This window comes from Cellulomonas sp. P5_C5, assembly GCF_054049655.1.
This window is the reverse complement of the sequence record NZ_JBFULY010000019.1, coordinates 1-57,671: the sequence shown is the minus strand read 5'-3', so window position 1 is coordinate 57,671 and position 57,671 is coordinate 1. Positions and strand designations below refer to the sequence as shown.

Below are 57,671 nucleotides of genomic sequence, written 5' to 3'. Positions count from 1 at the left end.
CCCGGTGCCGGTGACGTCCGCGAGCGCGGCCGGTGCGCCGCCGTCGTGCGCGTAGTAGGTGGCGTTGTCGAGGCCGCGCCAGGACAGGTGCTGGCCGGGCAGCCCGCCCTCGCACGTGTGGTTGTAGACGACGTCGAGCAGCACCTCGAGGCCGGCCTCGTGCAGCGCGTGGACCGCCCCGCGCAGCTCCGCGAGCACGGCCGCGGGGCCGGCCGCCTGGGCGGCCGCCGTCGCGAAGGCCGCGTGCGGGGCGAAGAAGCCGAGCGTGCTGTAGCCCCAGTAGTTGGTCAGGCCCTTCTCGACGAGGTGCGGCTCGGAGGAGAACGCGTGCACGGGGAGCAGCTCGACCGCGGTGACGCCCAGCCCGAGCAGGTGGTCGATGACCGCGGGGTGCGCGAGGCCGGCATAGGTGCCGCGCAGCTCCTCGGGAAGCCGGTCATGCAGCATGGTCAGCCCGCGGACGTGGGCCTCGTAGACGACCGTGCGGGACCACGGCGTCCAGGGTCGGTTGGTGGTCGGGTCCGGTCCCGGCAGGTCGCGGGTGTCCACCACGACCGAGTACGGGACGTGACCGGCGGAGTCGCGCGGGTCCGCGGGGCCGTACGGGTCGCCCGCCAGGTCGGCGCCCACGAGGTGGCCGTAGGTCTCCGGCGTGTGCGCGACGTCGCCGTCGAGCCCGCGCGCGTACGGGTCGACCAGCAGCTTGGCGGGGTTGTACCGGTGACCGGCCGCGGGCTCCCACGGCCCGTGCGCGCGGAAGCCGTACCGCCGGCCGGCGCGGACGTCGGGGACGGAGGCGCTGAACACGCCGAGCCCGGACGCGGTGAGCGGGACCCGGGTCTCGTCGTCGCCGTCGAACAGGCACAGGTCGACGCCCGTGGCGTGCGCGGCGTAGACGGCGACGTCCACGCCCGCGTCGGTGACATGGACACCGAGGCGTGGCGCTCGCCGGTGGGGGGAGGGCGGGGTCACCCGGACATTGTGGGGGGAAGAAGCCCACACGTGTCGGGCGTCTCCGCCCCTGGACCGTGTGCTCGTCTGGTCCGGGGTGGGCGGTAACGTTCCGCGGGTGAGGATCGTCGTCTGCGTGAAGCATGTCCCTGACATCCAGTCCGAGCGGGCCCTGGGCCCCGACGGTCGCGTGGTCCGCGACGGCGGGGACGGCACCCTGAACGAGCTGGACGAGAACGCCCTGGAGGCGGCGCTCGCCCTCGTCGACGCAGGTGACGGGACCGTGACCGCCCTGACCGTGGGCCCCGACGACGCTGTCGACGCCGTGCGCCGCGGCCTCCAGATGGGCGCCGAGGACGCCGTCCACGTGGTCGACGACGCCGTCGCCGGGTCGGACGCGATCGGCACCGCGCGGGTGCTCGCCGCCGCGATCCGCCACCTGGACGCCCAGGAGCACGTCGACCTGGTCGTCCTGGGCATGGCCGGGCTGGACGGCCTGACGTCGCTCCTGCCGACCGCCCTCGCCGAGCTGCTGGACCTGCCGGCGCTGCCGCTCGCCGCGGAGCTGACCGTCGACGGCTCGACCGTGCGCGTCCGGCGCAACCTCGACCACGCGTCCGAGGTGCTCGAGGCCACGCTGCCGGCCCTGGTGTCGGTGACCGACCAGGCCAACGAGCCGCGCTACCCCAACTTCAAGGGCATCATGGCCGCCCGCAAGAAGCCCGTCACCACCCTGACGCTCGCGGACCTCGACGTCGACGCCTCGCGCGTCGGGCTGCTCGGCGCCCGCACCGAGGTGCTCGAGGCCGCCGCACGACCGCCCCGCGACAACCGCGTGCTCGTGCAGGACACGGGTGACGCCGGGGTCCGCCTCGCCGCGTACCTCGTCGACAACCAGCTCGTCTGACGTCCCGAACCGAAGGATCGCCGCTGTGACCGCACCCGTGCTCGTGCTCGTCGACCACACCGTGGACGGAGCCGTCCGCGCCCCCGTCCGGGAGCTCCTCACGCTCGCCCGCGAGCTGTCGGGTGGCGCCGGGGTGCACGCCGCGTGGACCGTCGACGGCGTCGAGCCGTCGCCCGAGGTCGTCGCCGAGCTCGCCGCGCTGGGCGCCACGCACGTCCACCGGGTCGTCGCCGACGCGGACCCGCACCTGTCGGCCGTGCTCGCCGAGGCGCTCGCGTCGCTGCTCGACGCCACCGGTGCCGGGCTCCTGCTGCTGGTCTCCTCGTTCGAGAACAAGGAGGCCGCCGCGCGCCTCGCGGTCAGCACCGGAGCCGGGGTCGTCACCGATGCGGACGGTCTCGCGCTGGTCGACGGCCGGTACGTCGCCTCGAAGACCGTGTTCGCCGGCACCTGGACCACCTCGTGCGCGGTCACGGCGCCGCTGGCGGTCGTCGCGCTCAAGTCGAACTCGGTCGTGCCGTCGACGGTCGAGGGCGCACCCGCCCCGCAGATCGGCGAGCACACCGTCGCGGTCAGCGAGAAGGCCCGGCGGGTCACCCTGGTCGAGCGCGTCGAGCGGCCCGCGAGCGGTCGGCCGGACCTCGGCAGCGCGAGCATCGTCGTGGTCGGCGGACGCGGCACCGAGGGCGACTTCTCGGTCGTCGAGGAGCTGGCGGACGTGGTCGGCGGCGCGGTCGGCGCCACGCGCGTGGCCACCGACGAGGGCTGGATCGGGCACGACGCGCAGATCGGCCAGACGGGCGTCACCATCGCGCCGCGCCTCTACGTCGGGCTCGGCGTGTCCGGTGCCGTGCACCACCGCGGCGGCATGCAGGCGTCCGGCACGATCGTCGCGATCAACTCCGACCCCGACGCCCCGATCTTCGAGATCGCGGACTTCGGCGTCGTCGGCGACCTGTTCACGGTCGTGCCGCAGGCTGCCGCGGAGATCCGCCGCCTCAAGGGCTGACTCGTCCGTCSGGGTGGTCGGGTCGACGGAGCAACCGATCGCCGGACAGACCCTGTCCGGCTCCACTAGCGTGCTCGTCGGTCCCGGCTGACAGCACGCCGGGCAGGGGTGCCCGAGGAGTGCCGTGATCCGCTACCTGCCGTTCCTGATCGAGATCGCCCTGCTGGTCTACTGCCTCATCGACTGCATCCAGACCGACGTGCCGCGGAACCTGTCGAAGACCACCTGGGTGTTCGTCATCATCCTGCTGCCCGTCGTCGGCGGGATCGCGTGGCTCGTCGCGGGACGTCCCGAGCACCGGCCGCGGCGGAACGTGCCCTGGCCGACGACCCAGACCGCCGGGTTCCCCGAGTACGAGCGGCCGCGTCGCAGCTCCCCGGACGACGACCCGGAGTTCCTGGCCGGCATGCGCTCGTCGGACGACAAGCACGAGCAGATGCTCAAGGACTGGGAGGCGCAGCTGCGCGACCGGGAGAGCAGGCTCGAGTCGGACGAGAAGCGGGACCCGGCCTGACCCCTCGACCGGGCGGATAATCCGGCCATGAGGCAGCGCGTCGACATGGCGGCGGTCGAGCTCGAGGAGCTCGACGGCGGCGAGACGCGCCCCGAGGAGCCCGAGCGACGGCACCGATCACGCCGGTGGCTGCTCGTCCCTGCCGCGGTCGTCGTCGCGCTCCTCGGCACGCAGCTCGTCGTGGAGGCGCGCGAACGTGCCGCCGTCGCGGCGCTCGCGCAGGTGCCCGGCGTCGTCCGGCCCGTCGACGAGGACGTCCGGATCGTGTGGACGCAGGACGCCGGCGGGTCGGAGCTCTGGCCGGGGCTGCCCGGTGACGGGGTCCTCGTCGGCCTCCAGAGGACGAGCGACGGCTCGCAGGAGCTCGTCGCGGTCGACGAGCTGACCGGCGAGCCCCGCTGGACCACGCCGCTGGCGGATGCGCACGTCGACCATGCCGACGAGGGGTTCAGCCCGGTCGGCGGCTGCCTTCCCGAGCCGGGCGGCACCGGTCGGGTCGTGTGCCTGGTGACGGACGCGTACCTGTCCTTCCGGGAGAACGAGAACGTGCTCGTCCCGTCGGAGACGAGCCGGGTCGTCGTCGCGGACCTCGCGGACGGCTCGGTCGTGGCCGATCGGGAGGCGCCGGGCGCGGTGGCCTTCGCGGTGCTCCCGGGTGCCGTCGCTGTCGCGGTCTCCCGGCCCGACGGCACGCTCGTCGTCACGGCGGCCGACGTGCTGACGGGACGGGAGCGGTGGCAGTCCGTCGTGCCGTCCGCCGGTGACGAGCCCGACGCCAATGGCTACGTCGACCGGTCCACGGCGCTGGTGCGTGCGGGGGACGGGATCGCGGTCGTGACGGCCGAGCGCCGGATCACGCTGCTCGACGGTGCCGGTGGGTCGGTGCTCAGCCGCGTCGACGCGAGCGACGGGTTCGCGGCGGACCCGGAGCAGGGCACCGTGGCCGCCTTCGCGGTGGACGACGTGGGCCGCGACTCGACCACCCTCCTCGGAGGTGGCGGTCCGGAGCTCGTCCTGCCCGGACGGCTCGCGCGGGTGTCCGCCGACGACGGCAGCGTCCCCGGCCTGGTCCTCACGGTCGGCTCGAGGATCCACGCGTACGACCGGTCCACGGGCCGCGAGCGGTGGGACGTCGGGCACGGGCTGTCGGGTGCGGCGCTCGTGGTGCGCGGGCGGGTGTACCTGAGCACGCCGGACGGGGTCGTGGCGGTCGACGGCAGCACCGGCGAGGAGCTCTGGCGGGCTCCGGTCCTGCCCGGACGGTCGATGGGCAACCTGGTGACCGACGGGCAGCACGTGCTGAGCGCGCAGCAGCGCCCTGACGAGCCGGGCACGGTGACGGCGCTCAACGACTGGCCGGGCGTCGGTGAGCTCGTCGCCTACCGGTTCGACGACGGCGGCGAGGACTGGCGCGTCGACCTGCCCGGGACGCTGCTCGGCGTGGAGTCCGTGGGGCACACCCTCGTCGGCTGGGGGAGCGGCGTGGCGGTCCTGGGCTGAGGCTTCAGGACAGCTCGCGCAGCCAGCGCACCGTTGCGACGCCCTGCGCGGCCTGGAACCGGCGCAGGTTCGGGATCCCAAGGGGCGCGGGCTGCCGCGAGCTCCACGCGAAGTAGCCGGACAGCCCGGCGAGGCCCGCCCGCAGGTCGTCGTCGTGCACCCCGTCGGACACGGCGTGCGTCCGGAAGTTGGTCGCCGGGTCGCCGCCGCCCTGCAGCGCGACGCTCGGCAGCATGAACGCCAGGTCGAGCCACGGGGCACCGACGCTCGCGTGCGGCCAGTCGATGAGCCACACCCGGTGCTGGTGGTCCGGGTCGATCATGACGTTGTCGGCGCGCAGGTCCCCGTGCACGAGGGAGTCCCCGGCGCACACCCGCAGCGACTCCTGCTCCCAGCGGACCAGCCGCTCCTCGTTGTCCAGCGCCCAGCGGCCGACGTCACCGGCGAGGTCCGCGTACTCGCGCTTGGCGTCGGCGTCGAGCGTGTGCAGCTTGCGCCAGCCGGTGAAGTCCTCCGCCAGGAGGTCGTCCGTGCGCGGGAGGGCGTGGCCGGGCAGGGGCTCGGCATCTGCGAGCGCTCCCACGGCGTCGGCTACGGCGCGCAGGTCCTCGGGCCGCCACGGCAGCTCGGGAGAGCGTCCGTGCACCACCTCGAACCCGAGGATCACCCAGTCGCCGTCGTCGGACGACCACAGGAGCCGCGGCGCCGGGACCTGCGGGGGCAGGGCGTGGGCCACCCGCATCTCGGCGCGTGCCAGGTCGGGGGAGATGGGGTTCTGCTCACCGGAGACGGCCTTGACGAAGACGCCGCGCCCGTCGGCGAGCTCGAGCACGGCGGCGAACCCGGGGCTGAAACCGCTGGTCGCGCTGATCTCCGCGGTGACCTGAGCGCCCGCCAGCTCCGCGATCCGGGCTCGGACGTGCCGGGGGAGGTCGCGCCAGTCCAGCCGCTGGCCGCTGAAGGCGAGCGGGAGGGCAATGACGTCATCGGCACTCACGCGGCACATCCTGCCAGTTCGCGAGCGGCCCCCGGAGGGTGATCCCATACGCCGTGCGGTCGGGAGTTGTGGAGGTCGTTCGTAGACTGGAGCCGATGAGCGTGTATCTCGACCATGCGGCGACCACGCCCATGCTCCCGGAGGCCGCGCGGGTGCTCGCCGAGCAGCTCGTGCGCACCGGCAACCCCTCGTCCCTGCACGCGTCCGGACGTGCGGCCCGCCGCGTGGTCGAGGAGGCCCGCGAGCGGCTCGCCGCAGCCCTCGGCGCACGGCCCAGCGAGGTCGTGTGGACCTCCGGAGGAACCGAGGCGGACAACCTCGCGATCAAGGGGATGTTCTGGTCCCGACGGAACCAGGACAAGCAGCGCCGACGGCTGCTGGTGTCCGCCGTCGAGCACCACGCCGTGCTGGACCCCGCGTTCTGGATGGCCGAGCACGCCGGTGCGGAGCTGGTGCTCCTGCCGGTCGACGGCGACGGGGCGGTCGAGGTCGACGCGCTGCGCGAGGAGCTGGAGCGCAGCGGCGACCAGGTCGCGCTGATCTCGGTGATGTGGGCGAACAACGAGGTCGGCACCGTGCAGCCGCTCGACGACGTGGTGTCGCTCGCGCGCCGGTACGGGGTGCCCGTGCACGCCGACGCGGTGCAGGCGGTCGGTCAGGTGCCCGTCGACTTCGGCGCGTCGGGGCTCGACGCGATGACCGTCAGCGGGCACAAGGTGGGTGGCCCGGGCGGTGCCGGTGCTCTCCTGGCTCGTCGCGGGCTCGACCTGACGCCGGTCCTGCACGGCGGAGGGCAGGAGCGCGGCGTGCGGTCGGGCACGCTCGACGCGGCGCTGCTCGCGTCGTTCGGGTGGGCGGTCGAGCAGTCGGTCGCCGGTCGAGACCAGTTCGCCGCCCGCGTGGGAGCGCTCCGGGACACCCTCGTCGCCGGGGTGCAGGACGTCGTCCCCGACGCCGTGCTGCGCGGGCCGCGGGACACCTCGCGGCGGCTGCCCGCCAACGCCCACTTCACGTTCCCGGGCTGCGAGGGGGACTCGCTGCTGTACCTGCTCGACTCGGCCGGGATCGAGGCGTCGACCGGGTCGGCCTGCCAGGCGGGCGTGCCACGCCCCAGCCACGTCCTGCTGGCGATGGGGGTCGACGAGGTCGCCGCGCGCGGTGCGCTGCGGTTCAGCCTCGGGCACCCGTCGACCGCCGCCGACGTCGACGCGCTGCTCGCGGCCCTGCCGGGCGTCGTCGACCGCGCGCGCGCCGCCGGGCTCGCCACCGTCGGGGCGGTGACCTGATGCGCGTGCTTGCCGCCCTCTCGGGTGGCGTCGACTCCGCGGTCGCCGCGGCACGCGCGGTCGACGCCGGGCACGACGTCGTCGGCGTGCACATGGCCCTGTCCCGCACGCGCGACCAGTTCCGCACCGGCTCGCGCGGGTGCTGCTCGATCGAGGACGCCGGGGACGCCCGTCGCGCCGCTGACGTGCTGGGCATCCCGTACTACGTGTGGGACCTGTCCGAGCGGTTCGAGGAGACCGTGGTCGCGGACTTCGTCGCCGAGTACGAGGCCGGCCGCACCCCGAACCCGTGCGTGCGCTGCAACGAGCACATCAAGTTCGCGACGCTGCTGGACAAGGCCGTCGCCCTCGGGTTCGACGCCGTCTGCACCGGCCACTACGCCCGCATCGAGACGCGCGCCGACGGCACCCGGGAGCTGCACCGCGCGCGGGACCTGGCCAAGGACCAGTCCTACGTGCTCGCCGTGATGGGCCCCGAGCGCCTGGCGCGGTCGATGTTCCCGCTCGGCGACGTGGCCTCCAAGGAGGAGACCCGGGCCGAGGCCGCCGCGCGGGGGCTGTCCGTGTCCGCCAAGCCGGACTCCTACGACATCTGCTTCGTCGCCGACGGGGACACCCAGGGGTTCCTGCGCTCGCGGCTCGGCTCGCAGCCCGGGGAGATCGTCGACGGCTCCGGCGCCGTGCTCGGGCAGCACGACGGGGCGTACGCGTTCACCGTCGGGCAGCGCAAGGGTCTGTCGATCGGTCGGCCTGCTCCCGACGGCAAGCCCCGGTACGTGCTGTCGGTCGAGCCGGTCAACAACCGGGTCGTCGTCGGGTCCGCCGACGAGCTGGCCGTGCTGTCCGTCGAGGCCGACCGCGCGGTCTGGTTCGCCGGTGCGGACGGCACGTTCGCGTGCTCCCTGCAGGTCCGCGCGCACGGCGACGCGGTCCCGGCCCTGGCGACCGTGCGGGACGGCGTCGTCGAGATCGCGCTCTCCGAGGTCGGCGCTCTGCGAGGCGTCGCCCCGGGGCAGTCGGCCGTGCTCTACGACGGCACGCGCGTGCTCGGCCAGGCCACCGTGACCGCCGCACGCCGCGCCACGGCCGGCGTCGCCCGGTGAGCGCCGCACGACCGGGCGTCACGGGCACCGGGCCGTGGCCGGGTCTCGACGTGCTGGAGGCGCAGACCGTCGTCGTCGGTGACCTCGTCGACACCCCGTCCGAGGTGGCGGGTCTCCCGTTCACCGTGACGCTCGCCGAGCGCGGGCCCTGGGCCGACCGGGTCGGCCGAGCCGCCGCGCTGCTCGCGGAGCTGCCGACCGAGCTCGGGCCGCACGGCTGGAAGCTCGCCGACCGGCCCAGCCGTGACCTCGCCCGCGCCGAGGCCTACCTGCGCGAGGACGTGGACGCGCTCGCGGTCGCCGGGCACGGCTGGGCGGGACCGCTCGTCGTGCCCGTGCTGGGGCCGATGACGCTCGCCGCCTCCCTGTACCTCTCCCGCGGCGACCGCGTGGTCTCCGACGCGGGCGCCGTCCGCGAGCTCGCCGCGTCGCTCGCCGCCGGCCTGGCCGAGCACCTCGCCGCGATCCGTCGCTCGGTGCCCGGCGCGGAGCCCACCGTGCTGCTGCACKAGCCCCTGCTCGCCCAGGTCATGGCGGGCGTGCTGCCGTCGTTCTCGGGCTACTCCGCGCTGCGCTCCGTCCCCGGTCCCGTGGCCGCCGAGCGGATCGCCGAGGTGGCTCGCGCCCAGGCCGGGGCGCGCGTGGTCGTGCACGGCGGCACCGCCTGGACGTCGCTCGGCGCGATCCGTGCCGCCGAGGTCGACGGGTTCGCGCTCGCCGTGCCCGCGCTCGACGAGCGCAGCTGGGAGAAGGTCGCCGAGGTGGTCGAGGGCGGGCTCGCGTTCTGGCCCGAGCTCGCACCGCAGGCGTCGTCGCAGTGCGCCGGTCCGGACGTGGCCGGCCAGGCCGATACGCTCACCCGGCCGTGGCGGTCCGTGGGGCTGCCGATGGCGGGGCTGCGCGACGTCGTGCTCCTCGCCGGTGACATCACCGGGAAGGGCAGCCCGGACGACGCCCGCGCCGTGCTGGCCGGACTGGTCCGGGCCGCGCGGATCGTGGCCGAACGAGCGGAGGCATGACGTGGCTGCACAGCCGAGCGTGAAGCGCGCCCTGGCGCTGCTCGTCGGGTCCGGGGCGGCGATCGTCGGGATGGTGCTGCTCGTCATCTGCTACACCGGCATCGGCGTGACCAGCCTGACTGCCACGAAGGCCGACCCCGACCCCTGCGTCGAGGCCTACGCTGCCGGCACCGACTCCGCGTCGGTGCGCTACACCGTCGTCCCGCCGAAGGCCATCTGCACGTGGGACGTGGACGGTTCACCGACGGACGTCGTCGTGGCCGAGGCGTCGGTCCCGCTCTTCGTGACCGGTGCGGTGCTCGCGGTCGGGGGCGTGCTGGTGTGCGGGGTGCTGGTGGTCGGGCCGTGGCTGAGCCGACGGCGGTCGTCGACGACCTGACGGCGTGGACGGCGCCGGTGTGGGCGGCGCGCGAGAGGATGTGCGGGTGAGCGACGAAGCACCCGCGCCCGTGAGCGCGTCCGCCGAGACCGAGATCCCCGCGCAGGCCCGACACCGGTGGACCGAGCTGGCCGCCCTGATCGAGGCGGACCAGTTCGCCTACTACATCCGTGACGCGCCGGTGTCCTCGGACAAGCAGTACGACGAGCGGCTCCGGGAGCTGCAGGCGCTGGAGGACGAGCACCCGGGGCTGCGGACGCCGGACTCGCCGACGCAGCGGGTGGGTGGCACGTTCTCGACGGAGTTCGCGTCGGTCGCGCACGTCGAGCGGATGCTCTCCCTGGACAACGCGTTCTCCGACGAGGACATCACGACGTGGGCGGGCCGGCTGCACCGGGACCTCGAGTCGGACGCGAGCATCCACTACCTGTGCGAGCTGAAGATCGACGGGCTGGCCATCGCCCTGCTGTACGAGAAGGGGCGGCTGGTCCGGGCCGCGACCCGCGGGGACGGGCGCACCGGTGAGGACGTCACGCTGAACGTCCGGACCATCGCGACGATCCCCGACGTGCTCGCGGGGGACCCGGCGACCCACCCGGAGCGCATCGAGATCCGCGGTGAGGTGTTCCTGCCGGTCGCCGCGTTCGCCGAGCTCAACGCGACGCAGGTCGAGGCGGGCAAGAGCCCGTTCGCCAACCCGCGCAACGCGGCCGCGGGCTCGCTGCGGCAGAAGGACCCCCGGGTCACCGCCTCGCGGGACCTGCGGATGTACGCGCACGGCATCGGCGCGCTGGTCTGGGGTGCGGGGCAGGGGACCGGGATCGAGCGGCAGTCGCAGGTCTACGACCTGCTCGCGGGCTGGGGCGTCCCGGTCTCGGGGCACACGCGCATCGTCGAGGGTCTCGACGGGGTGCGCGAGATGATCGCGTACTACGGCGAGCACCGGCACGACGTCGAGCACGAGATCGACGGCATCGTGATGAAGGTCGACGAGATCGCGCTGCAGCGCCGGCTCGGGTCCACCAGCCGCGCGCCCCGGTGGGCGATCGCGTACAAGTACCCGCCCGAGGAGGTGAACACCAAGCTCCTCGACATCCGCGTGAACGTGGGGCGCACCGGCCGCGTGACCCCGTTCGGCGTGATGGAGCCGGTGTTCGTGTCGGGTTCGACGGTCGAGATGGCGACGCTGCACAACGCGAGCGAGGTGGCGCGCAAGGGTGTGCTCATCGGCGACACGGTGGTGCTGCGCAAGGCCGGCGACGTGATCCCGGAGATCGTCGGGCCCGTCGTGGACCTGCGCGACGGCACCGAGCGCGCGTTCGTGATGCCGACCGAGTGCCCCTCGTGCGGCACGCCGCTGGCGCCTGCCAAGGAGGGGGACGTCGACATCCGCTGCCCCAACCAGCGGTCCTGCCCGTCACAGCTGCGCGAGCGGCTGTTCCACGTCGCGTCGCGCGGGGCGTTCGACATCGAGGCGCTCGGCTGGGAGGCGGCCAGCGCGCTGCTGACCGCCGGCGTGGTCGCCGACGAGGGCGACCTGTTCGCGCTCGACGCGGACGCGCTGCGCAGGGTGCCGCTGTTCACGCTCTCGGCCCGCTCCAAGGTGGCCGGCGCGGTGCGCGAGGCCGGGGACCTCAACGCGACGGGTGCGGCTCTGCTGGGCAACCTGGAGAAGGCCAAGGAGGCGGCGCTCTGGCGTGTGATCGTGGCCCTGTCCATCCGGCACGTCGGTCCGACCGCCGCGCGGGCCCTCGCACAGCACTTCGCGTCGGTCCCGGCGATCGCCACCGCGACCGAGGAGGAGATCGGCGCTGCCGAGGGCGTCGGCCCGACGATCGCGGCGGCGGTGGTGGCCTGGTTCGAGCAGCCGGGTGAGGACGACAAGTGGCACGCGGCGATCGTCGAGAAGTGGGCCGCGGCCGGGGTCCGGATGCAGGAGGAGCGGGACGAGTCCGCGCCGCGCACGCTCGAAGGGCTGACGGTCGTGGTCACCGGCGGGCTGGAGCGGTTCAGCCGGGACGGTGCGAAGGAGGCGATCCTCGCGCGCGGCGGCAAGTCGGCGGGCAGCGTCTCCAAGAAGACGGACTACGTGGTGGTCGGGGAGAACGCCGGGTCGAAGGAGACCAAGGCGCGCGAGCTCGGGCTGCGGATCCTGGACGAGGCGGGCTTCGAGCGGCTGCTGGCGGAGGGGCCGGCGGGCGTCGGAGACAGCCCGGAGGTCGGCGAGGACGGCCCGGCKGACGCCGGGGTCGACGCTGCCGACGACGGCGAGGCCTGACGTGACGAGCGGTCGTCGGCCGGAGGTTTCGCTGTGACCGGTGCCGTGGTCCGGGTGGCGGTCGGAGCGCAGGTGGCCGATGCCGGGGCGCTCACCGCCGAGGCGTACCTGGCGGACCGCCTGCTCGACGCGGGCGACGCCTACGCCGACGAGCTGCGGGACGCCGAGCGGCGGGCGCGGGAGGCGACGCTGCTCGTCGCGCTGGTCCCGCCGGGGGAGGGCGACGGGGCGAACGACCGGGACGACGACCTGGTGGTGGTCGGCACGGTGACCCTCGCGCCCTACGGCACGTCCTACGCGGAGGTCGCGGAGCCGGGGGAGCTCGAGATCCGGATGCTCGCGGTCGCGCCCGAGGCCCGGCGTCGTGGCATCGCCGAGCTCCTGGTGTCCGCCGCGCTGCGCGAGGCGGTCGCCGGCGGTGCGACGCGGGTGGTGCTGTCGACGCTCGACTCGATGGAGGCCGCGCAGCGCCTGTACCGGCGGCTCGGGTTCGTGGCCGTCCCGGAGCGCGACTGGGGGCACGTCGAGGTGCACCTGCGCGTCCACGCGTGGACGGCGCCGGACGCGCCCGGTGCGCTGGTCGAGTCCGCGACGTGGCCGCCGGCACGGGTGGTCGACGTGGACGGCTGGCGCGTGGGGCTGTCGGGCGGGCTGACGCGACGGGCCAACAGCGTCCTGCCGCTGGGCACCCCGCCCGACGTCACGGCGACCCTCGACCGCGTCGAGGAGCTCTACGCCGAGCAGGGGCAGCCGTCGATCGTGCGCGTGTGCCGCGCGTCGCCGCGGGGCCTGGACGACCTGCTCGCGCTGCGCGACTACGAGGTCATGTCCCGGACCGACGTGCTGGTGCGCGAGCTCGACGGGCTCGAGCCTCGCCACGGCGCCGTCCGCACGGCCGCGGGACCGGTGCGGGTCGCCGTCGCGGACCGACCGGATGACGAGTGGCTCGAGGCGTGGTCCGGATCGAAGGCCCGCCTGCACGCCACCGGCGCCGCGGCCGAGGCCGACGACGCGAGCCTGCGGCTGGCCCGCAGCGTGCTCGGCGGTGCGCCCGCCGTCTACCTMACGGCGACGGACGCCACGGGACTGGTCGGCGTCATCCGGGCGGCGTTCGCCGAGGACTGGGTCGCGCTGTCGTGCCTCGTCGTCGCACCGGCCGCCCGCCGCCGCGGGCTCGGGCGGTACCTGACCGAGCGCGCGCTCGACGCGGGAGCGCAGCGCGGTGCTCGGCGGGCGTTCCTGCAGGTCGAGGCCGAGAACACCGCCGCGGGAGCCCTCTACACGGCTCTCGGTTTCCGGCCCGCCGAGCGGTACGTCTACCGCGAACGCCGCTAGCGCCGGCGCGACCGGGCGCACGCTCCCGCGGGACGTCGCTGTCGGACGCCCCCGTCCCGTCGGACCTCGACCCGTCCGACGGGACGTCAGCCCGTCCCGTCGGCGCTCGCCGGCGGGTCCAGCGCGCTGAGGAGCGCTCGCCTCGCCTCGTCCGTCCCACCCTGCGCCACAGGCAGGTCGAGGATCACGCGACCCGGGCGGTCGGAGAGCACGACGACCCGGTCCGCGAGCAGCAGCGCCTCGTCGACGTCGTGCGTCACCAGCACGACCGCGCGCCCGTGGCCCGCGAGGTCGAGGCTCGCGAGCCAGGCGTTCATGCGGCGCCGGGTGATCGCGTCGAGCGCGCCGAACGGCTCGTCCAGGAGCAGGACCGGGCGTCCGGGCAGGCAGGTGCGCAGCAGCGCGAGGCGCTGGCGCATCCCGCCCGACAGCTCGTGCGGCCAGGCACGCTCGAACCCTGCCAGACCGAACTCGTCGAACAGCTCCCGCGCGCGGGCCTCGGCGACGGCGCGGTCCTGGCCGGCGATCCGTGCGCCGACCAGGGCGTTCGGCAGTGCTCGCCGCCACGGCAGGAGCCCGTCCCGCTGCGGCATCCACGCCGCGGACATGGTGCTGGCCGTCGCGCCGGTCACCGCCGCCCCGGTCGGCGTCAGTCCCGCCAGGACGCGCAGCAGCGTCGACTTGCCGCAGCCGGAGGGTCCGACGACCGCGACGAACTCCCCGACGTCCACCCGCAGGTCGACGTCCTGCAGCGCGACGACGTCGCCGGGGAACGTCACGGTCAGCGCGGTGACCTCGAGCGCCGGGGCTGCCGTGGTCGGCGCCTCAGTCGACAGGGAGGTAGTCATCTGTCCACGCCGCGTCGGTGTCGAACCCCGCGTCGGCGAGGTCGTGGTCCTGCAGAAACCCGACGAAGTCGTCCCACACCGCCGCCTCCTGGACGCCCCAGTGCTCCGGGTCGTCGGTGTAGCGGGGGCCGAGCCACTGCGCGCTGAGTGCGAGCAGCTCCTCGTCGATCTCGGGGGCTGCCAAGTGGATCGCATCGGCGGCGGCCTGCGGCTCGGCGATGGCGTCCTCGTACCCGTGCGTGAGGGCGGCGAGGAAGTCGCGGACCAGCTCGGGGTCCTCGTCGAGGTGCTGCTGCGAGGTCGCGACCAGGGGCGTGTACCAGTCGGGGATGCAGTCGGTGTGGTCGATGAACGGGATCGTGGAGAAGTCCAGGCCGTCGATCTCGCCGAGCCGGATGGTGTCCCAGGCGTCGAACACCCAGGCGGTGTCGAACTGGTGCTCCGTCAGGCCGATCCGGAAGTCGTCGCTGGACAGCGGCGTCAGCTCGACGGCGTCCGGGTCGCCACCGTCGCACTCCACGAGCGTGCGGATGAGCGCCTCCTCGAGCTCCGAGCCGTACGACCCGTAGGAGTGCCCGGCCAGGTCGCGGGGCCGTTCCAGACCGGTCTCGGTCAGGGAGATCAGGCTCGACGTGTTGTGCTGGATGACGGTCGCCACCGAGACGACCTCGGCGCCCTGCTCCCGGGCGGGGACCAGACCCTCGGCCACGGAGAACGCGAAGTCGGCCTTCCCGGCCGCGAGCAGCTGCAGGCCGGACGTGTCCCCGGGCTCGACGATCGTCAGGTCGATCCCCGCGTCGGCGAAGTAGCCGCGCGACTGCGCGAGGTAGAGGCCGGAGTGGTTGGTGTTCGGCGTCCAGTCGAGGATGACGGACACGGGTCGCAGCGCGGGGTCGTCGGCGGCGACCGCGGTGCAGGCGGTGAGCAGCGAGAGGCTCGCGACAGCGGCGAGGAGACGTGTTCTCACGAGGAGGTCCTTCCAGGACGAGAGGGGAGCGACGGCCGCTGCCACGGCGTGGCGAGCCGCGCGAGGCCGTCGACGAGCAGGAACAGCAGGCCGGTGAGGACGGCCACGAGGGCGACGGCGACGAGGATCTGGTCGACCTCGTAGCCCTTGCGCGAGCGCTGGACGAAGACGCCCAGGCCGCTCTGGCCGGCGAGGTACTCGGCGACGACGGCAGCGCCGATCGCGTACGTCGCGGCGACGCGCAGGCCGCCGAGCGCACCGGGCACCGACGCGGGGAGCTGGACGAGCCAGAACTGGTGCCGGCGCGTGCCGCCCAGCCCGGCGACCATCTCGGCGTGCTCCGCGTCGACCGCGGCCATCGCGGTCACGGTGGCGACGAGCACCGGGAAGAACGCGGTGAGTGCGACGAGCACGACCTTGGGCAGCAGCCCGAACCCGGCCCACAGGATGAGCAGGGGCGCGAGCACCACCGTCGGCACGGTCTGGGTGAGCGTGACCAGCGGGTAGACCGTGTCCGACACCACCGGGAACGCCGCGATGAGCACGGCGAGCAGCAGCCCGACGACGGCCCCGACGAGCAGCCCGAGACCGGCCTCCGTCAGGGTCGTGGCGACGTCGGTGCCGAGCAGGGGCGCGACCTCGACGGCCGTGCGGGCGACCTGCGACGGCGGAGGCAGGACGAACGCCGGGAGGTCGGACACGCGCACCCCGACCTCCCAGCAGACGAGCAGCACGAGCCCGGCCACGGTCGGTGCGACGACGCGACGCCAGCGGCGCACGGCGTCAGGCCCGGAACTTGCCCACGAGGTCCTGGATCGTCGGACCGGCGTCGTCCTTGCCCTGCCCGACCTTGATCACGCTGGAGACGGCCGACGCGCCCGCCTGCACGGTGGCCTCGTGCACGGCGCGCAGCAGCGGCCAGATCTGGTCGGGCGTGCCCTGGAGGGTGGTGCCCATGGCGCCGACCTCGTACACGAGGCCGGACTGCTGGATGACGGCGATGGCGGCGTCGACGTAGGCGTACCGGTCGTCGTCGGTCCCGCTCGGGCGGGGAGAGACCTGGATCTGTGCAAGCACGGTGTTCCTCCGGGATGGTCGGACCGGGCACGCAGCACAGGTCCACCCGTCCGGGGACGACGACGACGGAGGCCCGGCGACGGCCGGGTGACCGCCCACGCCGCGCTCGGTGGCGCATCCCTCCGCTGGCATTACCCAGTTCAGGTTCTCGGGTCGACGTGCGCTGACACCGTGGTGTCGCGGCTCGTCCTCTCAGCCCGGCTGTCCCGAGCTCCCCTGCGTTGGCAGGACGAACCTACCCGGACCGGACGGGTGCGGCGGACCGCTTCTCACCCTGCGGTCGGTCAGCGGGCGGCCCAGAGCAGGCCGCGCTCGATGATCGTCCGCACGGCGGGCACCTCGAGGTCGGCCAGGAGGTGGCCGGGGGCGCAGACGAACACGCGTCCGGCGCCCCAGCGACGGGTCCAGACGGCGGGGGACGTGACGGGCCTGTGCCACGGGTCGTCCGGGCCGGGCGTGATCGTGGTCGTCGCCAGCACGTCGTTGAGCGGGTCGGTGAGCAGCCAGTACTGCTCGGAGCGCAGCGTGAAGTCGTGCACGCCCTCGACGATCGGGTGGTCGCCCGTGATGGCGATCGTGTGCTCGACCAGGGCGCCGCCGGGGTGGGCGGCGAACTGCGCGCCGACGAGCTGGAGGTAGTCCGTGGCGACCCGGAACGAGTCGACGATCCCGCCGTGCCAGCCGGCGAACCCGGTGCCGGCGGCGACGGCGGTGCGCAGGCCGCGCAGCTCGTCGGCCAGGATGTCGCCCATGGTCCAGCACTGGACCACGAGGTCGGTCGCGGCCATGAGGTCCGGGTCCGCGTAGGCCTCGAGCGAGCCCTCGACGACGACGTCGAAGTCGTGCTCGCGCAGGAACGGCACGAACAGGTCGACGGCTTCCTCGGGCGCGTGCCCGTCCCACCCGCCGCGGACGACGAGGGCTCGACGTTGCTCGGTCACGACGGGGTCTCCTAGCTGATCAGGGCGTCGATGGCGGCGGCGGACAGCACATGGTCGGAGGCCATCGCGCTCGCCCCGAGCACCCCGGCGCGTCCCTTGGTGCGCGACGCGACGATGCGCAGGTGCTGCGTGGCCAGGGGCAGGGACCGGCGGTACACGACCTCGCGGATGCCGGCGAGCAGGTGCTCCCCGGCCTCGGCCACGACGCCGCCGATCACGATGACGGACGGGTTCAGCATGCTCACGCACGCGGCGAGGACCTCGCCGATGTGCCGCCCCGCGGCGCGCACCTCGCGGCTGGCGTCGAGGTCCCCGGACCGTACGAGCGCGACGACGTCGGCGCTGGTCGCCGCGTTCGCCAGCGCGTTGGCGATGGCGGGTCCGCTGGCGACCGCCTCGAGGCAGCCGGTGTTGCCGCACCGGCAGGGCAGGTCGAGCCCGCCCGGGACGGCGATGTGCCCGAGGTCGCCCGCCGCCCCCTGGGCGCCGCGGCGGATCCGGCCGTCGGAGATGATCCCGGCGCCGATGCCCGTCGCCACCTTGACGAACAGCAGGTGGTCGACCTCGGGCCACTGCGACGTGTGCTCGCCGAGGGCCATGACGTTGACGTCGTTGTCCACGAGCACGGGGACGCGCAGCTTGCGGGACAGGAGCCCGGGCACGTCGGCGTCGTCCCAGCCCGGCATGATCGGCGGGTTGATCGGCCGTCCCGTCGAGTGCTCGACGGGGCCGGGCAGGCCCACCCCGACGCTGACCAGGTCGCTGAGCGGGCGTCCGGCGGTGCTGAGCAGCTCGAGGCCCAGCTCCACGACGCGGTCCAGCACGGGGCCGGGGCCCTCCGCGATCGCGATGGGCTCGTGGTGCTCGGCCAGCACCGTGCCCACCAGGTCCGTCAGCGCGAGGCGCGAGTGGGTGGCGCCGAGGTCCACGGCCAGCACGACGCGTGCGGCGGGGTTGAACGCGAAGGTGGCGGGCGGTCGGCCGCCGGTCGAGCTGGCTTCCCCGGCCGGTGAGACGAACCCGGAGGACAGCAGGAGGTCCACCCGGGCGGCGATGGTGGAACGCGCTTGCCCGGTGAGGGTGGCCAGGTCGGACCGGGTCCTCGGCTGGCGGTCACGGAGGAGCTGGAACATGTCCCCGGCGCCCGTCGGCCGAGGAGCGAACTTCAGTAGCTCGTCCATGCGCACAGTGAACCATTCCGCCTTCTGTAGGTCACGTTCGTGTAACTGTGCCACACATGTTGCGACTTTTGCTTGACCGGCGACAGAAGTGGTCCTACGTTCCTGCCCATGGTCAATGCAGACCGAACGGAAGACCCGCCACTGCTGCAGATGCGCGGAATCGTGAAGCAGTTCCCGGGAGCCCGGGCGCTGGACGGCGTCGACCTGGAGATCCGGGCCGGCGAGGTCCACTGCCTCCTGGGCCAGAACGGCGCGGGCAAGTCCACCCTCATCAAGGTGCTCGCCGGCGCCCACCAGCCGACCGAGGGCGAGATCCTCGTGGACGGCCAGCCGGTCACCATCACGCACCCGGTCGCGGGCCTCAAGCTCGGCATCGCGACGATGTACCAGGAGCTCGACGTCGTCGACGGCCTCACCGTCGCGGAGAACATCTACCTCGGCCACGAGCTGGCCACCGGCGGGTTCTCCCAGCGCCGCGCGGCGACCGCCAACACCCGGGCGCTGCTCACGCGCCTCGGCCACGGCGACATGTCCCCGAACCGCGAGGTCGGCCGGCTCTCGGCCGCCGGCAAGCAGATCGTGAGCATGGCGCGCGCCCTGTCGCACGACGCCCGCGTGATCGTCATGGACGAGCCGTCAGCGGTCCTCGACGCGGAGGAGGTCACCAACCTCTTCCGCGTGGTCCGCGAGCTCACCGCGTCGGGCGTGGCCGTCGTCTACATCTCYCACCGCCTCGACGAGATCCGGCAGATCGGCGACCGGATCACCGTGCTCAAGGACGGCCGGACCGTCGCGACGGGGCTGCCGGTCGCCCAGACACCGACCGCGGAGCTCATCAAGCTCATGACGGGCCGCAACGTCGAGTTCGCCATCCCGCCCCGCGACACCATCGCGCCGGACGCCGCGACGATCCTCAAGGTCGACGGGCTCGCGCTGCGCGGAGCGTTCAGCGACGTGTCGTTCGAGGTGCGGGCCGGCGAGGTCGTCGGGCTCGCCGGGCTCGTCGGCTCGGGTCGCACCGAGATCCTGGAGACCGTGTTCGGGGCGCGCAAGGCGACCGCCGGCACCGTGCAGGTCTCCGAGAAGAAGCTCCGCGCGGGCTCGGTGAGCGACGCGGTCGGCGCCGGCATCGGCCTGTGCCCCGAGGAGCGCAAGAGCCAGGGCTTGATCCTCGACGAGCCGGTGTACCGCAACATCACGCTCTCGACCTTCACGCGCAACGCCAACGCGTCGTTCCTCGACGAGGGCGCCGAGCGCGCGGTGGCGCGCGGGCAGATCCAGGCGCTCGACGTGCGCCCGTCGGACCCCGACCGCAGCGCCCGCACGCTGTCCGGCGGCAACCAGCAGAAGGTCCTGCTCGCGCGCTGGCTCGTGCACGGCTGCCGGGTCCTCCTGCTCGATGAGCCCACCCGCGGCGTCGACGTCGGCGCCCGCGCGGAGATCTACGGGCTGATCGCCGACCTGGCGGCCCAGGGGGCCGCCGTCGTGGTGGTCTCCAGCGACATCCCGGAGGTGATCGGCCTCGCCGACCGCGTCCTGGTCATCTCCGAAGGGCGCGTGGTCCACGACGGACCCGCGGCCGGCATCGACGAGCACCGTGTGCTCGACCTCGTCATGGAAGGAAGTGCCGCGTGAGCGAGCAGGACACCTCGGCAGCCGTGCCGGCCGCCGACGAGAGCTCCCGGGTCGAGAAGGTCTCCTCGACCACGAAGCGCGGCGGCCTCCTCTCGGGCTCCGCGGGTCGCAACCTCGGCCTGGTGATCGCCCTGGTCGCGATCTGCGCGTTCGGGGTGATCACCGCGGGGGAGCGGTTCGCCAGCATCGACAACCTGCTGACGATCCTGCGGCTCGCGGCGGTGCTCGGCGTGATCAGCATCGGGATGACCTTCGTCATCACGGGCGGTGGCATCGACCTGTCCGTCGGCTCCGTGATCGGCCTCGCCTCGGTCTGGGCGTCCACCCTGGCCACGCAGACCATGGCGCAGAACTCGCACTGGATCGTCATGGTCGGGTGCGCGCTCCTGGTCGGCGTCGGAGCGGGGCTCGTCAACGGCGTGCTCATCGCCTACGGCAAGGTCGTCGCGTTCATCGCGACGCTCGCCATGCTCGTCGCCGCGCGGGGGCTGGCGGAGATCATCGCCAACCGCCAGACGCAGGTGGTCAAGGTCCAGGGGTTCCTCGACTTCTTCCGCGACGACTTCCTCGGCATCCCGATGCTGGTCTGGATCTTCGTGGTCGTCGCGGTCGTCGGCTGGATCGTGCTCAACCGGACCACCTTCGGGCGCCGCACCATCGCCGTCGGTGGCAACCCCGAGGCCGCCCGGCTCGCGGGCATCAAGGTGAAGCGCCACACGATGTACCTGTACGCCCTGTGCGGTCTGACCGCGGGCATCGGCGGCCTGATGATGCTCGGCCGCACGACGGCCGGCAGCTCGACCAACGGCCAGTTCTACGAGCTCGACGCCATCGCCGCCGTGGTCGTCGGCGGCACCCTGCTCATCGGCGGCCGCGGCACCATCGTCGGCACCGTCCTGGGCGTCCTGATCTTCACCACGCTGACCAACGTGTTCACGCAGAACAACCTGTCAATCTCGGCCCAGAACATCGCCAAGGGCGTGATCATCGTCGTCGCCGTGCTGCTCCAGCAGCGCATCGCCGAGCGCTCCCGCGCCGGAACCTGACCTTCACCAGCTCCGCCTGACTTGCAACTCCGCCTGACTTGCAGCTCCGCCCCTGCACCACGTCCGTACCGATCAAGGAGGATCGTCATGTCCACATCCATGCGTCGCAAGTGGTTCGCCGCCGCGGGGACCGTCGCCGCACTGGCGCTCGTCGTCGGCTGCACGTCCAACACTCCCGAGGCCGAGGACACCGGTGAGGCACAGGCCCCCGCCGCGGCCGCCGGCAGCAACGACGAGCCCGGCGACAAGGTCGTCATCGGCTTCTCCGCCCCCGCCGCCGACCACGGCTGGATGGGCTCCATCACCAAGTCGGCCGTCGACGAGGCCGCCAAGTACTCCGACGTCGAGCTGGTCCAGGCCGAGGGCACCAACGACGTGAACGTGCAGATCAGCCAGATCGAGCAGTTCATCAACGACAAGGTCGACGCCATCGTGCTGCTGCCGTTCGACGGCGCGGCGCTCACCGAGGTCGCGACCAAGGCGATGGACGCAGGGATCGTCGTCATCAACGTCGACCGCGAGTTCGACGACCCGAACGCCGCGCGCACCACGGTGCTCGGCGACAACTACGGCATGGGCGTGAGCGCCGGCGCGTACATCTGCGGCGAGCTGGGCGGCAAGCCCGACGCCAAGGTCGCCGAGATCGCCGGCATCGACTCCCTGCCCCTGACGCAGGACCGCAGCCAGGGCTTCGAGGACGCGCTCGGCCAGTGCGGTCTCAAGGTCAGCAACCGCGTGGCGGCGGACTTCACGGTCCAGGGCGGCGAGGCCGCGGCGGCCAACCTGCTGCAGGCCGCTCCGCAGCTCGACGCCATCTGGAACCACGACGACGACCAGGGCGTCGGCGTCCTGGCGGCCATCGACAGCGCCGGCCGCGACGAGTTCTTCATGGTCGGCGGCGCCGGCTCGAAGAACGTCATGGAGGCCATCAAGGCTGACGACACGGTGCTCAAGGCGACGGTCATCTACCCCTCCACGCAGGCCGCGGACGGCATCAAGCTGGCCCGCCTCCTGGTCCAGGGCAAGTCGATGAGCGACCTGGTCGAGGTCGAGGTGCCCCGCGTGGTGCAGCTCTACGCACCCGTGGTGACCAAGGAGAACGTCGACCAGTACCTGCCGACGGCCTTCGAGTCCTGACAGTCAGCAGCCCATCTTCACCGAGCCGGGCGGGTTCCCCTCCGCAGGGAACCCGCCCGGGGCACGGGCCGCGAGGAGGAGCCGTGACAGAAGCAGTCCCACGCCTGGGCATCGGCATGGTCGGGTACGCGTTCATGGGGGTCGCGCACTCGCAGGCCTGGCGCAACGCCCCCCGGTTCTTCGACCTGCCGCTGCGGCCGGACCTGGCCGCGGTCGCAGGTCGCGACGAGGCCGCGGTCACGGCCGCGGCGACCAAGCTGGGCTGGTCCAGCACGGAGACCGACTGGAAGGCGCTGGTCTCCCGCGACGACATCGATCTGGTCGACATCTGCACGCCGGGCGACACGCACGCCGAGATCGCGATCGCGGCGCTCGAGGCCGGCAAGCACGTGCTGTGCGAGAAGCCGCTGGCCAACTCGGTGCAGGAGGCCGAGGCGATGGTCCGGGCGGCGCAGGCGAGCACCGGTCTCGCGATGGTCGGCTTCACCTACCGTCGCGTCCCCGCCATCCAGCTCGCCCGCTCGCTCGTCGCGGACGGCCGGATCGGCACCGTCCGCCACGTGCGTGCGCAGTACCTGCAGGACTGGATCGCCGATCCGCAGGCGCCGCTGTCGTGGCGCCTCGACAAGCAGAAGGCCGGCTCCGGGGCGCTCGGGGACATCGGCGCCCACATCGTCGACCTCGCCCAGTTCGTCACCGGGGAGTCCGTCACGGGCGTCTCGGCGGTGCTGGAGACGTTCGTGAAGGAGCGTCCGGTCGCGTCGGAGCACAGCGGTCTGCACGGCATCGCGGGTGCGGAGACGGGCCCCGTGACGGTGGACGACGCCGCGATCTTCCTCGGCCGGATGTCCGGCGGGGGACTGGCGACGTTCGAGGCCACCCGGTTCGCGTGGGGCCGCAAGAACGCGATCCGCCTGGAGATCAACGGGTCGCACGGGTCGCTCGCGTTCGACTTCGAGGACATGAACGTCCTGCACTACTTCGACGCGACGCAGCCTGCACCCGAGGCGGGGTTCCGGCGGATAGTCGTGACCGAGCCCGAGCACGCCTACGTGGCGGCCTGGTGGCCGCCGGGGCACGGCCTCGGGTACGAGCACGCGTTCACGCACCAGGCGGTGGACCTCATCACGGCGATCGCCGAGCAGCGGCAGCCCGTGCCCAGCTTCGCCGACGGGCTCGTCGTGCAACGCGTGCTGGCCGCTGTGGAGCAGTCGGCGGCGAACGACAGCATCTGGACCTCTGTGCACAAGGAGAGCTGACATGGCGCGACCGATCACCCTGTTCACCGGCCAGTGGGCGGACCTGCCGTTCGAGGAGGTCGCACGACTGGCCGCCGGGTGGGGCTACGACGGACTGGAGATCGCCTGCTGGGGCGACCACCTGGACCCGTGGCGCTGGGACGACGACGAGTACGTCGCCGGCAAGCTCGCGCTGCTTGAGCAGTACGGCCTGAAGGTCTACGCGATCTCCAACCACCTCAAGGGCCAGGCCGTCTGCGACGACCCCATCGACCAGCGGCACCGCGACATCCTGTCCGACCGCGTCTGGGGCGACGGCGACCCCGAGGGCGTCCGGCAGCGGGCGGCCGAGGAGATGAAGCACACCGCGCGGATCGCCGCGAAGCTGGGCGTGAAGACGGTCGTCGGGTTCACCGGTTCGAGCATCTGGAAGTACGTCGCGATGTTCCCGCCGGTCTCCCAGGAAGCCGTCGACGCCGGCTACCAGGACTTCGCCGACCGGTGGAACCCGATCCTCGACGTCTTCGACGAGGTCGGGGTGCGGTTCGCGCACGAGGTCCACCCGAGCGAGATCGCGTACGACTACTGGACGACCGTGCGCACCCTGGAGGCGATCGGGCACCGCGAGGCGTTCGGCCTGAACTGGGACCCGAGCCACTTCATCTGGCAGCAGCTGGACCCGGTCGACTTCATCCTCGAGTTCCGCGACCGGATCTACCACGTGGACTGCAAGGACGTGAAGCTCCGCCTCGGCAACGGTCGCAACGGGCGGCTGGGCTCGCACCTGGCGTGGGCGGACCTGCGGCGCGGGTGGGACTTCGTGTCCACCGGCCGCGGCGACGTGCCGTGGGAGGCGTCGTTCCGGGCGCTCAACTCGATCGGGTACGACGGGCCCATCTCGGTCGAGTGGGAGGACGCCGGGATGGACCGGCTGCTCGGTGCGCCCGAGGCGCTGGAGTTCGTGAAGCGCAACGCGTTCGACCCGCCGACGGCGGCGTTCGACGCGGCGTTCAGCACGCGCTGAATAAGGGCCCCACCCCGACAGACGTCCGGGTGGGGCTCGCCCGTCGAACGAGACGGCGTCGGCGACCACCACGAGCCGAGCGGCACCGTCGCCGTCGCCGACGCCGTCGCCGCCGCCGTCGTCGGGCGCGGTGGCCTCGCCAGGCTGGCTGGTGGCAGGGCGGAGGCGCTGGGCCGGGGAGATACTGACCAGATGATCAGCATCTCCCGTGCCGAACAGCTCCACTCCGCAGGCCTGCGCTGGCGCCCGGGACCCGGGGACCGGTTCGCGGTCCGGACGCTCGCCGACCAGGTGTTCACGATCTCGGACATGGTGGTCGAGCCGCACGAGTACCCCACCGGCACCGTGCTCGGGTTCAACGGCACGACGGAGTGGGCGCTCGACTCCGTCGCGCAGGAGGACGCACTGTGGCTGCCGCGCGAGGACCAGCTGCGCGAGCTGCTCGGCCGGACGTTCCGGAGCCTGGCGCGGTCCACCGACGGCCGGTACCAGGTGCTCGTCGAGCTGTCGGGCCAGCCGGAGCGCGTGTTCACCGCCGACGACGCACCCGACGCATACGCCCAGGCGCTGCTCGCGCTGGTCAGCGCGGCGGTCGACCGGGTCTGAACCGGTCAGTCGTCGTAGCGGTCCGGCTCCTGCACAGGGACGAACGTGCCGCGCTCGCCCGACACGGCCCACCCCGGGTCGTCGTCGCCGGCGGGTCGCCGCGGCGGGATGCTGATCGGCTGGGTGTCGTCCGGGCGCACCTCGTGCAGGGGCGGCCACGCGACGCCGCGGTCGGCGACCACCGGGCCGGCAGGCGTCGGGCGTCGCACGGCGACGGAGGGCGGCCGGTTCTGCGCTGCCGGGGGCGCCTGCGTCGGCGTGAAGATGATCGCGCACAGCTCGCGGTAGGTGGAGTCGGGGTTGGCCACCCAGGAGATGCGGCTCAGCGCCTGGTCCTGGCCGGCGGACTCCATGAGGAACTCGCCGTAGCCGAGGACCCGGCCGGTGATCGACCGCGAGTACCGCATGTCCGTGACCTTGACCAGCGGCATCATCGAGACCTTCTTGGTGATGAGCCCGTAGAGCAGCAGCATGCGCTTGTCGGTGGCGACGAACCACTCGTTGCGCCAGTCCAGCACCCTCCACACGAGCCGCACCAGCACGGCGACCCACAGCCACCAGAGCCACTCCGAGCGCTCGCCCACGGCGCTGGAGGCCACCTCGACGAGCCACGCCACGACCACGAACCCGACGAACGTGCTCAGGGCGGGCTCCGCGAGCTTGCCCCAGTGGGACCGGCGGGTCAGCACCACCCGCTCGCCGGGCAGCACGTACTTCCGCAGGGTCCGGTGCCCCGCGAGAGTCTGCTCGACGGTGTTCATGGACGTCACTCGGTCAGGTTGCGGAAGAACGTCGCGAAGCTGGTGAACGCGTTGACGATGAGGTCCCAGAGGGCCTTCACGAGGTCGGCGGCACGGTCCGGGCTCGTCACGATGGCGTACACGAGGAAGATCGCGATGATCCAGAAGAGAGCGGTCTTGATCTTCGGCGGCATGGGGGTCCTCGCAGGGCGTCGTCGGGTGGCGCGGGCGTGGTCAGGGCAAGGTCGGGGGGGAGCGCGTTCTTGCGGGCAGCACGGTCGGGGACAAGGCGGCGGATCKACCCGGGGGCAGGGCCGGCCAGCACCACCAGTCTCGGCAAAGCGTACTTACCGGACGGCGCCCAGCGGGGGAGCACACACCGGGAGCGGGACTCGTTGCTGTGCTCGCCCGCGTGGGCAGGCATACCAAACGTCTAGACTCCGACCCATGTCCACCCTCTCTCGCGACGAGGTCGCGCGCGTGGCGGGCCTGGCACGGATCGACCTCACCGAGGCAGAGCTCGACCGCCTCGCGGGCGAGCTCGACGTCATCGTCGAGTCGGTCGCCCGCGTGAGCGAGATCGCCACGCCCGACGTGCCGGCCACCAGCCACCCCCTGCCGCTGACCAACGTGTTCCGCCCCGACGTGCCCGTGGAGCCGGTCGACCGCGCCCTGGTGCTGGCGTCCGCGCCGGAGCACATCGACGGCAAGTTCGCGGTCCCGCAGATCCTGGGGGAGGACGCGTGAGCGACCTGACGCGAATCTCTGCCGCCGCGCTTGCCGAGAAGCTCGCCGCGAAGGAGGTGTCCAGCGTCGAGGCGACGCAGGCGCACCTCGACCGGATCGCCGACGTGGACGGTGCCGTCCACGCGTTCCTGCAGGTCAGCAGCGAGGCCGCGCTCGCGGCGGCGGCTGACGTCGACGCGCGTCGCGCCGCGGGGGAGTCCCTGCACGCGCTCGCCGGGGTGCCGATCGCCGTCAAGGACGTCGTCGTCACCAAGGGCCTGGAGACCACCGCGGGCTCGAAGATCCTCGAGGGCTGGATCCCGCCCTACGACGCGACGCTCGTCGAGAAGCTCAAGGCGGCCGGGCTGCCGATCCTGGGCAAGACCAACATGGACGAGTTCGCCATGGGGTCGTCCACGGAGCACTCCGCGTACGGCAACACGCACAACCCGTGGGACCTCGACCGCATCCCCGGCGGCTCCGGTGGCGGGTCGGCCGCGGCGGTCGCCGCGTACGAGGCTCCGCTGGCGATCGGCACGGACACGGGCGGCTCCATCCGCCAGCCCGCCGCCGTCACCGGCACGGTCGGCGTCAAGCCCACCTACGGCGGGGTGTCCCGCTACGGGCTCATCGCGCTCGCGTCGTCGCTCGACCAGGCCGGTCCCGTCACGCGCACCGTCCTGGACTCCGCGCTGCTGCACGAGCTCATCGGCGGCCACGACCCGCGCGACTCGACGTCGATCGACGAGCCGCTGCCCGCTCTCGTCGCCGCCGCCCAGCAGGGCGCGACGGCCGACCTGACCGGTGTGCGGGTCGGCGTCATCCGCGAGCTGCAGGGCGAGGGCTACCAGCCCGGCGTGCTCGCGCGGTTCGAGGAGTCGCTCGAGCTGCTGCGCGGCGCGGGGGCCCAGATCGTCGAGGTCTCCTGCCCGCACTTCACGTACGCGCTCGCGGCGTACTACCTGATCCTCCCGGCGGAGGCGTCCAGCAACCTTGCCAAGTTCGACGGCATGCGCTTCGGCCTGCGCGTCGTCCCGGAGGACAACCCGACCGCGGAGCGCGTCATGTCCGCCACGCGCGGGCAGGGCTTCGGCGACGAGGTCAAGCGCCGGATCATCCTGGGCACCTACGCCCTGTCGGCGGGCTACTACGACGCCTACTACGGCTCGGCGCAGAAGGTCCGCACGCTCATCCAGCGCGACTTCACCGCCGCGTTCGAGCAGGCTGACGTGCTGGTCTCCCCGACCGCGCCGACCACGGCGTTCAAGCTGGGCGAGAAGCTGGACGACCCGCTGGCGATGTACCTCAACGACGTCGCGACCATCCCGGCCAACCTGGCGGGCGTGCCGGGCCTCTCGCTGCCGAGCGGCCTGTCCGACGACGGGCTGCCCGTCGGGTTCCAGGTGCTGGCCCCGGCCAAGGCCGACGACCGGCTGTACCGGGTGGGGGCCGCACTCGAGGCCCTGCTGGAGAACGAGTGGGGCGGGCCGCTGCTGCTCAAGGCTCCTGAGCTGGAGGTCGGACGATGAGCACGCTGGTGGACTACGACGACGCCGTCGCGCGCTACGACACGGTCATCGGCATCGAGGTGCACGTCGAGCTGGGCACGAAGACCAAGATGTTCGACGGCGCACCGGCCGGGTTCGGCGAGGAGCCGAACACCTCCGTCACGCCGGTCTCGCTCGGTCTGCCCGGGTCCCTGCCGGTGGTCAACGGGGTCGCGGTGGAGTACGCGATCCGCATCGGGCTGGCGCTGAACTGCTCGATCGCCGAGACCTGCCGGTTCGCCCGGAAGAACTACTTCTACCCGGACGTGCCCAAGAACTTCCAGACCTCGCAGTACGACGAGCCCATCGCGTACGAGGGCTGGGTCGACGTCGAGCTGGACGACGGCAGCATCTTCCGCGTCGAGATCGAGCGTGCGCACATGGAGGAGGATGCCGGCAAGAACACGCACATCGGCGGCTCCGACGGGCGCATCCACGGCGCCGAGTACTCCCTCGTCGACTACAACCGCGCGGGCATCCCGCTGGTGGAGATCGTCACCAAGCCGATCACCGGCGCCGGCGCGCGGGCGCCCGAGGTGGCCCGCGCGTACGTGCAGACCCTGCGCGACCTCTTCCGGGCGCTGGAGGTCTCCGAGGCCCGCATGGAGCGCGGCAACGTGCGTGCGGACGTGAACGTGTCGATCCGGCCCTCGGCAGACAGCCCGCTGGGCACCCGCACCGAGACCAAGAACGTGAACTCGTTCCGGTCGGTCGAGCGGGCCGTGCGCTACGAGGTCAGCCGCCAGGCGGGTGTCCTCGACGACGGCATCGCGATCATCCAGGAGACGCGCCACTGGCACGAGGACACCGGGACCACCGCGTCGGGCCGCGTGAAGTCGGACGCCGAGGACTACCGGTACTTCCCGGAGCCCGACCTGGTGCCGATCGCCCCGGACCGCGCGTGGGTCGAGGAGATCCGCGCCGGACTGCCCGAGCTGCCCGCCGCCCGCCGCCGCCGGCTGCAGGGGGAGTGGGAGTACGCCGACGCCGAGATGCGTGACGTCGTCAACGCCGGCGCCGTCGAGCTCATCGAGACGACGATCGCCGCGGGCGCCAGCCCGGCCGCCGCCCGCAAGTGGTGGATGGGCGAGCTGGCCCGCACCGCCAAGCAGCAGGAGGTCGAGCTGGCCGAGCTGCCCGTGACGCYGACCCAGATCGGGCAGCTGCAGAAGCTCGTCGACGACGGCCGGATCAACGACAAGCTGGCCCGGCAGGTCCTCGAGGGCGTGCTCGCCGGCGAGGGCGACCCGGAGGCGGTGCTCGTCGCGCGCGGCCTGGAGGTCGTGTCCGACGACGGCCCGCTGCTGGAGGCCATCGACGCCGCCCTGGCCGCCCAGCCGGACATCGCGGAGAAGATCCGCTCGGGCAACCTCGGCCCGGTCGGCGCGATCATCGGGGCGGTCATGAAGGCCACCCGTGGGCAGGCCGACGCCGGTCGCGTCCGCGAGCTGCTGCTGGAGCGGATCTCAGGCTGACCGGCAGGCGCCCCGTCCACGCGGCGGGGCGCCTGCCGCTGTCCGTGATCCGCCGGTAACGTCCCGGCCATACCCGAGCCGTAGCGTGCGTCACTGGTTGCGGAGGGACGAGGAGGCATTCGATGGAGAAGCCCACGCTCCAGGGCGAGATGATCGTGCTCCGACCCCTGCGGGCGAGCGACGCGGACGCCCTGTGGGAGTCGGTCAACGACGCCGAGGGCAACCGCCTCACGGGCACGACGCAGGTGTTCACGCGCCAGCAGATCGACGACTGGTGCGCGACGATCTCCTCGGTCGACGGCCGGATCGACCTGGCGGTGACCGCGAACGGGTCCGACGAGTACCTCGGCGAGATCGTGCTCAACGAGATCGACGACGTCGTCCGCTCCGCCAACCTGCGCCTCGCGATGCGTCCGGGCTACCGCGGGCGCGGGTACGGCACGGAGGCGATCCAGCTGATCCTCGGGCTGGCGTTCGACGGCCTGGCGCTGCACCGGGTGGAGCTCGACGTGCTGAGCATCAACGCCCGGGCGAAGTCCCTCTACGAGAACCTCGGCTTCCGGGTCGAGGGCCGCAAGCGCGACGCCTACCGGGACGGCGACGGGTACTGCGACGCGATCATCATGGCGCTGCTCGAGGACGAGTACCGCGCGAGCCAGCTGGACTGACTAGCGGGGCAGGTACTTCTCGACGGCGGCCAGGTACGCCTCGGTGTCGAAGTCCGGCACGATCGCCGACTGGACGACGAACCCCTGCACGGCGGAGATCAGCAGCGGCGCCTGTTCGGCGGCGAGGACGTCGGCCTCGTCGGGCGGGGTGCCGTGCGTGCGCTGGTGCCACAGGGACGTGTACTCGGCGAGGGCGCCGCGCAGCCGGACGATCACGTCGTGGGCGACGGCGCGCACCGCGGGGTCCGTGACGCCCTCGCCCCACAGCTGCAGCATGATCGCCGGGTTGCCGATCGCGCGGAGCATGCCGCCGATCAGGACGCGGGGGAGGGTGGGCGGCGGGGCGAGCGGCTCGGTGCGCGCGAGGCGCTCGACGTCGAGGATCCGGTTGCCGACGACGCGGGAGGCGACGTCGACGATGATCGCGTCCTTGCTGGCGTAGTGCCCGTAGATCGCGCCCGCGGACAGGCCGGACTCGGCGATGATCTCGGCCATCGACGTGGCCTGGAACCCCTTGCGGCGGAAGGCGCGCAGGGCCGCCTCGGCGATCTCGTCGCGGCGGGCGACGCGGTACTCCTCGGTGACCTTGGGCACCCGTGCAGCATAAAAACGAATGATCGTTCTTGACAAGCGCGGCGCGCAGGAGTTCGCTGGGGCTACAAGAACGAACGTTCGGTTTACGAGAGGATCTCGTCATGCTGCACACCCCGTGGCGCCACCTGCTCGGCATGGGTGCCGGCCTGGTCGCCGTCCTCACCGTCCTGGTGCTCGCCTTCCTCTGGCCGGCGGTGACGTCCGAGCCGCGCGACCTGCCCGTCGCCGTCGCCGGTCCCGCCGCCGCGGTCGCACCGGTCGCGCAGGGGCTCGACGAGCGCGCGCCCGGTGCGTTCGAGGTGATCCCCGCCGCCGACCGCGCCGCCGCCGTCGACCTCGTCGAGACCCGGGAGGCCTACGGCGCCCTCGTGCTGGGCGAGCAGCCCGAGATCCTCGTCGCCTCCGGCGGCAGCCCGCTGGTCGCGCAGCAGCTCACGGCGCTCGCCCCGGCCCTGCAGGCTCAGCTGGGCGTCCCCGTCACGGTGACCGAGCTCGCCCCGCTCCTGGCGGGCGACCCCCGCGGCGCCATCCTCGGGGCCGTCACGTTCCCGCTGGTCATCGGCGGGATGATCGGCGGCATCGCCATCTCGGTCACGGTCGTGGGCGTCTGGCGTCGGGTCACCGCCGTCACCGCGTACGCCGCCCTCGGCGGGCTCGCGGTCGCCGGGGTGCTCCAGGGCTGGTTCGGCGCGCTCGCCGGCTCGTACTGGGTGAACGCCGGCATCATCGGCCTGGCGATCCTGGCCATCGGCGGCGTGATCGTCGGCGTCGTGTCCATCGTGGGACGTCCCGGCATCGCGATCGGCCCGGTGCTCTTCCTCCTGATCGCCAACCCGATCGCGTCCGCCGCGCAGCCGTGGCAGATGCTGCCGGCGCCGTGGGGAGCGGTCGGGCAGTGGCTGCCCCCGGGTGCCGCCGCCGCGCTCCTGCGCGACGAGTCGTACTTCCCGGGGGCAGCCACGACGCAGCTCTGGGTCGCGCTCGCGTCGTGGGCGCTCCTCGGCCTGCTGCTGGCGACCGTCGGCCACTTCCGTGACACGGGCGCCGCGTCGCGCGCGGCGATCGAGGAGGCGTCCCAGGACGACGCCCTGGTGCTTCAGGACGCGACGGCGAGCCGCTGACCCGTGCTCACCTCAGGTGCCGGTCGTAGAAGCGGGCCCCGTCGGCCAGCTCGAACGCCGGGGTGCCGAGGTGCCCGCCGAGGTTCGCGTGCAGCGTCTTCTCCCGGCTGCCGAAGGCGTCGAACAGGTCCAGGGCCCGCTGCCGCGGGTTCCCGACGTCGTCCCACTGGAGCAGGAACAGCAGCGGGACGGTGACCTGCGAGGCCTCCGCACGCTGGGCGAGGGGCACGTAGCCGCCGGCGAAGAGCCCGACCGCCGCGATGCGCGGCTCGGCCACCGTCAGCCGGATGCCGACGGCGGTCCACCCGGAGTACCCGACCGGGCCGCCGACCTCGGGCAGCTCGAGGAGGGCGTCCAGCGTGGTCTGCCAGTCCGGGACGGCCTTCTCGACCAGCGGCCCGACGAAGGACTCGAAGACGTCGTCGACGGGCTCGCCCGCCTGCATCGCCCGGCGGAACTCGGCGCGGGCCTCCTCGTCGGCGGCGGAACGGGGGCGGTCGCCGCACCCGGTCGCGTCGATGGTGGCCACCGCGTAGCCGTGCTGGGCCGCGTGGTACCGGGCCCTGGCCACCAGCCGGGCGTCCGTCCGGGGCAGGGCGTTGTTGTGGGCCATCAGGATCAGCGGCGCCGGCGCGGACCCGGCGGTCCACAGGGTGCCCGGGATCTCGCCCAGGGTGAACTCGCGTTCGAGGACGCCGTCATCGAGGCGCCGTTCAGAGAGGAATCGCATGGTCATGCCTTTCGGGAGTGCTCGTGGACGGCACTCCCGCGGACGACCTATCGCCCGACCATGACCCCGGAGGGGAGCACCTCTGTCGCTACTGCGTTCACGGGTACCACCTCCTCGTCTCTCGTACGGTCCCGGGCACTGTAACGGGGGTCGATGTGGTCAGCCACCGAATATCGAGTGCTCAGGTGAGCCCGTCGCGGCCGCGGTGGAAGTCGTCGAGAGCGACCTTGCGCTCGGCGGCGTGGTCGACGATCGGCGGCGGATACCCGTCGGGTGCCTCGAGCCCCAGCTTCCAGGGCTGGTGCGCGGCACGTCCGGGGACGCCTCGCAGCTCGGGGACCCACTGCCGGACGTAGGTGCCGTCGGGGTCGAACTTCTCACCCTGCGTCACCGGGTTGAACACCCGGAAGTACGGCGCAGCGTCCCGCCCGGTGCCGGCGACCCACTGCCAGTTCAGCTGGTTCTGTGAGACGTCCCCGTCGACCAGCCAGTCCAGGAAGTGCGCCGCCCCCCGCTGCCAGCGCACGTGCAGGTCCTTGACCAGGAACGACGCCACGACCATGCGGACGCGGTTGTGCATCCAGCCCAGCGCGCGCAGCTGGCGCATGCCGGCGTCGACGAACGGGTAGCCCGTCCGCCCTTCCGCCCAGGCCTGGAACGCCGCGTCGGCGATGGCCCCAGCGGACCACGAGTCCTCCGGAACCACGGTCCGCAGCGACCGCTGCGTGGCGCCGGGGTGGTGCCAGAGCACGTCTGCGTGGAACTCGCGCCAGGCGAGCTCCGACCGGAACGTGGCGACGTCGAACGGGGCGTCCGCCAGGTCGGCCAGGAGCGTCCGGGGGTGCAGCTCGCCGTACTTGAGCGGGATGGACAGCATCGAGGTGCCGTCCAGGTCGGGCCGGTCCCGCAGCGTGGCGTACTCGGCGAGCCCGTCGTGCAGGTACTCCGCCCAGCCGGCGTGCGCGGCGCGTTCGCCTGCCGTCGGGAGCCGCACGTCCGTCGCGGGCTCGTCGGGGACGCCGTCGGAGCGGACGTCCGCCCACGGGACCCGCTGCGGGCGTCGGGCGGGCGCCGACCAGCCGTGGTCGAGCCACGCGCCGCGGAACGGGGTGAAGACCTGGAACGGCGTGCCGCCCTGCGTGGTCAGCCGGCCGGGTGCCACGGCGTACGGGGAACCGGTGCGCACCAGGGGCACCTCGAGCGCCCGCTCGACGCCGTCGTCGCGCCGCCGTCCGTACGGCTCGGTCGCGGCGGTGACGTGCACGGCCGGCGCCTCGACCTCGCGGGCCACGGCGGGCACCACGTCGGCCGCGCGCCCTTCCCGGACGACGAGCCGACCGCCGAGCGACTCGTCGAGCGCTCGCAGGCTGCGCGCGAGGTAGGCCAGCCGAGGCGTGCCGGCCGACCGCCAGAGCGCCGGGTCGACGACGAACAGCGGCACGACCTCGTCGTCGGCGTCGCGCGCCTGCTCCACGGCGGCCAGCAGCGCCGGGTTGTCCGCGAGCCGCAGGTCGCGACGGAACCAGTGGATCGTGGGCACCTGGCGACGGTAGCCGGGGAGCGTCCACACCGCCCGCCGGTGGTGCGCATCCACGGGCGAGGCCACGATGGGCAGATGAGCGGCGCAGCCGACGCGCAGGTGGGGGGCCCTGGGGGGACCGAGCCGAGCGCCCGCAAGAGCGACACCCTGCCCAAGGACCGCGCCTTCTTCGGCCAGCCCCTCGGCCTGTTCACGCTGTTCGGCACCGAGCTGTGGGAGCGGTTCAGCTACTACGGGATGCGCGCCATCCTGCTCTTCTACCTGACGGACACGCTGGCCAACGGCGGTCTCGGGATCGAGCAGACGTCCGGTGAGGCGCTCGTCGCGGTCTACGGGTCGTCGGTCTACCTGCTGTCCGTCCTCGGTGGCTGGCTGGCGGACAGGTTCATCGGTGCGCGACGGTCGGTCCTGTACGGCGGCATCATCATCGCCGCCGGCCACCTGTTCCTCACGGTGCCGCAGGCGTCGTTCTCGTTCCTCGGCATCGTGCTCGTCGCCCTCGGCACCGGCCTGCTCAAGCCCAACGTGTCGAGCATGGTCGGCGAGCTGTACGACCGCGACGACCCGCGGCGCGACTCGGGCTTCTCGATCTTCTACATGGGCATCAACATCGGGTCCCTCGCGGCGCCGTTCCTCGTCGGTGCGGCGCGTGCGGTCGGTGGCTACCACTGGGGCTTCGCGGTCGCGGCCATCGGCATGGCGATCGCCCTCGTGTTCTTCGTCGCCGGGCGCAAGTACCTGGGCGGGGCGGGGGACGTCCCGCCGAACCCGATGACCCCGCAGGAGCGCCCGGCGGTGGCCCGGCTGCTGGCCGTCGTCGCCGTGGGCGTCGTCGTCGCCTTCGGCCTCGCCGCGCTGATCCAGGGCGGCTTCGGCCTCACGTCGTTCATCGACGGGATCTCCTACCTCGCGTTCGCCGCACCGGTCGCGACGTTCATCGTGATGTTCCGCTCGCGCAAGGTGAACGACCACGAGCGGACCCGGCTGCGCGCCTACATCCCGCTCTTCGTCGCCGCGATGATCTTCTGGATGATCTTCGAGCAGGCCGCGAGCACCCTGGCGTCCTACGCGCAGGACAGCACCGACCTGACGCTGTTCGGCGTGACCATCTCGCCCGAGCTGTTCCAGTCGGTCAACCCGGCCGCGATCATCCTGCTGGCGCCGGTGTTCGCGTGGCTGTGGATCAAGCTCGACGACCGACCGCCCACGGCCGTGAAGTTCGCGCTCGGCCTGACGTTCGCGGCCCTGAGCTTCGTGTTCCTGGCGGGGGCGTCGTGGCTGGCCGACGGTGCGAAGACCTCGGCGTGGGTGCTGATCATCGTCTACGTCATCCAGACGGTCGGTGAGCTCTGTCTGTCGCCGGTCKGGCTCGCGGCGACCACGCTGCTGGCGCCCAAGGCCTACCGCKGGCAGGCGATGGCGCTGTGGTTCCTGGCCCCCTCGGCCGGCAACGCCATCGCMGCGCAGGTCATCCAGTCGACGCCCGACGTCTCCCCGGCCGCCTACTTCGGGGTCATCGGGCTCGTCGCGCTGGCCTTCGCCGGGGGCATGTTCGCCCTCGCCCCGTGGGTCACGCGGCACATCCGCGCGGGGGCCGACTCCGAGTCCGAGGCGGCCCTGCAGCGCTGACCGGGCGGTGGCAGGGTGGACGTCATGGCTGACACCACCCTTCTTCCGCACTCCGACGTCACGGCCGCGGTCGACGACCGGCACTGGCGCGTCCTGCTGCAGTCGCTGCGCGCGACGTTCACGGCTCCCGACTTCAGCACCGCGGCGGCGTTCGTCGCGCGCAWCGCGGCGGCGGCCGACGAGGTGAACCACCACCCCGACGTGGTGCTGCGCTGGGGTCAGGTCACCGTGACCACCTCCAGCCACGACGCCGGCGGCCTGACCCAGCGCGACGTGGACCTCGCCGCGACGGTGTCCGCGATCGCCGACGAGCTCGGCCTGGCCGGAGACAACCTCCGCAGCGAGGTGCTCGAGATCGCGATCGACGCCCTGGACATCCCGGCGGTGGTGCCGTTCTGGGCGGCCGTCATGGGCTACGACGTCAGCGGCGACGACGAGGTGACCGACCCGGCGGGGATCGGACCGGCCATCTGGTTCCAGCAGATGGACGAGCCCCGGCCGCAGCGCAACCGGATCCACTTCGACATCACCGTCCCGCACGACCAGGCGCAGGCGCGCATCGCCGCGGCGATCGCCGCAGGCGGCCACCTGGTCAGCGACGACCGGGCGCCGGCCTTCACGATCGTGGCCGACGCCGAGGGCAACGAGGTCTGCGTGTGCACCTGGCAGGCGCGCAGCAACAGCTGAGCAAGCCGAAGGCCCCGGATCGGAGTGGAGGTTGATCCGGGGCCCTCGACGGTCAGGGGAGGCAGGCGAGCGTCAGCTGCGCCGCACCTCCAGCTCCGCGGTGTGCGAGGTGACCGACCCCGCCACGTTGGTGGCCACGGCCCGGTAGCGCGCCTGGTCCCGGGCGCTCGTCGCCGTGACGGTGAGCGTGGTCCCGGTCCCGCCGGGGATCGCCGTCCAGCTGCTCGAGCCCTTGCGCTGCTCGAACCACTGGATGCTCGGCGCCGGCTCGCCCGACACCTTCACGGTGAACCGGGCGTCCTTGCCGGACCGCGCGGTCGCGTCCCGGGGCTGGTCGACGATGCGCGGGGCGACCGGGCTCGGCGACACGGTGGCCGTGGCGCTCGTCGCCGTGCCCTCGCGGTTCTCGAACACCGCGCGGTACTCGGTCGGACGCGTCGCGACGGTCACCTTCAGCGAGCCGCTCGAGGCGCCCCGGACCCAGGTCCAGGACTTCCCGGACGTGCGCTGCTGCCACCGCACGCTCGGCACGGGGTACCCGCTGGCCGCGGCGGACAGGGTCACCTTCGACCCGGCCCTGGCCGTCACCGACACGGGCTGCGTCGTGACGACGGGGGCCGTCCGTGCGACGTGCACCGTCGCGACCTCGGTGGTCGCCTTCCCCTCGGAGTTGGTGAACACCGCGCGGTACCGGGCGCCGTCGACCTTGCCGGTGAGCGTCACCGTCAACGACTCCGACGTCGCGCCGGCCACGTTCTTCCAGGTCCACGGGAGGATCCCGCGCACCTGCCACTGCACGGTCGGCTCGGGATAGCCCGAGGCGGCCGCCGTGAGCGTGACCTCGGACCCGAGCGCGCCCGTGACCGATGCCGGCTGCGACGTGATGACCGGGGCTGCGGGCTCCGGCGCCACGGGAGCGAGCAGCTGTGCGACGCCCCACCGCGAGGTGTTCTGGTAGGAGCGGCCGGTCGGGTCGGACCAGGTCCGCACCGAGCCGCGCACCCCGGCGGTGCCGTCGTTGACCTGGAAGTCCAGGCCCGCGAGGTCCCCGGGGGTGACGGGACGACCGAGCGAGATCGACGCCTCGACGACGTACCCGCCGTCGGCGACCGCGGTCGCGCTGGTCAGCCGGTCGCCGATCACGGCGAGGTCTCCGCCGATCGACACCGCGTTGAGGTAGTTGATCCGGTACTGCCCGTCGGCCGGGTTGTACGGACCGGACTTGGCGTTGACCGGGTCGAGGAAGATCTCGACCGAGTCCTGCTCCCACGCGTTGGTGCTCGTCGCGTCGAGCGACGGGTCCGTGACCTGGGCCAGCACGTCGATCCGGTCGTCGTGCCAGAGCAGGCGCACGTCGGCCGTCGCGCCTGGGGTGCCCTCGACCTGCACGTCCGTGCTCACCACGGGGGCGTCGGCCCACGCGGCGTCGACCGTGCCGTCGATGGTCGGCGCGGTCGCGGCCTGCGGGACCCCGACGTAGCCGACCGGCTCGACCAGGGTCACGACGCCGAGCGGGCCGCCGGTCTCCTGGTGGTGCGCGAGGTCGTTCCAGGACACCAGACCGCCGCTGCCGTCGTCGACGCGGACGTCGAACGGGACGGTGGTCCCGACGGCACCCGGGGCGGACAGAGGCAGCTGGGCCACCGCGGTCCACCCGTCGGCCGTCTCGCTCGTGGCGTCGTCGCGGGTGACCACGACGGGGGACCCGGCGCCGAAGAGCGTCACCGTGTCGGCCGCGCCGTCGTCGGTCGCGTCGGCGACGTGCACCGACGCGGTCAGCTGGTCCCCGGACCAGCGCAGCTGGAACCTGGTGTCCCCGGCGATGGTCACCAGCGGCAGGAGACGCCACTGGAGCTCGTCGAGCACGTCGGCCTGCGGAGCGTTCGCCTGCCGCGTGAGCGTGGGCAGCTGCGTCGGGTCGACGATCCCCCAGTACGCCGGCTTGGCCTGCAGGTCGTCGTCGAACGGCAGCGGCGCGCCCTCGCGCCAGCTCCGGCTGTCATACGGGCCCCAGATCGTGACTGCGAACAGGTCGGGGAACTCCCGCAGCATCGAGAAGACACTCGCGTAGTAGTACCCCTGCTCGACCAGCTTCTCGGCCGTGACGGTGCCGTCGATCGGCGCGTCCAGCTCGCTCACGTCCTGGAGCAGCCCCAGCGGGGCGAAGGTCTCCAGCGTGGTACGCAGCTGGTCCACGGACTGCGACAGGCTGATGTGGAACTGGTGCCCGACGCCGTCCACCGGCACTCCGTCGGCGAGCAGACCCTCGACCAGGTCGAGCATCGCCTGCCGCTTGGCGGGCAGCTCGGTGTTGTAGTCGTTGATGAACAGCTGGACCGGGCCGTCGACGTCGCCGCCGTTGAACGCCTCGGAGGCGATCTCGAACGCGTCCGCGATGTAGTCCGGGCCGAGCGTGGTGTACCAGGCGCTGCGGCGCAGGCCGTTGCTCTCGCTCTCGGCGACGACCTCGTTGACGACGTCGACGCTGACGATCGGGTTGCCGGCCGTGCCGAACTCCCCGTACTTCGTGCGGTAGTGGTCCGCGATCGTCTCGATGTGCGTGCGCATCCGCCCGAGGAGCAGGGCCTGGTCGTCCGCGCTGTCRGTCAGTGGGGTGCCGTCGGCGTGCTGGAAGAACCAGTCGGGCGTCTGGCTGTGCCACACGAGCGTGTGGGCGTGCACGCGCTGGCCGTTCGCGATCGCGAAGTCGATGATCTCGTCGGCGGCCTCGAACGTGAACGTGCCCTCCGTCGGCTGGATCGCCTCGGGCTTCATCGCGTTCTCGTGCGTGATCTGGTTGTAGTGCTTGGTCACCAGCTCGGCACCCGCGCCGACGGTCTCCCGAGCGTCGATCGCGACGCCGACGGGCCACGGCAGGTCGTCCTGCAGGGACGGGATGTCCTGCTGGACGGGCGGCGCGGTCGAGCCCGTCACCACGACGTCGTCCACCAGGAACGACGGGGTGCCGGACGCGGTCTCGACGTAGAGCAGCGCGCTCTCGGCCGCGGCCATGACGTAGGACCCCTGGACCTGCACCCACGCGTCCGAGGTGACCCCGGTCGCGGTGGCGACGGTGTCGTACGACGACGAGCCGGCGTTGTCGCGCTGCACGCTGACGCGCACGTCGGCGGGACCGGTCTCGCCCGCGGGGAGCTTGACCCACGCCGAGATCTGGTACGTCCGCCCGGACTGGAACACGTCCGTGACGGGTGCGCCGAGGCCGTGCCAGGTGTCGGTGCGCCCGGTGACGGACGCCGCCTGGGCTCCGCCGTGCGCCTCGGCCGTGGTGACCGCGACGATCGGCGCCGTGCCGTTGCCGCGCACGGTCCAGACGCCGAGCCCGTCCTCGAACCCGGTCGACAGGGACGTGGTCGGGACGCCGGGGTCGTCGGCGCCGCCGGCCGGAAGGGTGAACGACCAGCCCGCCGCGAGGCGCTCGGTGACGACCGTCTGCACCGCTGCGAGCGTGCCGGAGCGGTCACCGCCGCCGTCGTGCGTGAGCACGACCTGGCCGGGCTTCATCGCCGCGCGCAGGTTGGTGGTCAGCGTCGGGACGTCCTGGGTGGCCCAGTCGTTGATCGTGTTGATCACCGCGAGGGGCTGCATGCCGAGGGAGACCGCGACCCCCGCGGTCTGCCCCCAGCTGCCGTTGGGTGCCCGGAAGTACGGCACCTTCGCGTTCGGGTCGCCCAACGCGGTCCGGATGATCTGCAGGTTCTCGACGAGGTCGGCCTGCACCTCCTCCGGCGTCCAGCTGCCCATGTCGGCGTAGCTGGTCGTGTGGTTGCAGAGGGTGTGGCCCTCGCTCACGATGCGCTGCAGCATCTCGGCGCCGCCCGGGGCGGTGATGTTCTGGCCGATCACGCAGAACGTCGCGTGGATGCCCTGCTCGCCGAGGAAGTCGAGCAGCGCACCGGTCGTCGCACCGTTCGGGCCGTCGTCGAACGTCAGCGCCGCGACGTCGCCGGTGCCGCGCGCGGCGGTCACGGGCGTCGTGGTCGGGTCCACCGCGCCGCCGGGCACGACGCCGGGAACCGGGTCGGTGCCCTCGGGCGCGGTGATGAGGACGTCGTCCACGAGCACGCTCGGGTGCGCGTCGCCGATGACGGCGGCCTCGAGGTAGAGGGTCGCGGCGGTGACGCCTGCGTCCTTGGTGTACGTCCCGCCGACCTGGACCCACTCGTCCGCGGTGACGGTCACGGGGGAGCCGACCCACGCGTACTGGTTGTCGGCCGGGGTCTGCTCGACCGTGAAGTGCACGGGAGAGGACCCGACGGTGCCGGGGGCGAGCTTCACCCAGGCGGAGACCGTGTAGGTGGTGCCGGCGTCGAACAGGGTCGCGACGTTCGTCGCGGGACCGTTCCAGTCGCCGGTGCGCCCGGCGACCAGGAGGCTGCCCGTGCCGGTGTGCGCGTCGTCCCCGGTCACCGTGAGCGTCACGGGTCCCCGTGGACCCCAGGGTGCCGGGTCGGGGGTCTCGAAGTCGTTCTGCAGGACCACGACCGGGCCGTCGGCGGCGATGGCGGGTGGGGTCGTCAGACCCGCCGCCAAGCCGCCGGCCAGGACTGCGGCCACCGTGGTGAGGACTCGTGCACGTCTCATCAGCGCTCCCTTGCGCGATCGTCTCCGCTCCGAGCGGGAGGTTACGCACCGGACGGACAAAAGCGCCAGAGCGGTCGAGAACGTTATGGATAACGTTATCGAATCGTGAGGTCCCAGCCCGGGGCCAGCAGGAGCAGGTCAGCGGCGCGGCGGTGCGCACGAGGCGCGCACGACGAGCTCGGTCGGCAGGCGCAGGTGGCTCGACCGCTCCTTGCCGTCGATCAGGTCCACCAGCAGGCGCAGCGCCTCGGCGCCCATCTCCTGCAGCGGCTGGTTGATCGTGGTCAGCGGGGGAGAGGCCAGCGCCGACTCGGGCACGTTGTCGAACCCGATCACCGACAGGTCGTCCGGCACGGTCATGCCGAGCTCGCGCGCGACAGCCATCACCTGGATGGCCGAGAGGTCGTTCGCGGCGAAGACGGCGGTCGGCGGTTCGGCGTTGCCCAGCAGCACGCGCGCCGGCGCGTCGGCGGTCTCCGGGCGGTACCCGCCGACGGCGACCAGGGACTCGTCGACGGGGAGGCCCGCCGTGTCCATCGCCTTGCGGAACCCGTCCTCGCGGAGCCGGGCGGACTCGAGGTCCAGGCGTCCGCCGAGGAAGCCGATCCGGCGGTGCCCCAGCCCGATGAGGTGCTCGGTGGCCAGCACCGCGCCCGCGTAGTTGTCGGAGTCGACGGTGGGCAGGCCGGTCGGGCCGGTGTGCGGGTCGACGGCCACGACGGGAACCCCGGTGTTGGCCTCGACGACCGTCGGCGTGACGATGATCGCGCCGTCGATGAGCGTGCCCGACAGCCGGGACAGGTAGCGTCGCTCCCAGCCGACGTCGGCACCGCGGCCGCCGCCGGAGTAGGCGAGCAGCTCGTAGCCCGTCGAGCCGACCGCGGAGGACGCTCCCTTGAGCAGCTCGGTGCTGAACGGCTCGAACTCTGCCACGAGGATGCCCAGCACGTTGGTGCGGTGGCTGCGCAGCGACCGTGCACCGAGGCTCGCCTCGTACCCGAGCTCGTCGATGACTTCCTGGACGCGGGTGAGCGTCGCCTGGGCGACTCCGTACCGGCCGTTGACGACCTTGGACACGGTCGCGACCGAGACGCCTGCCGTCCGGGCGACGTCTTCCATCTTCACGCGCGGTGTCGAGTCCACGTGGTGGAGCATAGAGCATAGTTTCGATAACGTTATCTACCTGAGACCTTCGTTTCGATAACGTTATCGACAACGATTGACACCATACAGACTCGGGTGCCAACCTTGGCGCCGTCCAGCCCTGTCAGTGACGACGAGGAGATTCAACGATGATGAGGACAACAGTCCTTCGCACCCTTGCCCTGGGTGCTGGTATTGCCCTGCTGGCAACCGCTTGTAGCTCGGGCGACGCGGGCGACGACTCGACCGACGGCGCCTCCGGCGAGGCGACGACGATCACGTGGTGGCACAACTCCAACACCGGTGACGGCAAGGACTACTACGACAAGGTCGCGGCCGACTTCGAGGCCGCCAACCCGGGCGTGACCGTCGAGGTCAGCGCCATGCAGCACGAGGACATGCTCACCAAGCTCGACGCCGCGTTCCAGAGCGGAGACGCCCCCGACGTCTACATGGAGCGCGGTGGCGGCGAGCTGGCCGACCACGTCGAGGCGGGCCTGACCAAGGACATCTCCGAGGCGGCCGCGGACACCATCGAGAAGATCGGTGGCTCCGTCGCCGGCTGGCAGGTGGACGACAAGACGTACGGCCTGCCGTTCTCGGTCGGCGTCGTCGGCTTCTGGTACAACAAGGCGCTCTTCGAGCAGGCCGGCATCACCGAGCCCCCGACCACCTGGGCCGAGTTCCAGGAGGCCACCGACAAGCTCAAGGCGGCAGGCATCGAGCCCGTCTCCGTCGGCGCCGGCGACAAGTGGCCCGCCGCGCACTACTGGTACTACTTCGCGCTGCGTGAGTGCTCGCAGGACGTCCTGACCGACGCCGTGCAGACGCTCGACTTCTCCGACGCCTGCTTCGTCAAGGCGGGTGAGGACCTCGAGGCCCTCATCGGCACCGAGCCGTTCAACGCGGGCTTCCTGTCCACGAAGGCCCAGGAGGGTGCGACCAGCGCCTCGGGTCTCCTGGCGACCGGCAAGGTCGCGATGGAGATGCAGGGACACTGGGAGCCCGGCGTCATGCAGKGACTCACCGAGGACGGCAAGGGTCTCGGCGAGAACACTGGCTGGTTCCCGTTCCCGGCCGTCGACGGTGGCGAGGGTGACTCGGAGGCCGCGCTCGGTGGCGGTGACGCGTGGGCCGTCTCGCAGGAGGCGCCCGACGCCGCGGTGGACTTCGCGGTCTACCTGCTCTCGGACGAGGTCCAGAAGGGCTTCGCGGAGCTCGACATGGGTCTGCCGACCAACTCCACGGCCTCGCAGTACGTGTCGGACCCGGCCCTGGCCGAGCTCCTCAAGATCCGTGACGCGGCGCCGTACGTGCAGCTCTACTTCGACACGGCGTTCGGTGCGTCGGTCGGTGGCGCCATGAACGACGAGATCGCCCTGGCCTTCGCCGGCCAGGCCACCCCGCAGGACATCGTCGACGCCACGCAGGCGGCGGCTGACGCGGAGAAGTGACCGACGTGGCAGACGAGACGACCGCCCGCGTGGGCGTCACCGCCTCGCCTGCGACGTCCTCCCCGCAGACCGTGGTCACCGGTCGCGCTTCGGCGCGGCCGGTGGCCCCGGCCCCGGGCGGACGCCGTGGGACGGGATCGGCCCTCCGCAAGCGCCTGGAGATCGCCTTCTTCGTGGCACCCGCCCTGCTGCTGTTCCTGTTCTTCGTGGTGGTGCCGATCATCAGGGCGATCCAGCTCTCGGCCTACCGCTGGAAGGGGTACGGCCCGCTCGTCGACTTCGTCGGCCTCAAGAACTACGTGAGCGTGCTCCAGAACGACGTCTTCATCGGCGCGCTCCAGCACAACCTGATCATCGTGGTGGCCTCGATCGCCATCCAGCTCCCGCTCGGCCTGGCCATCGCGCTGCTGCTCAACCGCAAGATGTGGGGCCAGGGGGTCCTGCGCACCATCATCTTCGTCCCGTACGTGCTGGCGGAGGTCATCGCCGGCGTCGTGTGGCTGCAGCTGCTGCAGCCGAAGTACGGGGTCATCGACACCCTGCTGGACGCGATCGGCATCAACGGCCCGGAACAGGGCTTCCTGGGCACCCCGGAGTACGCGCTGTGGACGGTCATCGTCGTCCTGACCTGGAAGTACCTGGGTCTCGCGGTGATCCTGTTCCTCGCCGGCCTGCAGGGCGTACCCGAGGAGCTGTACGAGGCGTCCCAGATCGACGGCGCCAGTTGGTGGCAGACGCAGCGCAAGATCACCCTTCCGCTGCTGGGCCCGACCATCCGCACGTGGGCCTTCCTGTCGATGATCGGCTCCCTCCAGCTGTTCGACATGGTCTGGATCCTCACCGGCGGCGGTCCCGCCAACGCGACCACGACGATGGCGACCTTCCTCATCAACGAGGGCACCAAGCGGCAGAACTACGGGATCGCCGGGGCAGCCTCCGTGATCCTCTTCGTCGTCGCCCTCGTCCTGGCCCTGCTGTACCAGCGCTTCATCCTGCGCCGTGACATCCAGGACCCCGCTCTCCAGAAGAAGGCCAAGGCATGAGCGCCGTGACCACGACGTCGCAGACGACCCCGCCGACCACCCCGCTGACCGCCCAGGGCCCGCGACGACGGACGGGGAAGTACCCCGGCGGCAACCCGCTGGTCTACGCCATCGCGCTCGTCGTCGTCGCCGTGACCCTCGGGCCGGTGCTCTACGGCGTGCTGGGCGGGTTCCGGACCAACGCCCAGCTGGCCGAGTCGCCGGCGGGCCTGCCGGACCCGTGGGTGTTCTTCAACTACACCGGGGTCCTGACCAACCCGAGCTTCTGGAAGTACGCGTTCAACTCCACCGTGATCGCGCTGCTCACCACGGCCATCGTCGTGGTCTTCGGGATCATGGCGGCGTACCCGCTGGCCCGGTACAAGTTCAAGGGCCGCGAGAAGATCTTCCTGGTGTTCGTCCTCGGCCTGCTCTTCCCGGCCACGGTGGCGATCATCCCGCTGTTCATCCTGATCACGGACCTGAACATGGGGAACACGTGGTGGGGTGTGGCGCTGCCGCAGGCGGCGTTCGCGCTGCCTGTCACGGTGGTCATCCTGCGGCCGTTCCTGCAGGCCCTGCCGGACGAGCTCGAGGAGGCTGCGCTGCTGGACGGCGCGTCCCGCATCGGCTTCTTCTGGCGGATCCTGCTGCCGCTGTCCGGGCCCGGCATGGTGACGGTCGGCGTGCTCGCGTTCGTCGGCTCCTGGAACGCGTACCTGCTCCCGCTGCTCCTGCTGCAGAGCGACATGAAGACGCTGCCCCTGGGCGTCGCGGACTTCTCGTCGGAGTACTCCTCCGACACCGCCGGCGTCTTCGCGTTCACGACCCTGGCCATGATCCCGGCGCTGGTGTTCTTCCTCGCCATGCAGAAGCGGATCGTCAACGGCCTCCAGGGTGCGGTCAAGGGCTGACCCGTGCGCACCCCCAACGTCACCATCGAAGGAGACAGATCCGTGACGGATCTTCAGACCCTGGCTGTTCCTGCGGCCGTCGACCGGGCGAGCGAGCTGCTCGCCCGGATGACCCTCGAGGAGAAGCTGGCGCAGATCGTCGGGTTCTGGGAGAAGGGCGACGGCGAGGTCGTCGCGCCGCTCCAGGGCGAGTTCACCGTGGAGCAGGGGCTCGACGACGCGACCGTGCACGGCCTCGGGCACATCACCCGCGTGTACGGCACGCGCCCGGTCGACGCGGTCGAGCGGGGCCGCTGGCTCTGGGACCTGCAGCGCCGGCTGGTGCGCGAGACGCGGCTGGGGATCCCGGCGCTCGTGCACGAGGAGTGCCTGACGGGTCTGTCGGCCTGGCGTGCGGCGACGTTCCCGACGCCGCTGGCGTGGGGCGCCTCGTTCGACCCGGACCTCGTGACCGAGATGGGTGCGGCGATCGGCGGGTCGATGCGGGCGCTCGGCGTCCACCAGGGGCTGGCTCCGGTGCTCGACGTGATCCGTGACCCACGCTGGGGCCGGGTCGACGAGTGCATCGCGGAGGACCCGTACGTCGTCGGCACGCTCGGCACGTCCTACGTGCGGGGCCTGCAGTCGACGGGCGTGCACGCCACGCTCAAGCACTTCGTCGGCTACTCCGGCTCGCAGTCCGGCCGCAACTTCGCCCCCGTGCACGCCGGCGGACGCGAGGTCGAGGACGTCCTGCTGGTGCCCTTCGAGATGGCCCTCCTCGACGGCGGCGCGCGCTCGGTCATGAGCTCCTACAACGAGATCGACGGCGTCCCGGTCGCGTCGGACCCGCGGCTGCTCACGGGCGTGCTGCGGGAGCGCTGGGGCTTCGACGGCACCGTCGTCGCCGACTACTTCGGCGTCGCCTTCCTGCAGATCCTGCACGCGGTGGCGGGCGACCTCGGCGAGGCCGCGGGCCAGGCGCTCGCGGCAGGCGTCGACATCGAGCTGCCCACCGGAGACGCCTACCTGACGCCCCTGGCGGAGGCGGTCCGCTCCGGGCGCGTCGACGAGGCGCTCGTCGACCGTGCGGTCCTGCGCGCACTGCAGCAGAAGGACGAGCTCGGGCTGCTGGACGCGACGTTCGACGACGAGCCCCCGGGTCAGGTCGACCTCGACAGCCCCGAGCACCGCCGCATCGCCGCCCGGCTGGCGGAGGAGTCGGTCGTCCTGCTCTCCAACGACGGCACCCTGCCGCTGGCGAACCCGGCTCGCGTCGCCGTCATCGGCCCGAACGCCGACCGCGCCGAGGCGCTGTTCGGCTGCTACTCGTTCCTGAACCACGTCCTCGCGCACCACCCGGAGGTCGAGGTCGGCCTCGCGAGCCCGACGGTCCGCGAGGCTCTCTCCGCCGAGCTCCCCGGCGCCGAGCTCGTCTCCGCGCTCGGCTGTGCGGTCGACGACGACGACCGGGCGGGGTTCGACGAGGCCGTCCGCGCGGCGGCCTCCGCCGAGGTGGCCGTGCTCGTCGTCGGCGACCACGCCGGGCTGTTCGGCCGCGGGACCGTGGGGGAGGGCTGCGACCGCGACGACCTCGAGCTGCCGGGGGTCCAGCGCGAGCTGGTCGAGGCCGTCCTGGCCACGGGCACCCCTGTCGTGCTGGTCCTGCTCACCGGCCGCCCGTACGCGATCGACTGGGCCCTCGAGCGGTCCGCGGCCGTCGTGCAGGCGTTCTTCCCGGGCGAGGAGGGCGGCACCGCGATCGCGGGCGTGCTCTCCGGCCGGGTCAACCCGTCGGGGCACCTGCCGGTGAGCGTGCCGCGCTCCGCCGGCGCGCAGCCGTTCACGTACCTGCACCCGCCGCTGGGCGGGAACGGCGACGTCACCAACCTTCGGAGCACCCCCGCGCTCCCGTTCGGCCACGGGCTGTCGTACACGACGTTCGTGCACAGCGACCTCGAGGTGGATGCGCAGGTGCCCACCGACGGGCACATCGGGGCGAGCGTCCGCGTCACCAACACGGGGGACCGGCCCGGGGCCGATGTCGTGCAGCTGTACGCGCGCGACGTCGTCGGCTCGGTCACCCGCCCGGTGGCGCAGCTCGTCGGGTACCGGCGCGTCCATCTCGAGGCCGGCGAGTCCGCGCTGGTGACCTTCGAGGTACCGACCACGCGGCTCGCGTTCTCCGACCGGGACCACCTCCGCGTGGTCGAGCCGGGCGAGGTCGAGCTCTGGGTGGGTCCGTCGTGCGAGGAGCGGGAGACCGAGGGGCGCACGACGTTCGTCGGTCCGGTCCACCCGGTCGGGGTCGACAGCCCGCGCTGGACCACGGTCTCGGTCACCGGCTGACCCGTCGCAAGGCCGTCATCGCCGGGCGCTCGTGCGATGACGGCTTTGCTGTGCCCTCGTACCGCCCGATCACCCAGCAGTGCCCCTGACCTGCGGATTCGCTCGGCTGCGCCGATCAGGGGACTTCGTTTCAGCGACCTGATAACGATGTCGATAACGTTCTCGAACCATGCACCGCCTTCGCGCCGGCAGGACGCCAGCGCTGTCCCAGCACGTCAACGACGACCTGAGAGGACTACGACATGGGATTCGCGCGCACCGGGAGGTTGATCGCCGCGATCGCCGCCGCGACAGCACTGCTCACCGCCTGCGGAGGCGCGGGCGGCGGAGGCTCCGACGGTGAGCCGGTCACGCTGACGTGGTGGCACAACGGCATCGACGAGCCCCTGAACAGCTACTTCGAGCGGGTGGCCCTGGGGTTCGAGGCCGACCACCCGAACGTCACGATCGAGAACGTGCCCGTGCAGAACGAGGAGCTCAAGGCCAAGCTCGCCGACGCGCTGACGACCGGAGCGTTCCCGGACGTCTTCCAGCAGTGGGGCGGCGGGCAGATGGGCGAGCAGGTGGCGGCGGGCGCACTGCTCGACCTCACGGACGACGTGGGCACCGAGCTCGACCTCATCGGCGGGTCGGCCGCCGGGTGGCAGCTGGGCGGCCGGACGTACGGGCTGCCGTTCAGCATGGGTGTCGAGGGGTTCTGGTACAACCGCGCGCTGTTCGCCCAGGCCGGCATCGAGTCGCCCCCGCTCATCCAGGAGGACCTGGACGAGGCCGTGCGCAAGCTCCGGGAGGCGGGCATCGTGCCCATCGCCGTGGGGGCCGGCGACACGTGGCCGGCGGCGCACTACTGGTACAACTACGCGCTGCGCTCCTGCGACCCCGACACGATGGCCGTGGCCGGCGCGGAGAAGGACTTCAGCGACCCGTGCTTCGAGCGGGCGGGCAGGGACCTGGCGGCCTTCCTCGAGACGTCGCCGTTCCAGGACGGGTTCCTGGAGGCGCCCGCGCAGCAGGGTGACACCAGCTCCGCCGCGCTCCTGGCCAACGGCGAGGCGGCGATGGAGCTGATGGGCCACTGGCACCCGGGCGTCATGTCCGGGCTGGCCACGAACGGCGTCGGCCTCGGAGCCGACCTCGGGTGGTTCCCGTTCCCGCTGACCGCGGGCGGTCAGGGCAACGCGTTGTCGGCACTCGGCGGCGGCGACGGGTTCTCGTGCTCGGCGGACGCGCCGCCCGAGTGCGTCGAGTTCCTCCGGTACCTGCTCAGCGTCGACGTGCAGACCGACTATGCCGAGACCGGCGCCGGGCTGCCGGTCACCCAGGGGTCCGAGGCCGGTGTCAGCGACCCGAACATGGCGTCGCTGCTCGCCTTCCGCAACAAGGCGCCCTACGTCCAGCTCTGGCTGGACATCGCGTACGGCAGCACGGTCGGCGGTGCGCTGAACGACGCGGTGGCCGCCCAGTTCGCCGGGACCGGTTCGCCCGCCGACGTCGTCGACGCGATGAACGCCGCCGCCGGCGGCTGAGCCGTGCGTCCCCGTCGACCGGGCTCGACGGGGACGCCGTCCGCAGGGTGACCCTCCGGCCGGCCTGGGCAGGCGCAGTCATACACTCGCGAGCATGACCGTGACGTCCGACAACGCCCCCAGCTCGGCCGGAGCCCCCGCCTCCGGCGTCGACATCAAGCCCCGCTCGCGCACCGTCACCGACGGCCTCGAGGCCACGGCGTCGCGCGGCATGCTCCGCGCGGTGGGCCTCGGTGACGACGACTTCGCCAAGCCCCAGATCGGCGTCGCCAGCTCCTGGAACGAGATCACGCCCTGCAACCTGTCGCTCCAGCGGCTGGCGCAGGCGGCGAAGGCGGGCGTGCACGCGGCGGGCGGCTACCCGCTCGAGTTCGGCACCATCTCGGTGTCCGACGGCATCTCGATGGGCCACGAGGGCATGCACTTCTCGCTGGTCAGCCGGGACATCATCGCCGACTCGGTGGAGACCGTCATGCAGGCCGAGCGCCTCGACGGCTCGGTGCTGCTGGCCGGCTGCGACAAGTCGCTGCCGGGCATGCTGATGGCGGCCGCGCGCCTCGACCTGGCTAGCGTGTTCCTGTACGCCGGGTCCATCGCCCCGGGCTGGGTCAAGCTCGAGGACGGCACCGAGAAGGACGTCACCATCATCGACGCGTTCGAGGCCGTCGGCGCGTGCGCGCGCGGGCTCATGAGCCGCGAGGACGTCGACCGCATCGAGCGTGCCATCTGTCCCGGCGAGGGTGCGTGCGGCGGCATGTACACCGCCAACACGATGGCGTCGGTCGCCGAGGCGATCGGCATGTCGATCCCCGGCTCCGCCGCCCCGCCGTCGGCCGACCGCCGTCGCGACGCGTTCGCCAAGAAGTCCGGCGAGGCCGTCGTGGAGCTGCTCCGCAAGGGCATCACGGCGCGCCAGATCATGACCAAGGAGGCCTTCGAGAACGCGATCGCCGTGGTCATGGCCTTCGGCGGCTCGACCAACGCGGTCCTGCACCTGCTCGCCATCGCGCACGAGGCCGAGGTCGACCTCACGCTCGCCGACTTCTCGCGCGTCGCGGCCAAGGTGCCGCACCTGGGCGACCTCAAGCCGTTCGGCCGCTACGTCATGAACGACGTCGACCGCATCGGCGGCGTCCCGGTCGTCATGAAGGCGCTGCTCGACGCGGGCCTCCTGCACGGCGACTGCCTCACGGTCACAGGCAAGACGGTCGCGGAGAACCTGGCGGACGTGAACCCGCCGGACCCGGACGGCAAGATCCTGCGCGCGCTGGACAACCCGATCCACAAGACCGGTGGCATCACGATCCTGCACGGCTCGCTGGCACCCGAGGGCGCCGTGGTGAAGTCCGCCGGCTTCGACTCCGACGTGTTCGAGGGCACCGCCCGCGTGTTCGAGCGGGAGCGTGCCGCGATGGACGCGCTCGAGGACGGCACGATCGTCGCCGGCGACGTCGTCGTCATCCGCTACGAAGGCCCCAAGGGCGGTCCGGGCATGCGCGAGATGCTCGCCATCACGGGCGCGATCAAGGGTGCGGGCCTCGGCAAGGACGTGCTGCTGCTCACCGACGGCCGCTTCTCGGGTGGCACCACCGGCCTGTGCGTCGGGCACGTGGCTCCCGAGGCCGTCGACGGCGGGCCGATCGCGTTCGTCCGCGACGGCGACCGCATCCAGCTGGACGTCGCCAACGGGAAGCTCGACCTGCTCGTCAGCGCAGAGGAGCTCGAGGCCCGCAAGGCCGGCTGGGCACCGCTGCCCCCCACCTACACGCGCGGGGTGCTGGCCAAGTACGCGAAGCTGGTGCAGTCGGCGTCGAAGGGCGCCGTGCTGATCTGATGCCGTCCAGCCCACGGCCCGGTTCCTCGGCGAGGGGCCGGGCCGTGCGCGTTTCCCATCGTCAAAGCCCGGACAGAGAGGGCGTCGTGCCACTAGCGTCATCGGCGTTGTGACCCGCATCGACGACGATGAGAGAGAGACGCGCCCATGACGATCCTTCGACGCTCCCTTCTGGCGGCCAGCCTGGTGGGAGCGCTCCTGCTCCTGGCGGTCGCGCCGGCGAACGCTGCCAGCAAGGTCTACTACTACTCGGACTGCACAGTGACCGTCTCGAACGACAGCAACGACGCGTACACGAAGGGGAGCTGCCGCAACATGGTGGCCCGGCACCAGTACTTCGCGAGCGACTCCGGAGGGACGCACTGGACGTCGTACGACAACTACTCCGCCCTCCTCGGTTCCCCCGACGCTGCTGAGCTCATCAAGTCGCAGCACCGGTGGGTGCGCGGGGTGAACACCGTCGTCGAGGTCTACCTGAACCGGGCATGACCAGGACGGACACCGTGACCACGAGGGCGCTGCGCTGCGGCGCCCTCGTGGCCGTCACGGCGGTGTTCCTGGCGGCCTGCTCCACCGGCGCGCCTGCCACGCAGCCGGTGCCGGGAGCCGGGCTCGAGGGTGCGGAGCTCATCGGCTACTACGGGACGCTGGCCGAGTCCAACGGGGCCGGACAGCCGCAGATCGACGTGCTCCKGGCGGCGGAGCAGTCGGGCGAGCTGACGTTCGAGGCGGTCTCCGCGCTGGTCGAGGCGTCGTTCGCGTGCATGGCGGAGGCGGGCATCTCGCACGAGGAGCAGGCACCGCGCGAGATCGTGTCGGGCCGCCTGAAGCCCGTCTACAACTTCAGTGCCACGGCGGAGGGGATGACCGAGGACGAGGTCCTGGACGCCGCCGACGCGTGCCTCGACGAGCACTCGTTCTGGGCGGAGATGGCGCTGGGAGACCCGCGGCTCTACCGGGACGAGCTCGACGCGGAGCTGCGCGCGCAGCTGCCGACCGTCCTGGCGTGCCTGACGGAGAACGACGTCGAGGTGCCGGCCGACGCGGAGCTCGACGAGGTCCGGCAGGCGTCGCTGGACCTGGCGCTGGCGACCGACGAGGCATCCGGCGGCGACGAGATGATCATCTGCACCAGGCAGGAGCCGTTCGCCCAGCAGTGAGGTCGGCGGCGTCTGTCGCGCTCAGCCGCCCGCGATCGCCCGCAGGGCCGCGAGGTGCTGGCGCAGCGCCTCGCGGCCGGCCGGGGTCAGCTTCAGCCAGGTGCGCGGACGCTTGCCCACGTACCCCTTGCGCACGTGCACGTACCCGGCCTGCTCGAGGGCGGTCACGGCCTTGCTGAGCGCGGAGTCGCTGATCTGCACGGCGTCCCGGACGGCGGCGAACTCGGCCTCGTCCGTGGCGGCCAGGGCGGCGACGACGGAGAGTCGCACGGGGGAGTGGATGACGTCGTCCAGCCGGGCGCGCGCCTCCTCCCCGACGGAGTCGCTCCCGGGGAGCGGGGGCATCAGGCGCGTCCCTCGCGCCAGGCGCCGACGGCCAAGGGTGCGGTGACGACGACCGAGGCGAGCAGCCAGAACAGGACGGACTCGCGCAACCAGGTGAGCCCGACGATGAGGGTGACCCCGTAGGCGACACCCCAGCCCCGGATCGCGACCCACCAGCGTCGGGGCATGCCCTCCTTGGTCACCAGGGCACCCCGGAGCAGGGCGAACGCGAGGACCGCGGCCGTCGCCATGTAGGCGCCGCACAGCACGAGCGCTCCGGTGTCGTCGGGGATCGTGCTCAGGCCGACGTAGAACATGAACGTGCTGGTCGCCAGGCCGGTGAGCCACTGGGCGTGCCGGTTCTGGCCGGCGGCGCGCAGGGAGCCGGCGGCTCCGGCGCTCATGGCGAGCAGCTGGCGGGCCTCGTCGGGGGTGGGGTTGGTGGAGGTCATGAAAGTACTTTCCACTAGTGAAACTACTTTCGCAAGAGTCTGACGACGACAGGCCCGCTCCGGAGGGGGAGCGGGCCTGCCGTCGCGCGGTGTCGGCGCCGTCGTGCCTACTTGATCGACCCCCGCGTGACCCCGGAGATGACCCAGCGCTGGCTGAAGATGTAGACGACCAGCAGCGGCGCCATGGCCATGAGGTAGGACGCGAACGCCACCGTGTAGTCGGTGTTGAACTGCCCCTGGAACACGTACTGCGCGAGCGGGAGCGTCCGGGCTCCCGGGTCGGTGAGCACCACGAGCGGCATGATGAAGTCGTTCCAGGCCCACACGCAGGTGAGGATGCCGACCGTCGCGTTCATCGGGGTCAGCAGCGGGAAGATGATCTGCCGGAACACCCGCCAGGTCGACGCACCGTCGACCCGCGCTGCCTCCTCCAGCTCGATCGGGATCGAGCGGATGTAGGCGGTGTAGATGAAGATGTTCAGCGACAACCCGTAGATCGTGTAGAGCAGGATCATCCCCGCCTGGTTGTCGAGACCCAGGAGCGACGTCTGCTTCACGAGCGGCAGCATGATGATCGGGAACGGGATGAACAGGGCGGCCAGCAGGTAGAAGAAGACGCCCTTGAAGAACGGCCGGTGGATGTTGCGTGCGATGCCGTACGCGACGACCGAGCTGGTGAGCAGCGTGAGGACGACCGCCCCGACGGTGATCATCGCGGTGTTCATGAGCGCCTGGGGGAAGCTCGTCCGCTCCCACGCCTCGGCGAAGTTCTCCCAGCGGATCGGGTTCGGCCACTCGAAGCCGGTGCCGGCGGCGAGCTGGTCGGGAGTCTTCAGGGCGACGACGACGGCCAGGTACAGCGGGATCAGGATCGTCAGCGAGCACACCGCGATCAGCGCGGTCACCCACCAGTTGATCTTGCGCGAGTCGTCGTCGGCGACGTTCTTGGTGCGACGGCGCCGGGGCTCGGGAAGGACGGCCTCGGCCTGGCCGAGCGCGGTTCCTGCGGTGGTCATCAGAAGTCCGCCTCTCTGCGCTGAAGGACCTTGAACTGGAACAGCGAGACGATCGTGATGACGATGAAGAAGATCACCGCGTTCGCCGACTGGTAGGCGAACTCCCCGCCGGAGAACCCGCCTCGGAAGATGAGCAGGGTCACGGACTCCGTCGCCGTGCCCGGACCGCCGTTCGTCAGGGCGACGATCTGGTCGAAGACCTGCAGGAAGCCCTTGAGGCTCAGCACGACGTTGATCGTGAAGAACGCGCTGATCAGCGGGAAGGTGATCGACGAGAACTGGCGCCAGGGCTTGGCGCCGTCCAGGGACGCGGCCTCGTAGAGCTCGCGCGGGATCGTCTGCAGCCCGGACAGGTAGATGATGATCGTGAAGGCGCAGGCCTGCCAGACAGCGAGCGCGACGATCGCGGYCCACGCCCACGTCTCGTTCGTGAGGATGTTGTCGGCGATGAGCGGGATGCCCGACAGGATCTTCGGCAGCGAGCTGGAGAACAGGAACTGGAACACGTAGCCGATGACCAGGGCCGCCAGCACGTAGGGCACGAAGTAGACCCCGCGCCACAGGTTGCGCGCCATGATCTTGGCGTTCAGGCCCATCGCGATGGCCAGCGAGATCGCGTTCGTCAGGATGGTCGCGGCGATCGCGAACAGGAACGAGAACCCGTAGGCCGCCAGGATGCGGTCGTCCTTGAACAGGTTGGCGTAGTTGGACAGGCCGACGAAGTTCCACCCGCCGTAGCCGGCGTAGTTGGTGAAGCTGTAGAAGATGCCGACGAGCACCGGGATGGTGTGGAACAGGAAGAACGCGATGACCGCGGGCCAGACCATCCAGTAGAACGTGGACTGCGCGCGGCCGACCTTGACGGGCGGGACCGTCGTGCGACCGGTGCCGCCGGCCGTGGGTGGGGCCGGTGGGGCTTGCGTGGAGGACGTCATCGTCATTCTCCCGTCACGGGGATGGTGCGAGCGGCGACCTTGCTCCACTCGCTGTCGAGGGTGGCGAGCGCGGCCTCCGCGTCGCCGCTGAACAGGAACTGCTGGTCGATGGCCGCCAGCGGGATGCTGGGCGGGATCTGGTGGTCGATGAAGCCGGCGATGCGGCCCTCGTCGAAGTACGGCGCGACCGACTGGATCGCCGGCTCGTCGCTCAGCTCGGCACCCTTCACGGACGGGACCATGTTCTGCGAGGCGGCGAACTCCTCGATCACGTCCTTCTGGAACAGGTACTCGACGAACCGCAGCGCCTCCTCCTGGCGCGGTGAGTCCTTCGCCATGGTCACGACGACGTCGACGCCGGAGACGAGCACGCGGTCGTCCGGGTCGTCGGTGGCCGGGTACGGGAAGATCCCCGCCCGGATGTCGGGGTTGATCCCCTTGATCGGGCTCAGCGCCCAGATGCCCTGCAGGAGCATGGCGACGTCGCCGTTCGCGAACGCGGCGTTGCCGTCGTCGTAGGTCGCTCCCCGGTAGCCGTCCTGCATGTACCCGAACAGCTCGTACTGCTGGTCCATCGCCTCGGCGAAGTCCTTCTCGAACGACACCTCCGAGTCGGGTCCGGTGTCCTCGCCCTGTGCGCGCATCGCGTCGAAGAAGCCGTCCATCGCGGGGTAGGCGCCGAGCGCGTTCCACGACGGCATCCCGGTCCACGAGTCGGCCAGGGTGCCGTAGAACGGGGTGATGCCGGCGGCCTCGAGCGCGTCGCACACGGCGATGAGCTCGTCCCAGGTCTCGGGGACCTCGAGGCCCTGCTCCTCGAAGATGTCCTGGTTGTAGATGACCCCGTTGGCGTTGTTGACGTAGCCGAGGCCGCTCACCTCGTCGCCGTACGTGCCGAGGTCCGCGATGATCTCCTGCACCGCCGGGTTGATGGTGTCGAGCACGGGCTCGTCGGAGAAGTCGTAGAACACCCCGGCCTCCGCCAGGCGACCGAAGTTGCCGCTCGCGTTGAGCGTGATGACGTCCGGTGCCTTGTCCTTGACCAGCAGCGTCCGGATGGCCGTGTCCGCGTCCGCGACCTGGTTCTGCACGACGCGGATGTCGGGGTTCTCCGCCTCGAAGTCGGCGATGATCTGGCTGAAGTCCTCGAGCGCCTCACCCTTGAACTGGAAGAAGTTCAGGGTGGTCACGCCGTCGGACGGTTCGTTCGCACAGYCGCCGACGGCCGCCAGCAGGACGACCGCCCCGGCTGCCGCTGCCGCGCGACCTCGTCGCGTCATTCGGTGTCTCATCGTGCGCCTCCTTGCGCCTGGTGTGGTGCTCCGTCCTCGGCTGTCAGCTCGATGACGGTGGATCTCTCGGGGTGCTGGACGGGTGGTCGCAGGCCGACGGTGTCGAGCTCGCGGCCCGTGAGCGTCGTGTCGTACGCCTGCCACGCGAGCTCCGACTGGGCCGCGGTGCTCGTCGAGCCGCCCACCGTCCGGAGCCGGTAGCGCCGGCCGGGGTCGAGCCCGGGGATCCGGACCCGTCCCGGCGGGTAGGCGACGGTCGTGCCGGTCTGCGTGAGCGTGAAGACGGCCGACGAGCCGTCTGCCGCGACGACGCCGCGGACGTCGATGCCGGGCTCGGTGCCGTCGACGTCGACGGTGCGGCCGGTCGCGACCAGGGGGCGGACGCGCTTGGCGTACTCCACCCACGCGGCGATGCGGGTGCGGGTCTCGGCGTCGGTCGTGGTGAGGTCCCACTCGATCCCGACGTGCCCGAGGATGGCGACGGCGGCGCTGAGGTCGAGGTCGACCGTCCGGCCGGTGGAGTGCACGACGGGGCTGGTCAGGTGCATGCCCATGAGCTCCGGCGGCACCACCAGCGCCGTGTACCGCTGGTTGGCCAGTCGCTCGAGCGGGTCGAGGGTGTCGCTGGTCCAGATCCGGTCGGTGCGGGCCAGGATGCCGAGGTCGACCCGCGCCCCCCCGGAGGCGCAGCTCTCGATCTCCAGTCCGGGGTGCGCGGCCTTGAGCTCGTCCAGCAGCCGGTAGAGGGCGAGCGTGTGCTCGCGGACGCGGGGGACCCCCTGCGGTCCGCTGCCGGCGTCGAGCAGGTCGCGGTTGTGGTCCCACTTCAGGTACGCGATCGGGTACTCCGCCACCAAGGCGTGCAGGCGCTCCGCCACGTAGGCGTAGGCGTCCGGGTGCGCGAGGTCGAGCACCTGCTGCTGGCGCGCCGACGGTGGCAGCGACATCCGTCCGCGCAGGATCCAGTCGGGGTGCTGGCGCGCGAGGTCGCTGTCGGGGTTGACCATCTCGGGCTCCACCCACAGCCCGAACTCCATGCCGCGGCCGCGGACGTGGTCCACGAGGGGATGCAGGCCCTCCGGCCAGACGGTCGCGTCGACGTACCAGTCGCCCAGGCCTGCGGTGTCGTCGCGACGGCCGGCGAACCAGCCGTCGTCGAGCACGAACCGCTCGACCCCGACGGACGCGGCGGCGTCCGCCAGCGCCGTGAGGCGCTCGAGGGAGTGGTCGAAGT

Annotated in this window: 52 protein-coding genes (1 of these 52 running past the window's edge); 31 read left to right on the top strand and 21 right to left on the bottom strand. The window is 72.2% G+C overall.

All coding sequences use genetic code 11. The features are described from left to right. Positions 1–972, bottom strand: the 5' portion of a protein-coding gene (gene glgX / locus ACXJKF_RS15295) for a glycogen debranching protein GlgX (RefSeq protein WP_456788566.1). Its footprint begins 1,215 nt before the window's first position; 972 of the gene's 2,187 nt are visible here — the first part of the coding sequence; its start codon is at positions 970–972; its stop codon lies beyond the left edge, outside the window. A 97-nt stretch (positions 973–1,069) separates the two neighbouring features. Here glgX and ACXJKF_RS15290 point away from each other — a divergent pair, with 97 nt between their 5' ends. From ACXJKF_RS15290 to ACXJKF_RS15275, 4 genes are all read left to right on the top strand, one after another. Further along, positions 1,070–1,858 (top strand): electron transfer flavoprotein subunit beta/FixA family protein, encoded by a 789-nt coding sequence (locus tag ACXJKF_RS15290; protein WP_456788565.1) that lies wholly within the window; start codon positions 1,070–1,072, stop codon positions 1,856–1,858. A 25-nt stretch (positions 1,859–1,883) separates the two neighbouring features. Continuing rightward, positions 1,884–2,867, top strand: a complete 984-nt coding sequence (locus ACXJKF_RS15285) for an electron transfer flavoprotein subunit alpha/FixB family protein (RefSeq protein WP_456788564.1) — start codon at positions 1,884–1,886, stop codon at positions 2,865–2,867. 124 nt (positions 2,868–2,991) lie between these two features. Beyond that, the gene (locus tag ACXJKF_RS15280) at positions 2,992–3,381 is read left to right on the top strand and encodes a PLD nuclease N-terminal domain-containing protein (protein ID WP_456788563.1); all 390 of its coding nucleotides are present in this window, start codon (positions 2,992–2,994) and stop codon (positions 3,379–3,381) included. 27 nt (positions 3,382–3,408) lie between these two features. Next, positions 3,409–4,881 (top strand): outer membrane protein assembly factor BamB family protein, encoded by a 1,473-nt coding sequence (locus ACXJKF_RS15275; RefSeq protein WP_456788562.1) that lies wholly within the window; start codon positions 3,409–3,411, stop codon positions 4,879–4,881. 4 nt (positions 4,882–4,885) lie between these two features. On the opposite strand, the gene ACXJKF_RS15270 is transcribed toward ACXJKF_RS15275, so the two are convergent. Then, complete coding sequence (locus tag ACXJKF_RS15270) at positions 4,886–5,887, bottom strand: phosphotransferase family protein (protein ID WP_456788561.1); 1,002 nt, start codon at positions 5,885–5,887, stop codon at positions 4,886–4,888. Between the two features lie 86 nt (positions 5,888–5,973). Here ACXJKF_RS15270 and ACXJKF_RS15265 point away from each other — a divergent pair, with 86 nt between their 5' ends. From ACXJKF_RS15265 to ACXJKF_RS15240, 6 genes are read left to right on the top strand one after another with little or no spacing between them, the layout of a single operon-like run. Next, on the top strand, positions 5,974–7,164 hold the full coding sequence (locus ACXJKF_RS15265; protein ID WP_456788560.1) for a cysteine desulfurase family protein: 1,191 nt from the start codon (positions 5,974–5,976) through the stop codon (positions 7,162–7,164). Then, positions 7,164–8,267 (top strand): tRNA 2-thiouridine(34) synthase MnmA, encoded by a 1,104-nt coding sequence (gene mnmA / locus ACXJKF_RS15260; protein ID WP_456788559.1) that lies wholly within the window; start codon positions 7,164–7,166, stop codon positions 8,265–8,267. The genes ACXJKF_RS15265 and mnmA overlap by 1 nt, the downstream gene beginning before the upstream one ends. Further along, positions 8,264–9,286, top strand: coding sequence for a hypothetical protein (locus ACXJKF_RS15255; RefSeq protein ID WP_456788558.1), 1,023 nt, complete (start codon positions 8,264–8,266; stop codon positions 9,284–9,286). The genes mnmA and ACXJKF_RS15255 overlap by 4 nt, the downstream gene beginning before the upstream one ends. Position 9,287: 1 nt before the next feature. Next, a complete protein-coding gene (locus ACXJKF_RS15250) occupies positions 9,288–9,665 on the top strand; it encodes a hypothetical protein (RefSeq protein ID WP_456788557.1) in 378 nt (125 codons plus the stop codon). A gap of 46 nt (positions 9,666–9,711) precedes the next feature. Beyond that, entirely contained in the window at positions 9,712–11,943 is a 2,232-nt protein-coding gene (ligA, locus tag ACXJKF_RS15245; protein WP_456788556.1) for an NAD-dependent DNA ligase LigA, read from the top strand. Between the two features lie 33 nt (positions 11,944–11,976). Continuing rightward, positions 11,977–13,278: a GNAT family N-acetyltransferase gene (locus ACXJKF_RS15240; protein ID WP_456788555.1), complete on the top strand. Its 1,302-nt coding sequence runs from the start codon at positions 11,977–11,979 to the stop codon at positions 13,276–13,278. Positions 13,279–13,364: 86 nt separating this feature from the next. On the opposite strand, the gene ACXJKF_RS15235 is transcribed toward ACXJKF_RS15240, so the two are convergent. The 6 genes from ACXJKF_RS15235 to ACXJKF_RS15210 form a co-directional block, all read right to left on the bottom strand. After that, positions 13,365–14,126, bottom strand: a complete 762-nt coding sequence (locus ACXJKF_RS15235; RefSeq protein WP_456788554.1) for an ABC transporter ATP-binding protein — start codon at positions 14,124–14,126, stop codon at positions 13,365–13,367. Further along, positions 14,104–15,093 (bottom strand): ABC transporter substrate-binding protein, encoded by a 990-nt coding sequence (locus tag ACXJKF_RS15230; protein ID WP_456788553.1) that lies wholly within the window; start codon positions 15,091–15,093, stop codon positions 14,104–14,106. Before ACXJKF_RS15230 ends, ACXJKF_RS15235 begins: the two co-directional genes overlap by 23 nt. Continuing rightward, entirely contained in the window at positions 15,090–15,872 is a 783-nt protein-coding gene (locus ACXJKF_RS15225; RefSeq protein ID WP_456788552.1) for an ABC transporter permease, read from the bottom strand. Before ACXJKF_RS15225 ends, ACXJKF_RS15230 begins: the two co-directional genes overlap by 4 nt. 4 nt (positions 15,873–15,876) lie before the next feature. Beyond that, positions 15,877–16,170: a thiamine-binding protein gene (locus ACXJKF_RS15220; RefSeq protein WP_456788551.1), complete on the bottom strand. Its 294-nt coding sequence runs from the start codon at positions 16,168–16,170 to the stop codon at positions 15,877–15,879. 284 nt (positions 16,171–16,454) lie between these two features. Next, positions 16,455–17,111 (bottom strand): ThuA domain-containing protein, encoded by a 657-nt coding sequence (locus tag ACXJKF_RS15215; protein ID WP_456788550.1) that lies wholly within the window; start codon positions 17,109–17,111, stop codon positions 16,455–16,457. Positions 17,112–17,122: 11 nt separating this feature from the next. Then, positions 17,123–18,292 carry an ROK family protein gene (locus ACXJKF_RS15210; RefSeq protein WP_456788549.1) on the bottom strand — a complete coding sequence of 390 codons (1,170 nt, stop codon included), beginning with the start codon at positions 18,290–18,292 and terminating at the stop codon, positions 17,123–17,125. A gap of 150 nt (positions 18,293–18,442) precedes the next feature. Here ACXJKF_RS15210 and ACXJKF_RS15205 point away from each other — a divergent pair, with 150 nt between their 5' ends. From ACXJKF_RS15205 to ACXJKF_RS15180, 6 genes are all read left to right on the top strand, one after another. Then, positions 18,443–19,927: a sugar ABC transporter ATP-binding protein gene (locus tag ACXJKF_RS15205; RefSeq protein WP_456788548.1), complete on the top strand. Its 1,485-nt coding sequence runs from the start codon at positions 18,443–18,445 to the stop codon at positions 19,925–19,927. Then, positions 19,924–20,973 (top strand): ABC transporter permease, encoded by a 1,050-nt coding sequence (locus tag ACXJKF_RS15200; RefSeq protein WP_456788547.1) that lies wholly within the window; start codon positions 19,924–19,926, stop codon positions 20,971–20,973. The genes ACXJKF_RS15205 and ACXJKF_RS15200 overlap by 4 nt, the downstream gene beginning before the upstream one ends. A gap of 87 nt (positions 20,974–21,060) precedes the next feature. Continuing rightward, entirely contained in the window at positions 21,061–22,110 is a 1,050-nt protein-coding gene (locus tag ACXJKF_RS15195) for a substrate-binding domain-containing protein (RefSeq protein WP_456788546.1), read from the top strand. A 116-nt stretch (positions 22,111–22,226) separates the two neighbouring features. Continuing rightward, entirely contained in the window at positions 22,227–23,369 is a 1,143-nt protein-coding gene (locus ACXJKF_RS15190) for a Gfo/Idh/MocA family protein (RefSeq protein ID WP_456788582.1), read from the top strand. A gap of 1 nt (position 23,370) precedes the next feature. Next, positions 23,371–24,372 carry a sugar phosphate isomerase/epimerase family protein gene (locus ACXJKF_RS15185; RefSeq protein WP_456788545.1) on the top strand — a complete coding sequence of 334 codons (1,002 nt, stop codon included), beginning with the start codon at positions 23,371–23,373 and terminating at the stop codon, positions 24,370–24,372. A 192-nt stretch (positions 24,373–24,564) separates the two neighbouring features. Beyond that, entirely contained in the window at positions 24,565–24,978 is a 414-nt protein-coding gene (locus tag ACXJKF_RS15180; protein ID WP_456788544.1) for a pilus assembly protein CpaE, read from the top strand. 5 nt (positions 24,979–24,983) lie between these two features. On the opposite strand, the gene ACXJKF_RS15175 is transcribed toward ACXJKF_RS15180, so the two are convergent. Further along, positions 24,984–25,739, bottom strand: a complete 756-nt coding sequence (locus tag ACXJKF_RS15175; protein ID WP_456788543.1) for a PH domain-containing protein — start codon at positions 25,737–25,739, stop codon at positions 24,984–24,986. A 5-nt stretch (positions 25,740–25,744) separates the two neighbouring features. Continuing rightward, positions 25,745–25,912, bottom strand: coding sequence for a hypothetical protein (locus ACXJKF_RS15170; RefSeq protein WP_456788542.1), 168 nt, complete (start codon positions 25,910–25,912; stop codon positions 25,745–25,747). Between the two features lie 253 nt (positions 25,913–26,165). Between ACXJKF_RS15170 and gatC the strand changes: the two genes are divergently transcribed. From gatC to ACXJKF_RS15150, 4 genes are all read left to right on the top strand, one after another. Beyond that, positions 26,166–26,465 carry an Asp-tRNA(Asn)/Glu-tRNA(Gln) amidotransferase subunit GatC gene (gatC, locus tag ACXJKF_RS15165; protein WP_456788541.1) on the top strand — a complete coding sequence of 100 codons (300 nt, stop codon included), beginning with the start codon at positions 26,166–26,168 and terminating at the stop codon, positions 26,463–26,465. Next, a complete protein-coding gene (gene gatA / locus ACXJKF_RS15160) occupies positions 26,462–27,973 on the top strand; it encodes an Asp-tRNA(Asn)/Glu-tRNA(Gln) amidotransferase subunit GatA (RefSeq protein ID WP_456788540.1) in 1,512 nt (503 codons plus the stop codon). Before gatC ends, gatA begins: the two co-directional genes overlap by 4 nt. Next, on the top strand, positions 27,970–29,466 hold the full coding sequence (gatB, locus tag ACXJKF_RS15155) for an Asp-tRNA(Asn)/Glu-tRNA(Gln) amidotransferase subunit GatB (protein ID WP_456788539.1): 1,497 nt from the start codon (positions 27,970–27,972) through the stop codon (positions 29,464–29,466). Before gatA ends, gatB begins: the two co-directional genes overlap by 4 nt. 122 nt (positions 29,467–29,588) lie before the next feature. Continuing rightward, the gene (locus tag ACXJKF_RS15150; RefSeq protein ID WP_456788538.1) at positions 29,589–30,134 is read left to right on the top strand and encodes a GNAT family N-acetyltransferase; all 546 of its coding nucleotides are present in this window, start codon (positions 29,589–29,591) and stop codon (positions 30,132–30,134) included. Here the strand turns inward: ACXJKF_RS15150 and ACXJKF_RS15145 are convergent, their stop codons facing one another. Then, entirely contained in the window at positions 30,135–30,728 is a 594-nt protein-coding gene (locus ACXJKF_RS15145; RefSeq protein WP_456788537.1) for a TetR/AcrR family transcriptional regulator, read from the bottom strand. Positions 30,729–30,829: 101 nt separating this feature from the next. Here ACXJKF_RS15145 and ACXJKF_RS15140 point away from each other — a divergent pair, with 101 nt between their 5' ends. Beyond that, entirely contained in the window at positions 30,830–31,849 is a 1,020-nt protein-coding gene (locus ACXJKF_RS15140) for a hypothetical protein (RefSeq protein WP_456788536.1), read from the top strand. A gap of 7 nt (positions 31,850–31,856) precedes the next feature. Here ACXJKF_RS15140 and ACXJKF_RS15135 read toward each other — a convergent pair whose 3' ends face one another. Both ACXJKF_RS15135 and ACXJKF_RS15130 read right to left on the bottom strand, forming a co-directional pair. Next, positions 31,857–32,585, bottom strand: coding sequence for a dienelactone hydrolase family protein (locus ACXJKF_RS15135; protein WP_456788535.1), 729 nt, complete (start codon positions 32,583–32,585; stop codon positions 31,857–31,859). A 175-nt stretch (positions 32,586–32,760) separates the two neighbouring features. Then, positions 32,761–34,119, bottom strand: coding sequence for a cryptochrome/photolyase family protein (locus tag ACXJKF_RS15130; protein WP_456788534.1), 1,359 nt, complete (start codon positions 34,117–34,119; stop codon positions 32,761–32,763). Between the two features lie 75 nt (positions 34,120–34,194). Here ACXJKF_RS15130 and ACXJKF_RS15125 point away from each other — a divergent pair, with 75 nt between their 5' ends. Both ACXJKF_RS15125 and ACXJKF_RS15120 read left to right on the top strand, forming a co-directional pair. Next, positions 34,195–35,748 carry a peptide MFS transporter gene (locus tag ACXJKF_RS15125; RefSeq protein WP_456788533.1) on the top strand — a complete coding sequence of 518 codons (1,554 nt, stop codon included), beginning with the start codon at positions 34,195–34,197 and terminating at the stop codon, positions 35,746–35,748. Between the two features lie 24 nt (positions 35,749–35,772). Next, on the top strand, positions 35,773–36,435 hold the full coding sequence (locus ACXJKF_RS15120) for a VOC family protein (RefSeq protein WP_456788532.1): 663 nt from the start codon (positions 35,773–35,775) through the stop codon (positions 36,433–36,435). A gap of 72 nt (positions 36,436–36,507) precedes the next feature. On the opposite strand, the gene ACXJKF_RS15115 is transcribed toward ACXJKF_RS15120, so the two are convergent. Then, complete coding sequence (locus ACXJKF_RS15115; protein WP_456788531.1) at positions 36,508–41,037, bottom strand: endo-1,4-beta-xylanase; 4,530 nt, start codon at positions 41,035–41,037, stop codon at positions 36,508–36,510. A gap of 138 nt (positions 41,038–41,175) precedes the next feature. Further along, positions 41,176–42,156 carry a LacI family DNA-binding transcriptional regulator gene (locus ACXJKF_RS15110; RefSeq protein ID WP_456788581.1) on the bottom strand — a complete coding sequence of 327 codons (981 nt, stop codon included), beginning with the start codon at positions 42,154–42,156 and terminating at the stop codon, positions 41,176–41,178. 173 nt (positions 42,157–42,329) lie between these two features. Between ACXJKF_RS15110 and ACXJKF_RS15105 the strand changes: the two genes are divergently transcribed. The 8 genes from ACXJKF_RS15105 (at position 42,330) to ACXJKF_RS15070 (ending at position 52,418) form a co-directional block, all read left to right on the top strand. Then, positions 42,330–43,634 (top strand): ABC transporter substrate-binding protein, encoded by a 1,305-nt coding sequence (locus ACXJKF_RS15105; protein WP_456788530.1) that lies wholly within the window; start codon positions 42,330–42,332, stop codon positions 43,632–43,634. A gap of 5 nt (positions 43,635–43,639) precedes the next feature. After that, positions 43,640–44,677 (top strand): carbohydrate ABC transporter permease, encoded by a 1,038-nt coding sequence (locus ACXJKF_RS15100; protein WP_456788529.1) that lies wholly within the window; start codon positions 43,640–43,642, stop codon positions 44,675–44,677. Next, on the top strand, positions 44,674–45,570 hold the full coding sequence (locus ACXJKF_RS15095; RefSeq protein WP_456788528.1) for a carbohydrate ABC transporter permease: 897 nt from the start codon (positions 44,674–44,676) through the stop codon (positions 45,568–45,570). Before ACXJKF_RS15100 ends, ACXJKF_RS15095 begins: the two co-directional genes overlap by 4 nt. Positions 45,571–45,612: 42 nt before the next feature. Continuing rightward, a complete protein-coding gene (locus tag ACXJKF_RS15090) occupies positions 45,613–47,898 on the top strand; it encodes a beta-xylosidase/alpha-l-arabinosidase (RefSeq protein WP_456788527.1) in 2,286 nt (761 codons plus the stop codon). A 242-nt stretch (positions 47,899–48,140) separates the two neighbouring features. Further along, the gene (locus ACXJKF_RS15085; RefSeq protein ID WP_456788526.1) at positions 48,141–49,424 is read left to right on the top strand and encodes an extracellular solute-binding protein; all 1,284 of its coding nucleotides are present in this window, start codon (positions 48,141–48,143) and stop codon (positions 49,422–49,424) included. A gap of 94 nt (positions 49,425–49,518) precedes the next feature. Further along, positions 49,519–51,258, top strand: coding sequence for a dihydroxy-acid dehydratase (gene ilvD, locus ACXJKF_RS15080; protein WP_456788525.1), 1,740 nt, complete (start codon positions 49,519–49,521; stop codon positions 51,256–51,258). Positions 51,259–51,405: 147 nt separating this feature from the next. Next, complete coding sequence (locus tag ACXJKF_RS15075) at positions 51,406–51,747, top strand: hypothetical protein (RefSeq protein ID WP_456788524.1); 342 nt, start codon at positions 51,406–51,408, stop codon at positions 51,745–51,747. After that, positions 51,744–52,418: a hypothetical protein gene (locus ACXJKF_RS15070; RefSeq protein WP_456788523.1), complete on the top strand. Its 675-nt coding sequence runs from the start codon at positions 51,744–51,746 to the stop codon at positions 52,416–52,418. The genes ACXJKF_RS15075 and ACXJKF_RS15070 overlap by 4 nt, the downstream gene beginning before the upstream one ends. 21 nt (positions 52,419–52,439) lie before the next feature. Here the strand turns inward: ACXJKF_RS15070 and ACXJKF_RS15065 are convergent, their stop codons facing one another. The 6 genes from ACXJKF_RS15065 to ACXJKF_RS15040 form a co-directional block, all read right to left on the bottom strand. Further along, positions 52,440–52,763 carry a winged helix-turn-helix domain-containing protein gene (locus ACXJKF_RS15065; protein ID WP_456788522.1) on the bottom strand — a complete coding sequence of 108 codons (324 nt, stop codon included), beginning with the start codon at positions 52,761–52,763 and terminating at the stop codon, positions 52,440–52,442. Continuing rightward, on the bottom strand, positions 52,763–53,194 hold the full coding sequence (locus ACXJKF_RS15060) for a hypothetical protein (protein WP_456788521.1): 432 nt from the start codon (positions 53,192–53,194) through the stop codon (positions 52,763–52,765). Before ACXJKF_RS15060 ends, ACXJKF_RS15065 begins: the two co-directional genes overlap by 1 nt. A gap of 107 nt (positions 53,195–53,301) precedes the next feature. Further along, on the bottom strand, positions 53,302–54,210 hold the full coding sequence (locus ACXJKF_RS15055) for a carbohydrate ABC transporter permease (RefSeq protein ID WP_456788520.1): 909 nt from the start codon (positions 54,208–54,210) through the stop codon (positions 53,302–53,304). After that, positions 54,210–55,145 carry a carbohydrate ABC transporter permease gene (locus tag ACXJKF_RS15050; protein ID WP_456788519.1) on the bottom strand — a complete coding sequence of 312 codons (936 nt, stop codon included), beginning with the start codon at positions 55,143–55,145 and terminating at the stop codon, positions 54,210–54,212. Before ACXJKF_RS15050 ends, ACXJKF_RS15055 begins: the two co-directional genes overlap by 1 nt. Before the next feature lie 2 nt (positions 55,146–55,147). Beyond that, a complete protein-coding gene (locus ACXJKF_RS15045; protein ID WP_456788518.1) occupies positions 55,148–56,437 on the bottom strand; it encodes an ABC transporter substrate-binding protein in 1,290 nt (429 codons plus the stop codon). Beyond that, positions 56,434–57,671, bottom strand: a 1,238-nt coding sequence (locus ACXJKF_RS15040) for an alpha-galactosidase (protein ID WP_456788517.1), incomplete at its 5' end; no start/stop codon positions are given. The genes ACXJKF_RS15045 and ACXJKF_RS15040, both read right to left, overlap by 4 nt.

What these genes read in the sequence shown, in the direction of transcription:
- ACXJKF_RS15135 (WP_456788535.1), bottom strand. Translation starts at nt 32,585, where the DNA reads ATGACCATGCGATTCCTCTCTGAACGGCGCCTCGATGACGGCGTCCTC.
- ACXJKF_RS15180 (WP_456788544.1), top strand. Translation starts at nt 24,565, where the DNA reads ATGATCAGCATCTCCCGTGCCGAACAGCTCCACTCCGCAGGCCTGCGC.
- ACXJKF_RS15185 (WP_456788545.1), top strand. Translation starts at nt 23,371, where the DNA reads ATGGCGCGACCGATCACCCTGTTCACCGGCCAGTGGGCGGACCTGCCG.
- ACXJKF_RS15150 (WP_456788538.1), top strand. Translation starts at nt 29,589, where the DNA reads ATGGAGAAGCCCACGCTCCAGGGCGAGATGATCGTGCTCCGACCCCTG.
- ACXJKF_RS15140 (WP_456788536.1), top strand. Translation starts at nt 30,830, where the DNA reads ATGCTGCACACCCCGTGGCGCCACCTGCTCGGCATGGGTGCCGGCCTG.
- ACXJKF_RS15190 (WP_456788582.1), top strand. Translation starts at nt 22,227, where the DNA reads ATGGTCGGGTACGCGTTCATGGGGGTCGCGCACTCGCAGGCCTGGCGC.
- ACXJKF_RS15085 (WP_456788526.1), top strand. Translation starts at nt 48,141, where the DNA reads ATGGGATTCGCGCGCACCGGGAGGTTGATCGCCGCGATCGCCGCCGCG.
- ACXJKF_RS15275 (WP_456788562.1), top strand. Translation starts at nt 3,409, where the DNA reads ATGAGGCAGCGCGTCGACATGGCGGCGGTCGAGCTCGAGGAGCTCGAC.
- ACXJKF_RS15095 (WP_456788528.1), top strand. Translation starts at nt 44,674, where the DNA reads ATGAGCGCCGTGACCACGACGTCGCAGACGACCCCGCCGACCACCCCG.
- ilvD (WP_456788525.1), top strand. Translation starts at nt 49,519, where the DNA reads ATGACCGTGACGTCCGACAACGCCCCCAGCTCGGCCGGAGCCCCCGCC.
- ACXJKF_RS15065 (WP_456788522.1), bottom strand. Translation starts at nt 52,763, where the DNA reads ATGCCCCCGCTCCCCGGGAGCGACTCCGTCGGGGAGGAGGCGCGCGCC.
- ACXJKF_RS15265 (WP_456788560.1), top strand. Translation starts at nt 5,974, where the DNA reads ATGAGCGTGTATCTCGACCATGCGGCGACCACGCCCATGCTCCCGGAG.
- ACXJKF_RS15175 (WP_456788543.1), bottom strand. Translation starts at nt 25,739, where the DNA reads ATGAACACCGTCGAGCAGACTCTCGCGGGGCACCGGACCCTGCGGAAG.
- ACXJKF_RS15270 (WP_456788561.1), bottom strand. Translation starts at nt 5,887, where the DNA reads ATGTGCCGCGTGAGTGCCGATGACGTCATTGCCCTCCCGCTCGCCTTC.
- ACXJKF_RS15075 (WP_456788524.1), top strand. Translation starts at nt 51,406, where the DNA reads ATGACGATCCTTCGACGCTCCCTTCTGGCGGCCAGCCTGGTGGGAGCG.
- mnmA (WP_456788559.1), top strand. Translation starts at nt 7,164, where the DNA reads ATGCGCGTGCTTGCCGCCCTCTCGGGTGGCGTCGACTCCGCGGTCGCC.
- ACXJKF_RS15195 (WP_456788546.1), top strand. Translation starts at nt 21,061, where the DNA reads ATGTCCACATCCATGCGTCGCAAGTGGTTCGCCGCCGCGGGGACCGTC.
- ACXJKF_RS15110 (WP_456788581.1), bottom strand. Translation starts at nt 42,156, where the DNA reads ATGGAAGACGTCGCCCGGACGGCAGGCGTCTCGGTCGCGACCGTGTCC.
- ACXJKF_RS15055 (WP_456788520.1), bottom strand. Translation starts at nt 54,210, where the DNA reads ATGACCACCGCAGGAACCGCGCTCGGCCAGGCCGAGGCCGTCCTTCCC.
- ACXJKF_RS15170 (WP_456788542.1), bottom strand. Translation starts at nt 25,912, where the DNA reads ATGCCGCCGAAGATCAAGACCGCTCTCTTCTGGATCATCGCGATCTTC.
- ACXJKF_RS15060 (WP_456788521.1), bottom strand. Translation starts at nt 53,194, where the DNA reads ATGACCTCCACCAACCCCACCCCCGACGAGGCCCGCCAGCTGCTCGCC.
- gatC (WP_456788541.1), top strand. Translation starts at nt 26,166, where the DNA reads ATGTCCACCCTCTCTCGCGACGAGGTCGCGCGCGTGGCGGGCCTGGCA.
- ACXJKF_RS15210 (WP_456788549.1), bottom strand. Translation starts at nt 18,292, where the DNA reads ATGGACGAGCTACTGAAGTTCGCTCCTCGGCCGACGGGCGCCGGGGAC.
- ACXJKF_RS15235 (WP_456788554.1), bottom strand. Translation starts at nt 14,126, where the DNA reads ATGACTACCTCCCTGTCGACTGAGGCGCCGACCACGGCAGCCCCGGCG.